The 57,671-nt window shown below is 44.3% G+C and carries 50 protein-coding genes (1 of these 50 only partly in view); 10 read left to right on the top strand and 40 right to left on the bottom strand.

All coding sequences use genetic code 11. From position 1 onward, the window contains the following. Positions 1 to 740, bottom strand: the 5' portion of a protein-coding gene (locus tag QQK21_RS06295; RefSeq protein ID WP_284191345.1) for a response regulator. It extends 361 nt beyond the left edge of the window; the window shows 740 of its 1,101 coding nt (coding positions 1-740); the start codon lies at positions 738 to 740; its stop codon lies beyond the left edge, outside the window. A 246-nt stretch (positions 741 to 986) separates the two neighbouring features. On the opposite strand from QQK21_RS06295, the gene QQK21_RS06290 reads away from it, so the two are divergent. Further along, entirely contained in the window at positions 987 to 1,862 is an 876-nt protein-coding gene (locus QQK21_RS06290) for a LysR family transcriptional regulator (RefSeq protein ID WP_284191344.1), read from the top strand. Positions 1,863 to 1,932: 70 nt separating this feature from the next. On the opposite strand, the gene QQK21_RS06285 is transcribed toward QQK21_RS06290, so the two are convergent. From QQK21_RS06285 to fadI, 3 genes are all read right to left on the bottom strand, one after another. Next, positions 1,933 to 2,481, bottom strand: a complete 549-nt coding sequence (locus QQK21_RS06285; RefSeq protein WP_284191343.1) for an NAD(P)H nitroreductase — start codon at positions 2,479 to 2,481, stop codon at positions 1,933 to 1,935. Positions 2,482 to 2,576: 95 nt separating this feature from the next. Further along, positions 2,577 to 4,700, bottom strand: coding sequence for a fatty acid oxidation complex subunit alpha FadJ (gene fadJ / locus QQK21_RS06280; RefSeq protein WP_284191342.1), 2,124 nt, complete (start codon positions 4,698 to 4,700; stop codon positions 2,577 to 2,579). Then, positions 4,700 to 6,007 (bottom strand): acetyl-CoA C-acyltransferase FadI, encoded by a 1,308-nt coding sequence (fadI, locus tag QQK21_RS06275; RefSeq protein WP_284191341.1) that lies wholly within the window; start codon positions 6,005 to 6,007, stop codon positions 4,700 to 4,702. Before fadI ends, fadJ begins: the two co-directional genes overlap by 1 nt. Before the next feature lie 543 nt (positions 6,008 to 6,550). Here fadI and QQK21_RS06270 point away from each other — a divergent pair. From QQK21_RS06270 to QQK21_RS06255, 4 genes are all read left to right on the top strand, one after another. Next, complete coding sequence (locus QQK21_RS06270) at positions 6,551 to 7,057, top strand: sigma-70 family RNA polymerase sigma factor (protein ID WP_431313101.1); 507 nt, start codon at positions 6,551 to 6,553, stop codon at positions 7,055 to 7,057. Then, on the top strand, positions 7,050 to 7,778 hold the full coding sequence (locus tag QQK21_RS06265; protein WP_284191339.1) for a DUF3379 domain-containing protein: 729 nt from the start codon (positions 7,050 to 7,052) through the stop codon (positions 7,776 to 7,778). Before QQK21_RS06270 ends, QQK21_RS06265 begins: the two co-directional genes overlap by 8 nt. 263 nt (positions 7,779 to 8,041) lie before the next feature. Further along, entirely contained in the window at positions 8,042 to 9,316 is a 1,275-nt protein-coding gene (locus QQK21_RS06260) for an outer membrane protein transport protein (RefSeq protein ID WP_284191338.1), read from the top strand. Between the two features lie 294 nt (positions 9,317 to 9,610). Next, positions 9,611 to 10,921, top strand: a complete 1,311-nt coding sequence (locus QQK21_RS06255) for an outer membrane protein transport protein (protein WP_284191337.1) — start codon at positions 9,611 to 9,613, stop codon at positions 10,919 to 10,921. A gap of 68 nt (positions 10,922 to 10,989) precedes the next feature. Here QQK21_RS06255 and QQK21_RS06250 read toward each other — a convergent pair whose 3' ends face one another. From QQK21_RS06250 to sixA, 23 genes are all read right to left on the bottom strand, one after another. Next, the gene (locus QQK21_RS06250) at positions 10,990 to 11,751 is read right to left on the bottom strand and encodes an MlaA family lipoprotein (protein ID WP_284191336.1); all 762 of its coding nucleotides are present in this window, start codon (positions 11,749 to 11,751) and stop codon (positions 10,990 to 10,992) included. Positions 11,752 to 11,823: 72 nt separating this feature from the next. Continuing rightward, positions 11,824 to 13,041: a c-type cytochrome biogenesis protein CcmI gene (ccmI, locus tag QQK21_RS06245; protein ID WP_284191335.1), complete on the bottom strand. Its 1,218-nt coding sequence runs from the start codon at positions 13,039 to 13,041 to the stop codon at positions 11,824 to 11,826. Next, a complete protein-coding gene (locus QQK21_RS06240) occupies positions 13,038 to 13,520 on the bottom strand; it encodes a cytochrome c-type biogenesis protein (protein WP_284191334.1) in 483 nt (160 codons plus the stop codon). Before QQK21_RS06240 ends, ccmI begins: the two co-directional genes overlap by 4 nt. Beyond that, on the bottom strand, positions 13,517 to 14,071 hold the full coding sequence (locus QQK21_RS06235) for a DsbE family thiol:disulfide interchange protein (RefSeq protein WP_284191333.1): 555 nt from the start codon (positions 14,069 to 14,071) through the stop codon (positions 13,517 to 13,519). The genes QQK21_RS06240 and QQK21_RS06235 overlap by 4 nt, the downstream gene beginning before the upstream one ends. Next, a complete protein-coding gene (locus QQK21_RS06230) occupies positions 14,071 to 16,029 on the bottom strand; it encodes a heme lyase CcmF/NrfE family subunit (RefSeq protein ID WP_284191332.1) in 1,959 nt (652 codons plus the stop codon). Before QQK21_RS06230 ends, QQK21_RS06235 begins: the two co-directional genes overlap by 1 nt. After that, positions 16,026 to 16,511: a cytochrome c maturation protein CcmE gene (ccmE, locus tag QQK21_RS06225; RefSeq protein ID WP_284191331.1), complete on the bottom strand. Its 486-nt coding sequence runs from the start codon at positions 16,509 to 16,511 to the stop codon at positions 16,026 to 16,028. The genes QQK21_RS06230 and ccmE overlap by 4 nt, the downstream gene beginning before the upstream one ends. Then, positions 16,508 to 16,714: a heme exporter protein CcmD gene (ccmD, locus tag QQK21_RS06220; RefSeq protein WP_284191330.1), complete on the bottom strand. Its 207-nt coding sequence runs from the start codon at positions 16,712 to 16,714 to the stop codon at positions 16,508 to 16,510. Before ccmD ends, ccmE begins: the two co-directional genes overlap by 4 nt. A 4-nt stretch (positions 16,715 to 16,718) precedes the next feature. Beyond that, positions 16,719 to 17,471 (bottom strand): heme ABC transporter permease, encoded by a 753-nt coding sequence (locus QQK21_RS06215; protein WP_284191329.1) that lies wholly within the window; start codon positions 17,469 to 17,471, stop codon positions 16,719 to 16,721. A gap of 108 nt (positions 17,472 to 17,579) precedes the next feature. After that, a complete protein-coding gene (ccmB, locus tag QQK21_RS06210; protein WP_284191328.1) occupies positions 17,580 to 18,248 on the bottom strand; it encodes a heme exporter protein CcmB in 669 nt (222 codons plus the stop codon). Beyond that, positions 18,245 to 18,871, bottom strand: a complete 627-nt coding sequence (ccmA, locus tag QQK21_RS06205; RefSeq protein WP_284191327.1) for a cytochrome c biogenesis heme-transporting ATPase CcmA — start codon at positions 18,869 to 18,871, stop codon at positions 18,245 to 18,247. The genes ccmB and ccmA overlap by 4 nt, the downstream gene beginning before the upstream one ends. A 186-nt stretch (positions 18,872 to 19,057) precedes the next feature. Next, positions 19,058 to 19,558 (bottom strand): DUF2802 domain-containing protein, encoded by a 501-nt coding sequence (locus QQK21_RS06200; RefSeq protein WP_284191326.1) that lies wholly within the window; start codon positions 19,556 to 19,558, stop codon positions 19,058 to 19,060. Continuing rightward, positions 19,558 to 20,052, bottom strand: coding sequence for a chemotaxis protein CheW (locus QQK21_RS06195; RefSeq protein ID WP_284191325.1), 495 nt, complete (start codon positions 20,050 to 20,052; stop codon positions 19,558 to 19,560). Before QQK21_RS06195 ends, QQK21_RS06200 begins: the two co-directional genes overlap by 1 nt. Positions 20,053 to 20,089: 37 nt before the next feature. Further along, complete coding sequence (locus tag QQK21_RS06190; protein ID WP_284191324.1) at positions 20,090 to 21,094, bottom strand: chemotaxis protein CheW; 1,005 nt, start codon at positions 21,092 to 21,094, stop codon at positions 20,090 to 20,092. Continuing rightward, complete coding sequence (locus tag QQK21_RS06185) at positions 21,087 to 21,863, bottom strand: ParA family protein (protein ID WP_284191323.1); 777 nt, start codon at positions 21,861 to 21,863, stop codon at positions 21,087 to 21,089. The genes QQK21_RS06190 and QQK21_RS06185 overlap by 8 nt, the downstream gene beginning before the upstream one ends. A 9-nt stretch (positions 21,864 to 21,872) precedes the next feature. Further along, a complete protein-coding gene (locus tag QQK21_RS06180) occupies positions 21,873 to 22,979 on the bottom strand; it encodes a protein-glutamate methylesterase/protein-glutamine glutaminase (protein ID WP_284191322.1) in 1,107 nt (368 codons plus the stop codon). Between the two features lie 24 nt (positions 22,980 to 23,003). Beyond that, positions 23,004 to 25,187 carry a chemotaxis protein CheA gene (locus QQK21_RS06175; protein WP_284191321.1) on the bottom strand — a complete coding sequence of 728 codons (2,184 nt, stop codon included), beginning with the start codon at positions 25,185 to 25,187 and terminating at the stop codon, positions 23,004 to 23,006. Positions 25,188 to 25,196: 9 nt separating this feature from the next. After that, positions 25,197 to 25,916 carry a protein phosphatase CheZ gene (locus tag QQK21_RS06170; RefSeq protein ID WP_284191320.1) on the bottom strand — a complete coding sequence of 240 codons (720 nt, stop codon included), beginning with the start codon at positions 25,914 to 25,916 and terminating at the stop codon, positions 25,197 to 25,199. A gap of 40 nt (positions 25,917 to 25,956) precedes the next feature. Further along, positions 25,957 to 26,325 (bottom strand): chemotaxis response regulator CheY, encoded by a 369-nt coding sequence (gene cheY, locus QQK21_RS06165; protein WP_114786770.1) that lies wholly within the window; start codon positions 26,323 to 26,325, stop codon positions 25,957 to 25,959. Positions 26,326 to 26,370: 45 nt separating this feature from the next. Further along, positions 26,371 to 27,105, bottom strand: coding sequence for an RNA polymerase sigma factor FliA (locus QQK21_RS06160; RefSeq protein ID WP_284191319.1), 735 nt, complete (start codon positions 27,103 to 27,105; stop codon positions 26,371 to 26,373). Beyond that, complete coding sequence (locus QQK21_RS06155) at positions 27,098 to 27,985, bottom strand: MinD/ParA family protein (protein WP_284191318.1); 888 nt, start codon at positions 27,983 to 27,985, stop codon at positions 27,098 to 27,100. The genes QQK21_RS06160 and QQK21_RS06155 overlap by 8 nt, the downstream gene beginning before the upstream one ends. A 13-nt stretch (positions 27,986 to 27,998) precedes the next feature. After that, entirely contained in the window at positions 27,999 to 29,486 is a 1,488-nt protein-coding gene (gene flhF, locus QQK21_RS06150) for a flagellar biosynthesis GTPase FlhF (RefSeq protein ID WP_284191317.1), read from the bottom strand. A gap of 32 nt (positions 29,487 to 29,518) precedes the next feature. Further along, positions 29,519 to 31,612: a flagellar biosynthesis protein FlhA gene (gene flhA / locus QQK21_RS06145; RefSeq protein WP_284191316.1), complete on the bottom strand. Its 2,094-nt coding sequence runs from the start codon at positions 31,610 to 31,612 to the stop codon at positions 29,519 to 29,521. Positions 31,613 to 31,770: 158 nt separating this feature from the next. Then, positions 31,771 to 32,235 (bottom strand): phosphohistidine phosphatase SixA, encoded by a 465-nt coding sequence (sixA, locus tag QQK21_RS06140; protein ID WP_284191315.1) that lies wholly within the window; start codon positions 32,233 to 32,235, stop codon positions 31,771 to 31,773. Between the two features lie 280 nt (positions 32,236 to 32,515). Between sixA and QQK21_RS06135 the strand changes: the two genes are divergently transcribed. After that, positions 32,516 to 35,290 (top strand): insulinase family protein, encoded by a 2,775-nt coding sequence (locus QQK21_RS06135; RefSeq protein WP_284191314.1) that lies wholly within the window; start codon positions 32,516 to 32,518, stop codon positions 35,288 to 35,290. Here the strand turns inward: QQK21_RS06135 and QQK21_RS06130 are convergent. Next, the gene (locus QQK21_RS06130) at positions 35,282 to 35,881 is read right to left on the bottom strand and encodes a VOC family protein (protein ID WP_284191313.1); all 600 of its coding nucleotides are present in this window, start codon (positions 35,879 to 35,881) and stop codon (positions 35,282 to 35,284) included. The two genes, QQK21_RS06135 and QQK21_RS06130, sit on opposite strands and share 9 nt — an antisense overlap. A gap of 245 nt (positions 35,882 to 36,126) precedes the next feature. On the opposite strand from QQK21_RS06130, the gene argS reads away from it, so the two are divergent. Both argS and QQK21_RS06120 read left to right on the top strand, forming a co-directional pair. Continuing rightward, positions 36,127 to 37,860: an arginine--tRNA ligase gene (gene argS, locus QQK21_RS06125; RefSeq protein ID WP_284191312.1), complete on the top strand. Its 1,734-nt coding sequence runs from the start codon at positions 36,127 to 36,129 to the stop codon at positions 37,858 to 37,860. A 90-nt stretch (positions 37,861 to 37,950) separates the two neighbouring features. Continuing rightward, on the top strand, positions 37,951 to 38,379 hold the full coding sequence (locus QQK21_RS06120; RefSeq protein ID WP_284191311.1) for an HIT domain-containing protein: 429 nt from the start codon (positions 37,951 to 37,953) through the stop codon (positions 38,377 to 38,379). A 27-nt stretch (positions 38,380 to 38,406) separates the two neighbouring features. Here the strand turns inward: QQK21_RS06120 and QQK21_RS06115 are convergent, their stop codons facing one another. From QQK21_RS06115 to znuA, 5 genes are all read right to left on the bottom strand, one after another. Then, the gene (locus QQK21_RS06115; protein ID WP_284191310.1) at positions 38,407 to 38,637 is read right to left on the bottom strand and encodes a FeoC-like transcriptional regulator; all 231 of its coding nucleotides are present in this window, start codon (positions 38,635 to 38,637) and stop codon (positions 38,407 to 38,409) included. Then, the gene (gene feoB / locus QQK21_RS06110) at positions 38,634 to 40,907 is read right to left on the bottom strand and encodes a Fe(2+) transporter permease subunit FeoB (protein WP_284191309.1); all 2,274 of its coding nucleotides are present in this window, start codon (positions 40,905 to 40,907) and stop codon (positions 38,634 to 38,636) included. Before feoB ends, QQK21_RS06115 begins: the two co-directional genes overlap by 4 nt. Continuing rightward, positions 40,907 to 41,134 (bottom strand): FeoA family protein, encoded by a 228-nt coding sequence (locus QQK21_RS06105; protein ID WP_284191308.1) that lies wholly within the window; start codon positions 41,132 to 41,134, stop codon positions 40,907 to 40,909. The genes feoB and QQK21_RS06105 overlap by 1 nt, the downstream gene beginning before the upstream one ends. A gap of 639 nt (positions 41,135 to 41,773) precedes the next feature. Further along, positions 41,774 to 45,094, bottom strand: coding sequence for an AraC family transcriptional regulator (locus QQK21_RS06100; protein ID WP_284191307.1), 3,321 nt, complete (start codon positions 45,092 to 45,094; stop codon positions 41,774 to 41,776). 211 nt (positions 45,095 to 45,305) lie between these two features. Beyond that, positions 45,306 to 46,208, bottom strand: coding sequence for a zinc ABC transporter substrate-binding protein ZnuA (znuA, locus tag QQK21_RS06095; protein ID WP_284191306.1), 903 nt, complete (start codon positions 46,206 to 46,208; stop codon positions 45,306 to 45,308). 82 nt (positions 46,209 to 46,290) lie between these two features. Between znuA and znuC the strand changes: the two genes are divergently transcribed. Both znuC and znuB read left to right on the top strand, forming a co-directional pair. Then, on the top strand, positions 46,291 to 47,076 hold the full coding sequence (gene znuC, locus QQK21_RS06090) for a zinc ABC transporter ATP-binding protein ZnuC (RefSeq protein WP_284191305.1): 786 nt from the start codon (positions 46,291 to 46,293) through the stop codon (positions 47,074 to 47,076). Further along, a complete protein-coding gene (znuB, locus tag QQK21_RS06085; protein ID WP_284191304.1) occupies positions 47,069 to 47,857 on the top strand; it encodes a zinc ABC transporter permease subunit ZnuB in 789 nt (262 codons plus the stop codon). Before znuC ends, znuB begins: the two co-directional genes overlap by 8 nt. Before the next feature lie 60 nt (positions 47,858 to 47,917). Here the strand turns inward: znuB and purF are convergent, their stop codons facing one another. From purF to QQK21_RS06050, 7 genes are all read right to left on the bottom strand, one after another. After that, positions 47,918 to 49,432 carry an amidophosphoribosyltransferase gene (gene purF, locus QQK21_RS06080; protein ID WP_284191303.1) on the bottom strand — a complete coding sequence of 505 codons (1,515 nt, stop codon included), beginning with the start codon at positions 49,430 to 49,432 and terminating at the stop codon, positions 47,918 to 47,920. A 35-nt stretch (positions 49,433 to 49,467) separates the two neighbouring features. Continuing rightward, positions 49,468 to 49,959 carry a CvpA family protein gene (locus QQK21_RS06075; protein ID WP_284191302.1) on the bottom strand — a complete coding sequence of 164 codons (492 nt, stop codon included), beginning with the start codon at positions 49,957 to 49,959 and terminating at the stop codon, positions 49,468 to 49,470. Between the two features lie 62 nt (positions 49,960 to 50,021). After that, positions 50,022 to 50,564, bottom strand: a complete 543-nt coding sequence (locus tag QQK21_RS06070) for an SPOR domain-containing protein (RefSeq protein ID WP_284191301.1) — start codon at positions 50,562 to 50,564, stop codon at positions 50,022 to 50,024. Next, entirely contained in the window at positions 50,565 to 51,830 is a 1,266-nt protein-coding gene (gene folC / locus QQK21_RS06065) for a bifunctional tetrahydrofolate synthase/dihydrofolate synthase (RefSeq protein WP_284191300.1), read from the bottom strand. It abuts the gene before it with no gap. Positions 51,831 to 51,873: 43 nt separating this feature from the next. After that, positions 51,874 to 52,800, bottom strand: a complete 927-nt coding sequence (accD, locus tag QQK21_RS06060; protein WP_284191299.1) for an acetyl-CoA carboxylase, carboxyltransferase subunit beta — start codon at positions 52,798 to 52,800, stop codon at positions 51,874 to 51,876. 176 nt (positions 52,801 to 52,976) lie between these two features. After that, positions 52,977 to 53,771, bottom strand: coding sequence for a tRNA pseudouridine(38-40) synthase TruA (gene truA, locus QQK21_RS06055; protein WP_284191298.1), 795 nt, complete (start codon positions 53,769 to 53,771; stop codon positions 52,977 to 52,979). 84 nt (positions 53,772 to 53,855) lie between these two features. Then, positions 53,856 to 57,671 (bottom strand): FimV/HubP family polar landmark protein (locus tag QQK21_RS06050; protein WP_284191297.1); only part of this gene is annotated, 3,816 nt, incomplete at its 5' end.

The following is a 57,671-nucleotide window of genomic DNA, read 5'->3' as shown; positions in this document are numbered from 1 at the left end:
ACCAACAAGGTTGTCGCTGCACCATGCTGACCTTCGCATGCAGAGTCAACGATATAAAATGCGAATTGACCATTCATCAGCCAAGCGTAGTCGTAAACTAGAGGCATCACATCGGTTGACTGGAGCAGACGATAGCTGCATTTCCAGTCTCCTTGCGAAGTGTCTTTGTCTGGTAACAGTGCATGGAGCAAGTCTTTCGCTGCAATAGGATTATCTTGCAAATACTCTAAATGCCAGTGCAGTTCCTGCTCTTCTGGCATGTCTCCACTGTCAATTCTGAACCATTGACTGGCGAAATCACGTTGATCACACAGATGATTATCAGAATCATCCAACGTGTTTTCTATCGCGCTTGCCAAATGGTCGGGATTTGTAATGGGTTTGGGAAGAAAATCCTTTATGCCAAAGCGTAGCGCCTGCGCAACATCAGCCATCTCATCAGTTGCAGAAACAACGATCAAAGGCATTGATGGGTACTCAAGGCTAACTTCTTCGACAAATTCTATGCCATCAAGAACCGGCATAGACAGATCACACAGAATCAAGTCAGGCTCAGATTCTCGTAGCTTTTGGAGGCCATCGAGGCCATTTTCAGCTTCAACAACTTCATGTCCCTGCGATTCAATAAACCCACTTGTGAGTTTGCGAAAAACAGGATCGTCATCAACTATCATGATGAGCTTTGACCCAGTAGCCAGCTGGGTCGAGGGCGTTGTCGCCACTTCGTAAGTCTTATGCATAAACCTTGGCCTCACACAACTATGAACGTACAACTGTTAGTAATATTTTTTGTAATTGTATATAGTTTCAAACACTCATTTAAAAGTAGCTCTGAAAGTGTATTTATACAAATCTTCCACTTTTCACCCATGTTGAATACTATATGTAGCTAGAGCCCAAAATATTGAACTTCATTGATAATACTCAAACTTTGGCATCTGATATATGTATAAGTTAACCCAATTCGCAAAAATGTGTCGGAAATAATGAAATTAGACGATCTCAACCTATTCAGGCTTGTTGTTGAAAACGGAAGTTATACTGCGACTTCTCGCAAAACTATGATTCCCGTAGCAACAATCACTCGGCGCATACAAGCGTTGGAAGAAGCTCTTAACCTCAGACTGCTCAACCGTCATGCGCGTAAACTCTCGCTTACAGAAGCGGGAGAACGTTTCTATAATGAATGCTCACCTCTGCTCAATCGACTAACACAGGCTGCAGAAGAAATCTCGGATGAATGCCGAGGTGCGGCGGGTAAAATTAAAGTCTCTGCCCCCTCCAACCTCACCAAACGGATGATGATGCCAATATTTGGTGCGTTTATGACTCACTATCCTGACATCAACCTTGAATTGACCACCAGCAATCATGCCGATCAACTGGACCCCACAGAGTGGGATGTGATTTTCCGTGTTGGTCCACAACGAGACTCAAGCCTAATTGCCAGAAAAATAGGCTCGGTAGAAGATATTTTGGTGGCGAGCCCCAATTACCTAGCTAAACACCAATTACCCACACATGCCGAAGATTTACAAAATCACTCTCTTTTAAAAGGTGCCCCCTTATTGAAGTGGCAGCTCACCAACAGTAGCGGTGAAACGGTTATCAATAATGATATAGGACGATTTCAAGCCAATGCGCTCGATGTGGTTCGTAGTGCATGCTCAGATGGTTTGGGAATCACACTGATGCCCGATGTTATGCTCAAAGAACATATAGAAGATGGCAGCCTAATCCGCGTTTTGGAAGAATGGAGCGCCAACCCTCGCGATATTTACATGCTGTATAACCACAAGGATCATCTGCCTGAAAAAGTCCGTTTACTCATAGACTTTGTTATTGCATACAAAACAAAGTGAACGTAGCCAATACGTTACTTGTCGATTGATGCCTAGCCCCAAAGCTTATTGTCTCGCTTTGGGGCCTGTATTACATGTACTCGACAAACTTACTTAAGTCTCGCTCTGGTACTTTTGCTGGTGTACATTCAGAAGTCCCTAGATAAAGAAAGCCGACTATTTCATCGTCGCCTTCTAAACCAAATGCTCGGTGAACACTTTGGTGAAACATCCATTCCCCTGAGCGCCAAAAACCTTGAAAACCTTGCGCTACTGCAGCCATTTGCATCGCTTGTACTGCACACCCAGCCGACAAATATTGCTCAAGCGCAGGCACCTTTTCATGAGGAGTGACTTTCGCAATAACAGTAATCACCATAGGCGCACGAAACGGGGCATTTTTCAGCTTTTTCAACACACTTTCATCACTGTTTTCTGCTTGTGCCGCCGCGACTAAAATATCAGAAAGTTTACTCAGGCCTTCTCCTTGAGCAATAACAAAACGCCAAGGCGTTAAACCCGCATGGTCTGGGGCTCTCAGTCCCGCTCTAACGATATTTTCAAGTGCCTGTCCTTCTGGCGCAGGGTGAGATAGCTTGGCAATAGAGCGGCGATTGAGCAGCAAATCTAGAGCATCCATTTGACATTCCTAGTAAGTTTTAGTTGGAACCGATAATAACCTCAGGTCACAAAAAAGGCGAACTCTACCGTTCGCCTCTTTTCAGCCATCAAACATTATTCGTAAAATGGCTTATTCAAACCAGCACGTGTTAATAACCCATCGCACGGGGCAAAACGCTCGCCGTATTTCTGGGCATGGTTATTCATAAGTTCTATCACTTTTTCTAAACCAAGCTGGTCCATATATCGGAAAGGGCCACCCAAAAATGGGGGGAAGCCAATGCCGAAAATGGCACCAATATCCCCATCTCTTGGACTACGGATAATCCCCTCTTCAAGGCATCGTACCGCTTCATTTAACATAGGTAGTACGCAGCGCAGTGCGATATCTTTCTCGGCTGATTTAGCATCAGGAGTAAGGCTCAAGAGTTTGTAGACCGACTTATCCACCTCTTTTTTCTTGCCTTTGTAGGTATAGAAGCCTTTGCCACTCTTTCGCCCTTTGCGATTATCATCGAGCAAAGTATCAAACACATCAGGCCCTCTAAATCGCTCACCCAGTTCACCGACTAGGATAGGCATAATTTTGGCGCCAATATCAATACCCACTTCGTCAAGCAAGGTGATAGGTCCAACAGGGAAGCCAAAATTGAGTAGCGCTTTGTCCAAATGCTCAATCGGTTCACCTGACATCAATACCTGAGCTGCTTCATTCATGTAGGGGGCAAGAATGCGATTAACATAAAAACCCGCACAATCTTTGACAACAATGGGCGTTTTACCTTGTTTGCGAGCAAACTCAACCACTGTCGAAATGGTTTCGTCAGAAGTGCCTTGATGGGGAATGATTTCCACCAAGGGCATTTTTTCCACTGGGCTGAAATAATGCAGCCCAATCACTTTTTCCGGACGCTTGGCTTTTTCAGCAATTTTGTGAATCGGCAATGACGATGTATTGGTTGCAAATATGGTGTTTTCTTTGGCATTCGCCTCAATATCCGCGACCATTTGTTGTTTTAAAGACAAATCCTCAAACACGGCCTCTACAACAATATCCGTGTGATTGAAGCGCGTGAAATCTACGCCACCGGACAATTTCTGCATGTGTGCTTGGAGCTGCGCTGTCGATAAAATACGGCGTTTACGCTGTTTATCAAATAATTTGTAATTGTACTTTAACGCATTCAGTACCCCGTCATTGGAGACATCTTTTATTCTCACGGGCACTTTCGCTTTTGACGCCGTCACGTGGCTAATTCCTGCGCCCATCAACCCACCGCCTAGTACAGCGGCCATAGTAATGTCATTTGGCTCTGCATCTGAGCCCTTTTCTTTTTTCATCTCCGTTGTGGCAAAGAAAATGGATCGCAATGCTTTAGATTCTGGCGTCATCACTAGCTCGCCAAAGCGTTCAGCTTCTTTTTTCTGGCCTTGTTCGAAGCCTTTTTCTAAACCATAACGCATCACATCCAAAATGGCCTCTGCTGCTGGGTAGTTACCACGTGTTTTGTCATGGGTTTTCTTCGCCGCTTGTTCGAAAATCACTTTTCGTCCCAAACTTGTGTTAGAAATGAGCTTTTCTTTGGCAGAAACCTTACGTTTAGCTTGAGATTTTCCTGTGTTAGCATCGACAAAACTTTTGGCGACTTGCAATAAGATACTCTCTGGCACCACAGCATCAACAATTCCCAACTTTTTCGCCTTTGCCGCTCTCAACTGCTTACCTGTTAAAATAATATCAAGCGAAGGAAGTAGGCCGATCAAACGAGGTAAACGCTGCGTTCCACCAGAACCGGGGAGCAAGCCAAGTTGTACCTCAGGCAACCCCAGACGGGTCTTATCTGAAGAGGTACATACGCGGTAATCACACGCTAAAGCCAGCTCCAATCCTCCCCCTAGACAAGGCCCATGAATAGCGGCAACCACAGGAAAAGGCAAATCAGACAGCTGCTGAAACATCTTTTGCCCTTGCGTCGCTAAATCTTTCGCTTGCGACGCACTGTTGCACGCATCAAGCATCCTCACATCGGCGCCAGCGATAAAGTTATCCGGCTTGAGTGAGTGGACGATTAAGCCTTTAATGGTTGAGATGTTTTCTTTCAATTGAGCAAATATAACTTGCATCTCCTCGGCGAAAGCCGCTTGCAAGGTATTCATCCTTTCACCCGGAACATCAATCGAAAGCCAAGCAATATTTTGTTCATCGACGTTTAGCGCAAATGCTTTTTGTTCACTCATTACTCAACCTCCAAAACCATAGCTGCACCCAGACCACCTGCGGCACAGGCCGTATTCAACGCTAAACCACCACCTCGACGCTTGAGTTCTCTTAATGTTTGGGTAATCATACGCGCGCCCGTGGCAGCGAATGGGTGTCCATAAGCAATCGAGCCACCGAGCACATTGAACTTATCCATATCAATCTCACCAATCGCTTTTGCTCGGCCTAGCTGTTGCTGAGCAAATTTATCTGAAGCAAACATTTTGACGTTCGATAAAGTCTGAGCTGCAAACGCTTCATGCATATCAATCAAGGTCAGATCAGACAGTGTTATACCTGCTCTATCTAAGGCTATCGGCGTCGAATACGACGGGCCCATTAACATGTCCATTTCAACCCCAATGGCCGAAAAAGCGTAAGAACGAATGTAGCCCATAACATTAAGGCCTAATTCTTTCGCTTTACCCTCGCGCATCAGCATAATGGCAGCCGCACCATCAGTAAGTGGCGTACTGTTTGCTGCCGTTACACTGCCGTATTGGCGATCAAACGCTGGGCGCAGCTTCGCATAGCCCTCTAAAGTAGAATCATGGCGGACATTGTTGTCTTGCGAGATCCACTGATTATAAGGTTCAGGAAATGCCGTCATCACCTCACCTTCTATCTTGCCGTCTTTCCACGCCTGAGACGCCAACGAGTGAGAGCGATGGGCAAGCGCATCCTGCTCTTGACGAGTGATACCATGAGACTTCGCCATCTGCTCTGCAGTTTGTCCCATGGAAAGGCCCGTTGAATATTCTGCCACAGCCGGAGGAACTGGCATCAGGTCTCTAAATGAAAGATTTTTAAGCAGTTTGAGTTTTTGCCCCATGGTTTTGGTTTTGCTTAAGGCAAGAAGATTTGCAGCCAGTTTCTTCGATACCCCTATGGGTAAAACAGAAGATGAGTCAGCACCACCAGCGATACCGATATCAATTGTGCCCGCCATAATGCTCTCAGCCACATTGACCGCAGATTGAAAACTGGTTGCACAAGCTCGGGTGACACTGTAAGCATCGGTGTGAATGCTCATGCCAGTACCAAGTACAATTTCTCGCGCAATATTTGGCGCTTCAGGCATTTGAACAACCTGACCAAAAACAACTTGGTCAATCAATTTAGGATCGATTTCAGTACGAGCCATCAGTTCACTCACCACCATTTTTCCAAGATCAACGGCGGGTACCTGACTAAATTCCGTGCTTTGACGTGCAAACGGCGTGCGTAAACCAGCCACCACCGCAATACGCTCACCTGAGCGCGTTTTCACTTCCTGCTTGCCCATTATTTCTCCTTTACAAAATAGAGGTCAGACCAGAAACATTGTAATCAGAATGTTAAACGAATCAAACGCTTGTTTAATTAAACGTGATTTAGAGTGGAAAAGCAGGGCTTACATAGGCAAGAAGATAAAAAAAAACCACACGAAATTGTGTGGTTAGAAAACAAAACAATTAACTTACGTCAATCGAAAATACTCAGTGTCCTGATTAGGAGAAAGTAAAGTCAGCCTTCAAAAGGAAATGCCACCTTGCTCAACATGCCAGCCAAAAGGCTAACCAGATGACAGGGACTACTATAATCTGTGGGTAATATTGAATGTTGAAATAGATCAATTTTGCGTCGATTTTTTAGTCATAGAATTTGGCGTAATATTGCTCTGGTCTGATAAGTCCAGAGAATGTTTGATTAAAAACTCAGTAAATCATACTCTTCTAAAACCTAAACCTTAGGTGTATGACCAAACCGTAGAGCAAAATTGGAGGCTCATGTGCCCGTTATCAATTTTTTTGGAAAGAAAAAGTCGAGTCCTCCGGTCAACTCGGATATGGACAGACAAAGAAAGTATGAAGCGCTCGTTAGAGCCTATCATAGAGACCTATACCGCTACGCCTATTGGCTGTGCAAAGACCAATCTGTAGCAGAAGATCTTGTCCAAGAAACTTGTCTGCGGGCTTGGAAGTCCTTAGACAGTTTGCAAGATGAAAAAGCGGCAAAAGCATGGTTAATCACCATATTAAGACGCGAAAATGCACGCCGCTTTGAGAGGAAACAGTTTGATCTGGTTGATATTGACGATCATACCAATGATGCCAAAGTCAGTGATTCGTCTCACCACCAGACTCAATGGGTGCAGGCACAAATCATGAAATTGGAAGATGAATACCGTGAACCGCTCTTTTTGCAGGTTGTCGGAGGGTTCAGCGGCGAAGAGATCGGTGAGATCCTTGGTCTAAATAAGAATACAGTGATGACGCGTCTTTTTAGAGCAAGGAACCAACTGAAAGACATGTTAGATACTGAAAACCGTCATCGAGGACAGCAAAATGGATGAGTTAGAATTCCGTCGTCGTATAATGTCTGACCCTAAAGAGCGGAGCAGCGAAATCGTTGACGCCATAAAAGCCGATAACGCCAACAGCAAATTTGCCGAAGATGCGTTAGAACTTGATGCTCATATAGCCAAAGCAATGGCCGTTGATGTCCCCGAGGATCTGGTTGATCGCATCCTGTTTAATCAAACTTCATACTCTGAGTACAATGTTGTCAGACCCTCTTTTGCGAGACGCGCCATGGCCACGGCAGCATCTGTTGCCTTTGTGTTTGGCCTATTGGTTGGACAGGTCAACTGGGGCAATATATTGGTGCCGCCTGCACAGGCCAGCATAGCCGATATTGCCATTAAACATGTCATGGATGAAAAGCCCTTTGTCGGGCGTATTGATGAAAATGTGCCCTCTTCGCAAATCAGCGCCAAAATGATGCCGTTTGATCATAAGCTTGGTACTCACTTTCCTTACCATGTGTATTACCTCAACCACTGCGGTTTTGGCAGTGAGAATGCTTTGCACATGGTATTTCAAGGCGAAAAAGGCAAAGTGACCTTATTTCTCACCAGCATGCCAACCAAACAAGCGGTGGATTTTGTACAGCAAGGCATGGCGGGTATTGTCGAACCAATGGGTAATGCCAGTTTGATCCTTGTCGGTGAGGAAGGTGAAAATGTAGCCAAGATCGCTGAAAATATAGCAAACATCATCAAACCTATGAGTTAACCAAATTTTAACATTTTGTGAACTGTATCATGGCTTAAGCAAGAGGCTTGAGCCATTTTTTTAGCCAAAAAATAGAGCTTAAACTCTAAAAAGTTTGTTTTTACTCATAATTCCTGCCAAATGGCTTTCATTTCTGCAATTTTACACACCAACTCGGCAATGGTCGGATTTCTATCTTTTATACTGGGTTCTAGGATTTGCCAACAATTGAGTCATTACTCAAATACGACGTCCGCGAGAGGCGAAGAAAAAGGAAAAGTACAATGAATAGAACACGTCTGTTTAAGAAATCACTTTTGGCCGTGACCATTGCCAGCACCACTCTGGCTTCGCAGCAAGCTCTCGCTGCCGGCTTTCAGTTGAATGCTCAATCGGCCACAGGACTTGGCCGTGCCTTTGCGGGTGACGCCGTAATTGCCGATAATGCGTCAGTGATGGCCCGTAACCCCGCGGCTATGGCATTGTTTGATAAAACTGAATTATCGCTAGGATTCGAAAGTATAACTTCAAAAATTGAAGTTAAAAATGCGACATACTCAGTAAATGCTTTTAGCACTTCAGTACCCGACGCAAACGATATTGGAGACACATCAGTAGCACCAAATCTACATGTCATCGTGCCTGTTAATGATAAGTTTGCATGGGGGGCAAACGTATACTCAAACTTTGGTACCAAGACTGAGTTTGATGATAACTACGTTGCTACTGAATATGGTGGCCTTACAGATGTTCAAAGTCTTAATTTTGGTCTTTCTGGCTCTTATCGCTTAGATGAAAAGTGGAGTTTTGGCCTCGGTTTAGATCTGATCTACGGTAAGGGTACGATGAAACGCTCCACTGGCTCAACACTGGCGACGGCCACTGGAGGAGCGGTAGCCTCAGGAACTAGTTTAGTCAATGTAGATAGTGCAACAGGCTGGGCTGTTGGACTAAATGTTGGTACGGTCTATGAACTCGATGAAAGTAATCGTTTTGGCTTCTCATATCGCTACAGCCCAGAAATAACGGCTGAAGACGATAAAAATCAAGAAATCACACTTCCATTGCCAGACATGGCTGAATTCTCTGGTTTTCATAAAATCAAAGATACGCAGTTCGCTGTCCACTACAGCATTCAATATATCGGCTGGAGCGCATTTGATAAGATCGAATTCCGTAACCTTCAAGGTTCAGCATTAGGCTCAAGCTATGACAAACAATATGACTGGCAGGATGGCTGGCACTATGCCATCGGTGGTACCTATTATCTAAATAGTGATTGGACACTACGTGCTGGCTATATGTATGACACCAGCGCACAGGATAGCCGAACGTCCATTTCGGTGCCCGATTCCGATCGCCAATGGTTCTCAACAGGCTTTACCTACCATATAGATCAAAAATCCAATATTGATTTTGGCTTTACTTACCTTATGGGGGATGATGTCGCTGTTAGTGAATCGACTTCATTACCAGGGGGATTAGTAACAACAGGAGTAACGGCGACAACTCGAGCTGATGCTATCTTAGTCGGCCTACAATATAGCCGCAGCTTCTAAGCCGCTTAAGCGAAACCTCACAAAGGGCCATTTGGATTGGCCCTTTTTTATCACCTTCTACATTCCATATTATGATTTTCAGCCTACAGTTGTGCTGCCAAATCGCCTTTTCATATAACGCGTGTTCGCCGAGTTAAGGTAGAATATACATGTTAATCAGTGATTTATATGGAAATTCATCTTGGAGGCGATATTTCATCTCAAAAATATCTGCTAAGGTGCTTTTTGTTTTTAAAGTATTAACTCTAATTCTATCATCGTCTGACATTTATGATTAAGTCAGCGACAAATACCATGAAAACAACAATTACTTTTCTCTCCCTTGCCGTGGCCGCAGGCCTTATTTCGGCTTCACATACCGCCACAGCGGCTGGTTTTCAGTTGGCCGAATACTCAGCCACTGGCCTTGGCCGCGCTTATGCAGGTGAAGCGGCGATGGCAGATAACGCCAGTGCTCAGTGGCGCAACCCCGCAATGCTCACCTATCTTGATGGCACGCAGCTATCGCTTGGGGCTATTTATGTCAACCCAAATGTCGATGTCGATGGCACTGTGGATGGCTCTCAATCTGCTAACCCAAGTTTGCCCACAAGCCATGCCGCTAAATCTGATTTTGCTGATGATGCCATAATCCCTAACGTCTACATCTCACATAAATATTCAGACCAAGTCGCGGTTGGTTTTGCACTAGGGACCAACTACGGTATGGAAACCAATTTAGGTAATGATTTCGCCGCTGCCCATTTTGGCAATCAAGCCAGCGTGACCACAATGGAAGCCAACCTCAACGCTGCCTACCAAGTCAATCAAGCGCTAAGTCTTGGTGGCGGTGTTCGCTATGTGATGGGCGAAGGCAGCTTTGGGGCGAAAGCGCCAGCAAACAATATTTACTCTTTTACTCAAGGTACAGACCTCAAATATATGCAAGGCGAAGATAACGCTTGGGGCTGGCAAGTTGGCGCGGCTTGGCAAATCAACCAAGATCACCGTATTGGCGTTAGCTACAAATCCGAAGTTCAACTTAAACTTGAAGGCTATGCCACAGGTGCAGGATTTGATTTCAGTCTAAGTAGTGGCAATCGCGATAGCGGCACTATGGATCTTGCCCTGCCCGCCACAGCTGAGCTGGCAAGCTTTCATCAATTGACCGAAAAAGTCGCCATCCATGCCAGCCTAAACTGGACAGATTGGAGCAGCTTTGAAAAATTGGAAGCCCAATTAAACACATTTGGCAGCAAGATGGTCAAAGTTGAAAACTGGCAAGATAACTATCGCCTAGCATTAGGCGCAACTTATCAGCTAGACCCCAAACTGGCGCTTCGCACCGGTATTGCCTACGACACTTCTGCGGTGAGTGATAAAAATCGCACCATTACCATCCCAGAAACCGATCGCACTTGGCTAAGCCTAGGCGCCAGTTACGACGTTACTCAAGACTTTACCCTAGATGGCGGATTAACCTACATTCTAGCCAAAGATGCCCCCATCACCGAATCACGCGGCTATGCCTCTGATGATATCGCGCAACAAGTGGCAGGCCAGTTTGTTGGCGAAACCACCGGGAATATTTGGCTTATTGGTGTTCAGGCCAGCTATCGATTTTGAGCCAACCAAGGCTTCAAATTCAATTGGGATGAAACAAAAAAGCTTGGTCAACTGACCAAGCTTTTTGATTAGAAATCTTCATCGAGATATTCATCAAGATAAGCTTCTTCTTCTGCATCAAATTGTTCTGGCTTTTCAATTTCAGCACTAAAGTCCTGACTTTGAAGATACGCATCTCGCGTTAACAAGTAAGGATCAGGGGAGTTATCAAGTAATGCTTCTTGGGAAACCAGCGATGCTCGCGTTTCCATGCCCTCTAAAGCCCATTTTCCCAAACCAGCCCAGATATTCAAAAGTGACAGCGGAACATAAGTACTATCGACTAAATCAGCGGACTCTCTTACCGTCCATGGGCCGTAACCAGGCACCATGACATACGGCCCGTTACCCACACCATAATGACCCACAGCGTCACCGAATGATTTATCGTTATGGTGCGTAATTCCAGCCGCTGACGCTACATCAATCAAGCCAAGTAAACCAAAGGTGCTGTTAATCCAAAAACGGTTAAAGTGATCAATCGCCTTATGACCATTCCCCATAATCAAGTTATTCACAATACTTGCTGGCTCATCAAGATTACCCAGAAAATTCGCAATACCTTGGCGAACAGGACTAGGAACATAATTGACATACGCCAAGGAAACTGGCCTGACAAAGTAAGGGTCCAAATAATCGTAGTTTACCGCCCACATAGTGCGGTTAAACCCTTCAAGCGGGTCGTTAACATCTGACTCAGCTGACGCAGAATCTTGGGGCGCACTGGCACAGCCCATCAAAAACATGACACCAAAAAACATTGCCCACAAATGGGACGGAACACTCTTCATTATTTTATTTTCCACACAAAGGCCGGTAGCATGTGCCCCGGCCTCCTCTATCAATTTTAATGTTTGGCTTGCTTAATATTGACGATCAATGGTAACTGAAACAGGTTGTCCCATTTTAACCACTTCACTTTCACCAAACCAGTCTTCTTGCTTAGTGGCAACATTTCCATCTTTGTCCAGCCGAACACGTACTAATAGTGACTCCAAAGAGGATAGCTTACGATCTTGTAACATACTATTGGTGTCATCAAGAACCACAGTTCGAGGAAAACTACCCAGAGGATACCTTGCTGCTGCAACTGGCATAGGTGAACCATCAGCACTATGAACGGACACAATCAAGGCTGAGTTTGGCTCGATATTAACCTGATCGCTCACAGCAATCGTCACAGACACTGACTTGTCACTGGCTGTAGACGTCGCTAATTGCTGCTGAGCATTATCAATACTTTGTACCAGCATTGAATAGCGACCATCTTCAGGCCCAATCATGCGCTGCATGACTTTCCAGTAACGAATGGCAGCAGTATAATCTGCTCTCTCATACGCGTCGAATGCCAATAATGAGAATACGCGCAAATCAACGTAATCATTTTGCACTAGTTGCCCTAAAATGCGGCGTGCCACAGTTTGATCAAGTTCCTCTTGTGACAACATCAGGGCTTGTGCATAACCCAACTTAACATCATCGTCATCAGGTTTAAGTTTGTAGGCTTTTTTCATCGCACCAATAGCCGTTATCACATCCCGATTGGCCAAGGCGATTCTACCCAGTAGCAGCCAACCGGTTGAATCGTCTGGGTGGTAATAGAGACGAGTACGCAGAGCAAGAGTAAGATCGCGCATTTCATCATCACTTAGTACAGCCCCCTCAGGCACAAGCAATTTTTTAGATAACTCAGGTAAGTTAGCACTGACTTGTTGCCACTCTTCAACCTTACCCGAGGCACCAAATTTAAAATACATGCCGTAAGAGAGTGCAATAACAAACACTATAGAGGGAAGTAGTACGGCCAAAGGGGTTATCGAACGTCTGGCCTTGCTTGATTGGTGGTTAGGAACATCATCCAATAGTGATAACTTGAGGTCATTAACCAGTTCTTGCTGATCATCAACGATACCACTACGGGTTTCCTCGGCAAGTTCAGATACCCTATCTTTATACAGTGCCTTGTTGAGCTCATCGCGTAACACATCGTCAGTATTGGCTTTTTTACGAATAATCGGTATTGCAATTAACACGGAACTGAGCAAAATGAGAATAGCAGAAGCGACCCAAAATAACGTCATTGTGGCTTCTCCCCATCATGTTCTTCTTCCAACAAAGTTTTTAAACGCGTTTCTTTTTCTTGATCCCAAACCATGCTTTCTTCGGTTGAAGAGTGCCTTTTACGTGAGCGAGCAATGATAAAACCAAAACCTAACATAACCACCAGCATAGGCCCTACCCATAAAATCGCTGTCGCAGGGGTAAAGGGCGGCTTATAAGTGACAAAGTTGCCATACCGCGCCACCATATAATCGACGATCTCCTGCTTGGATTTACCTTGCTTGGTCATTTCATAAACTTTTTGCCGTATATCAACAGCGAGCCCTGCATTTGAGTCTGCAATAGTATTATTTTGACACTTAGGACAGCGAAGCGTACTACTGAGCTCTTTAAACTGTTGCTCCTGATCCAAATCCTCAAATTCGTAGATTTGAATCGCTGAATAGGTGGAAAAAGATAGAAAGATGCCAAAAAGTATTACAAACAGAGCGCTTTTCACTGCTTAGCCTCCTCTATCAACTGGTCATAAATAGGTTTGATGTCCTCATTCCAACTGCGCTCGTTGACATCACTGGCATGGCGATAGCGAATGACACCTTGAGCATCGATCACGAAAGTTTCAGGTGCACCATACACGCCTAAATCTAAGCCGAGCATACCACTACCATCAAACAAACTGATCAGATATGGATTGCCCAATTTATCCAACCAGTTCACAGCCTTAGTACGATCATCTTTGTAGTTCATACCGATAATCTTTACGCCTTGGGATGCCAGTGTGTTCAAGTATTGATGCTCAACATAACAAGTTGAGCACCACGTCGCCCAAATGTTCAATAACAGTGGCTCACCTTTAAAAATCGATTGATCGTAAAGTTTGCCCGGCTCAGCTAAATCTTCGAGCTTAAATTGCGGCACTGGCTGGCCAATAAGAACAGATTCCAGCTTAGTTGGATCATCACCATGAGAATTTCGAAATAACTGAGTGGCAAATACAGCGATTAAGCCCAAAAACACCAGCAGCGGAATAAATAATAATTTTTTATGCATTACGCCTCCTGCAACTTGGCACTTTTTCTAAAACGATAACGCTTGTCACTGATTGCTATCGCACCAGCAAAAGCCATCAGTATCGCCCCTGCCCATATCCATCGTACGAAAGGCTTGTAGTAGATGCGCACCGCCCAAGATTTATCGTCATCCAATCGCTCTCCCATTGCGATATAAAGATCGCGAGTGACACCTCTATCTATTGCAGCTTCGGTCATCATGGAACGCGCCGTACTGTAAAAGCGCTTTTCTGCATGCAGCGTATTTATATAGTTACCTTGGTGGCTGACCTTAAATTCAGCAACATAGCCATCATAATTAGGACCATTCTTATCCTTTAAGCCCTTGAAGTAAAAATCGTATTCCTGAACACGATAACTTTCTCCCGGAGCCAAACGTACATCTCGCTCTATACTGTAGTTCTGCACCATAGCAATACCAATAACACTCACAGCAAGGCCAATATGACCAAACATCATTGCCCAGTGACTGCGCTGAAGCTTAGTCACGCCGAGACGAAAGCTGTGCCGATGCGTGGCTCTTTGATGAAGCTCAAAGCCATGCATAAAAATAATCCAGAGTGCCATTACCCAGCCAAGATAAGCCATAAACTGGAAGAAATCGGCAAGCAATAACACTAAGACATAGGCCAGAATCAATGAAGCGATCCCCGAAATCAGGATTGGCTTGACTAAACTGGTGAAGTTGTCTCGCTTCCAACGAATAAGAGGGCCAATTCCCAAAAAGAAAGCAAAAGGAACCATTAACCATGCAAACAAAAGATTAAAAAATGGTGCGCCTATAGATACGGAGCCTAGACCTATTTGTTTATGTACAAGAGGAAGGAGTGTACCGACCAGCACAACAACTAATCCGGCAATCAGAAGGACATTGTTGACAAGCAGCGTATTTTCCCTCGAAACCAGCTCAAAGTCACCTCGGGCACGAATCCTAGAGCCCTTAAAAGCGAAAAGTAATAGTGAGCCGCCAATAACAAACACAAGAAACGCAAGAATGAACATCCCCCTTGATGGATCAGAGGCAAAAGCATGCACTGACACCAAGATGCCAGAACGAACTAAAAACGTCCCCAATAAACTCAGAGAAAATGCAGAAATAGCCAGCAGTACTGTCCAAGCTTTGAAAGTGCCTCTTTTTTCCGTCACTGCCAATGAATGCATCAATGCAGTACCAGCAAGCCACGGCATAAAAGACGCATTTTCAACTGGGTCCCAAAACCACCAACCGCCCCAGCCCAATTCGTAGTATGCCCACCATGATCCCAAAGCGATGCCTAAGGTCAAAAACAGCCAAGCCGCTGTTGTCCATGGGCGAGACCAACGCGCCCATGCGGTATCGAGACGCCCAGTCATTAGTGACGCAATAGCAAAGGAAAAAGCAACCGAGAATCCAACGTATCCCATATAGAGCATAGGAGGGTGAATAATCAGCCCTGGGTCCTGTAATAGAGGGTTAAGATCCCGCCCATCAACCGGAAAATAAGGCAAAACTCTGACAAAAGGGTTAGAGGTCACAATGATAAACAGTAAGAACCCGACGCTTATCATTCCCATCACAGAAAGTACTCGCGCAACTGACTCCTGAGGCATTCCTCGGCTAAACGTTGCGACTGCAACTGTCCATACTGCTTGGATAAGCACCCATAGCAACAATGAGCCCTCGTGTGCTCCCCAAACTGCGGTAAGGCGATAATACCAAGGTAATTGACTATTTGAGTTCGTGGCGACATAGATAAGGGTGAAATCGTTGGTATAAAATGCCCAAAGTAGTACACCAAAAGAGAGCGCAAGTAACAGGAACATCCCCCAAGACAAAGGTCTTGCGGTATTCATTAATACGGTATTGTTTCTCGACGCACCGAGCAAGGGCAGTATACTCAGTAGCGCCGCCATCGCTAGTGAAACAATAAGGGCAAAATGACCAATCTCAACAATCATTGATCACTCCCTTGTTTTTGTTGCTCGCTGTACTCAAGCGGCTGGTGGTTTTTCTTCATGGCTTCAGCAATCTCCGGCGGCATGTATTCCTCATCATGCTTAGCCAGCACCTCAAAAGCTTCAACTGTGGTCGGAGTTTTTAGCACCCCCTGCGCAACAATACCTTGCCCTTCTCTAAATAAATCAGGAAGAATGCCATCATAAAGCACCGTCACCTTGGGGCCAACATCATGCAGTTCAAACGCAACTTGAAGTGAGTTGGGATCTCGTTTTACTGAGCCTTTGACAACCATTCCACCGATACGCAGTCGTTGACCGACTTCTGGTTTGGTTCCATCCGGTTTACCATTCACCAACTCAGTGGGGGTGTAAAATAAGTCCATGTTCTGGTTTAACGCATACAGCATAAGACCAATAGTGGCACTGATACCGATGAAAATGGCAAGTACAATCCCTAACCGTCTTTTGCGTCTTGGATTCATAATGTATTCTCCGTATTTTTCGCAGCATCAATGCGGGCTTGCCTGTCTTTCTTTAACTGAACGTCAGTTAACAATTGCTTACCACGACGAACACTGACCCAAAGTAAAACAAACATTGAGCCAAACGTAATACCAAAGGCGCTCCAAACATAAGCAGAGTAGCCACCCATAGCAAGAAAATCACCCAAAGAATCAAAATGCATTGGCTTATTTCCCTCCTTCAAATTTGGCATTAGCGATAGCTGCGACCCATGGCCGATGACTTTCTTTATGTATAATTTCGTTACGCAAGCGAACCATAGTCAATGCAGCAAAGAAAAAGGCAAAACCTAAGATATTAATCAAAAGTGGCCATAGCATGTCACTAGAGATAGATGGTTTGGCAAATTTGGTGATGGTTGCACCTTGATGAAGCGTATTCCACCACTCTACTGAAAAATGAATAATGGGTAAGTTCACTACACCTACAATGGCCAAAATCCCAGCAGCTTTAGCCGCCATCCTTTGATCGTCGAATGCGTGATAGAGAGCAATAACCCCTAAGTACAAAAATAGAAGAATGAGTTCAGAGGTTAAGCGAGCGTCCCATACCCACCATGCACCCCACATGGGTTTACCCCAGATAGACCCCGTGACTAATGCAATAAAGGTGTACACGGCACCAATAGGGGCCATTGCAGATGCTGCCATATCCGATAGTTTGACTTGCCAAACAAGACCAATAAAAGCGGCGATAGCCATTGACATATACACCCCCATCGACCAAATCGCTGAAGGGACATGGATATATATTATTCTAAAGCTATCCCCTTGCTGATAATCAGAGGGGGCAAAGGCTAACCCCCACATCGTGCCTATCGATAAAAGCAGTAACGACAATATCGCAAACCAAGGTAGCAACTTACCACATAATTGGTAGGCCATTTCCGACTTGGCATAAGGATGGAGCCACTTCCACATTGTTATTCTCACTCTCGCTTCAATGTTGTTTTCGTCTCTATAGGTAAGACTGAAATATATTTATTCTGCCGCCAATTAAAGAGCATACCGCACTCATTAACTGCCCACTTAATTGATACTGACCCTCAGTGCTGAGCTGATTGCAAATGGGGTCAATGTCATCGAGCCAATTAACATGGCCCCAAGAATCGCCAACTGACCTTTATACGCCATTCCCAAAGAAGCAGCATCAATCGCTGAAGTTGCGAATATCAGTATTGGGATATACAGTGGGAGAACCAGTAGACTCAACAATACTCCCCCTTTTTGCAACCCCACAGTCAGTGCAACCCCAATCGCACCGATAAAGCTCAATGTCGGAGTACCAACCAATAGTGTTGCTACCACGGCTAACCACGCATTGACATCAAGAGAAAGCAAAATGGCCAAAAGAGGGCTGATTAAAATCAAAGGCAGGCCTGTCAATATCCAGTGTGCAATCACTTTAGATATAACAACAAACGGCAGCGGCAATGGCATTAACATCAATTGCTCCAATGCCCCATCTTGAAAATCGTCCCTAAACAAACGCTCCAAAGAAAGAAGAGCAGACAAGAGTGCCGCCACCCAAACAATACCGGCAGCAATACGAGCCAGCAAATTGGGCTCGGGACCGACACTTAACGGAAACAAGGTGATCACTATGACAAAAAACCATAGTGGATTAAAAACATCTGCTTGGCGGCGAAATGCTATTAGCAGCTCACGCCGAATGATGCTGTTCATTGCACTGATCATGACGGATTACCTAATACAATTTTTTTAAGCTTAGGTTGATTGACAAACATGTCTTGATGGGTGGTCAACAAAACAATGCCTCCCTTATCAACATGATCAAGAAAAAGTGACTCCAGAACCGACACACCTTGTTTATCAATTGCGGTTAAAGGTTCATCGAGCACCCAAAGTTTATGTTCACTTAACCACAAACGGGCAAGCGCCACTCTGCGTTGCTGCCCAGCAGACAACTGCGCTACAGGCACGTCTTCACGTCCCACCAGTCCAACCTTCAGCAAAGCGTGATATAGACTTGCCTTGTCGAACGTACTAGTAGAGTGAATACTAAGATAAAAGTGTAAATTTTCGTATGCGGTTAACTCGCGCTTAATTCCCGTTTGATGTCCCAAGAACAGCAAGTCTTGATGGTATGTATCTCGATTGGATTCAATGCTTTCTCCATTCCAGAGTACGTCACCACCGTCACGATCCGCAAGCCCAGTGATAATGCGTAGCAAGGTTGTCTTACCCGAGCCATTTCGCCCTTCCACTTGCACTAAATCACCGCTGTTCAGCGTAAATGACAGTGAGTCGAATAAAACTCTATTATCTCTAATGGCGGTAAGCTGGGATGCTTCTAACATGAGTATTCATTGGATTAAAATCTGTGGCGGTATAGTAACACAGCCGTAATGACACAACATAGAGTTGGGCCGTCAGTCATCACGAAACTCAGTAAGTTTATGTAAATAGTTGTCTATATTTTGTACAGGTTCAGATTACTTATTGCGACATAAAAAAGGATGCCTTAGACATCCTATAATTTGCACTCAAAATTTTCTTCTACTTTTCTTTGCCATTGATACATGATTAGTTTCAGAATCGGAACTAAGAGGAGGGACTTTTTCTTTACCTGCGATTTTCTTTTGCAGAGACAACATCAATTCAGCTTCAGCTTTTGGTAATTCGCATTCTTCTATCAGCTCGTTAACATCTGCGCCAAGTTGGACCATTTTAGAAGCCCTTGCATACAAACGTCCATCGCCATCTACTTGCTCAAGCTCCGAAATTCTCTCACTTAGGTGTTGGATAAGGTCTTGTTGCTCGCTAGCCTTTTGTCCTAAACCAACCACGACAGAACGAACTTCTAGTAATTGTTTATTCGCTTTTTGCAGCTCTTTGTCCAAATACCGATTCTTCTGTCGCCACTGGTCAGACATAATGCTCTGACTTTTCTTTAAACGTAATACAATGACTGTAAAGAGAATAACTACCGCCAATATAACCACTCCTGCGATTGCAGGAGTATTGGCCAAAACAACTTCTTCCATTATAGATGGGCCATCTCATCCCATTCTTCGTCAGTAAGTAGTTTGTTCAAATCAACAAGGATTAGCAACTTACCATCACGGTTGCTGACACCCTGAATGAACTTGGCGCTTTCATCGGTACCAACACTTGGCGTAGTGTCAATCTCAGACGACCTCAAATACACAACTTCTGCAACACTATCAACTAGAATTCCAATCACTTGGTGCTCAGATTCAATCACAATAATTCGGGTATTATCTGTGATATCTCCTTGCATCAAGCCAAAGCGTGAACGGGTATCAATGACAGTAACAACGTTACCTCGCAGGTTGATAATCCCTAGAACATAATCAGGTGCACCGGGAACTGGAGCGATTTCGGTATAACGCAGTACTTCTCGCACTTGCATTACATTGATACCGTAAGTTTCTTCTTCTAGCTGGAACGTCACCCACTGAAGTACTTCGTCGTTTGACTGATCCTTTCTCACTTCGACTTCATTAGTTTGAGACATACCTATTCCTCTCTAAGCCAAAATCGGCATAAACGTTTTATTTGTCCAAGGCTTTTACATCAAGTCCTGCATTAAGCATAGCTATCAATGCTTCAACATGTATCAAAGCACACATTTTTTCTTTGACCATTCCCGCAAGCCAAGGACGCTTTCCTGCGGTTTTCCGCCAGCGTATCTTCTCTGGATTGATAGATTCAGTCCCCATCAACTGTGTTGAAGCCAATCCCCACATACTTTCATCCAGCATGACAATATATTGGTATTTATCTTTATAGGTTTCATCAGTTAACTTTTCAGACATCACCCATTTTGCCGTATCTACCACATCAAGCTGGGCATCACGGCCTGTTTGCAATCCTAGGTACCAGTCAGGGCGGCCAATAAGATGGTTAAGCTCAGCGATACGATGAATACCACCTAGTTCATCAAGGGGAACAGCAAAGGTTACACCATTGACATCAAAATACAGAACCTGAAACTCATAGTCTCGAATGGTTGACTGCCACACCTTTTCATCATTACCACCGGGTTGGACTTCAGGCCCTACAACGACTTCTTCAAGAATTTCGACTTCTGGTTGCTCTAGCTTAGCTTCGACATTTGGTTGAGCGATTTCTTCCTCTATAGGATCTGGTTGGATCTCAGGAGTAACCTCTTTTATCTCAGGTGCTAACTCTGGCTCTTCAAGTGGCCACTCTTGAACTTCTTCAACAACCGTATTTGATTCTGATATTTGAGCAGTGTTCTGCTCCATTACCTCTTCAAGATGAAGTTCAGCGACTGGATTGGTTGACTCTAACTGCTCAAGAAGTCGCTCAACATCCTCAAGATTTGGCAATTCAATTTCAACTGTCGGTGACGCATAATTTTGATTCTCTTCTACTGATTGAGGAGCAGGCTCCATATCAAGTAGCAGGTCTTGGCCACTGTCATTAACCTCAAGAACCTCAAGCTTCTCATCATCTTCCAACGACTCATCCAAAAGAGCCGAAAAGTATTCTTCCAGCGCCTGTTCACTTGAAATCAACGTGTTGCTACTCATTCACTGCCAACCTTTCTAAGTAAATTAATAGCTGCTTATAGGCAAAAACGCCTCGACTTCCAGAAGCAAAATGTGAAACGGGAAGATGTTTTAGACTAGCATCTCTAAACTTCGTATCTATTGGTACAGCAGAAGTCCAAACCTGATCTGGATAATCTTTCTTTAGCTTTTGTAAAGTTTGCAGTGATGCATTAGTCCGTTTATCGTACATCGTAGGCACAATAGTGACGTTAAATGGGTTATTGCGTGATTTCTGCATTATGGCCAATGTACGCACCATTCGCTCTAAACCTTTCATTGCCAAAAATTCAGTTTGCACCGGAATCAAGATACGATTGCTTGCCGCCAATGCATTTACCATCATCACTCCGAGTATAGGTGGACAATCGATTAAAACATAATCATAGTGTTGTTCAATTGCCGTCAAGGCTCGTTTAAGTATCAACCCCATGCCACTACGATTTCCCATCACTCGGTCTAGCGTGGCAAGCGACATATGCGCAGGAACGATGTCAATACCTTCTACATCTGACTTCATTATCAAAGGTAGAACACTGTCTTCTGAAAAGTCCTTAAGCTGAAAAAGATCAAACAGGCTTGTCGCTACTCCATCTGGATCATAACCCAAGTAGGTGGTAAGAGATGCATGAGGGTCAGTGTCAACTAATAAGACTCGTTTACCCTGCTTGCTTAGCAAACCCGCAAGTGTGATCGTCGTCGTTGTTTTTCCGACGCCACCTTTTTGGTTTGCAATACTCCAAACAATCATGCGTTACCCCTAGGACAAACCGACTTCAACTAGCATTCGCTCTGCTATACGATCTAGTGGTAGGTCTTCCGTTGAAAGACCAGCTTTAGCAACGGCCTGTGGCATACCATACACCACACAGCTCTCCTCATCTTGTGCCCAAATTGTTGCTCCTGCGCTTTTCAACATCCGAGCCCCCTCTCGGCCATCCGCTCCCATGCCTGTTAGGACCATTGAAAGCACTTGATCGGAATAAATTTTGGCCGCACTGCCGAAAGTTACATCAACACATGGCTTGTAATTCATTCGCTCACCGCCATCAATCACGCGCAATTTTGCAGCGCCTGGGCGACCGTCGACCATCATTTGTTTGCCACCAGGGGCAAGATAGGCGACTCCGGGCTTAAGGGAGTCTCCATCCTCAGCTTCTTTAACCTGAATCTTACATAATGAATTCAAACGACTCGCAAAAGCAGCGGTGAAAGTTGCTGGCATATGCTGTATGAGCAAAATCGGATGAGGATAATTAGCAGGCAACTGCGTTAAAATTTTTTGTAGTGCAACCGGACCACCTGTAGATGTGCCTATGGCAGTAAGCTGATAACGCTTGCCAGTTGATTTAAAACGTGCCATGGAAGAAGGTTTTGACATCGTTGGTGTGGGTCTTTGAGCAGAAGCTGACAATGGCGTTTTTGCTGCAGGTGTTGTCGGCTTTGCGACAGGTCTGCGCATGAGACTGCGACGTGATGAAATTTCCAGCACGCGCTGCTGGAGTAAAGATACAGCCTCATCACGATTTCGAGCAATGTCTTCAAATTTCTTAGGTAAAAAATCTAAAGCTCCGGCATCTAAGGCATCCAGTGTCGCTTTTGCTCCATCATGGGTTAAGGATGAAAACATCAATATTGGCACTGGACCTTTGGCCATAATTTCACGAACGGCAGTGATCCCGTCCATGACTGGCATCTCGATGTCCATTGTGATCACATCCGGTTTCAATCGTAGAGCTTTATCAACAGCCTCTTTACCATTAGTCGCCACATCCATTACTTCTAAACGAGGGTCTGAGTTTATTATCTCACTGACCCGGCGACGAAAAAAACTCGAATCATCAACCACTAAAACTTTAATCGCCATAGCTTTCCTTTATTATTCTACGACTTAGATTCGAGAAGCAGCCGCATACTGCTTAAGCAAATCTGGGACATCCAGAATCAGAGCAATATGCCCATCACTAGTTATTGTCGCACCCGCCATACCCGGCGTGCCCTGAAGCATACTATCAAGAGGTTTAATTACGACTTCTTCTTGTCCTATGAGGGTATCAACGACAAACCCTACTCTCTGACTGCCAATCTGAACGATAACAACATGTCCGTGCCCTTTACGACGTTCCATATCTTTGGATTTAGGTGCCAACCAATTCTGTAGATAGAATAAGGGAATCGATTTATCTCGGACGATTATGGTCAATTGACCATCTACCACATTGGTCCGGCTTAAATCAAGATGGAAAATTTCGTTGACACTTGCCAAAGGTAAGGCAAATGGATTACCAGCAACCCCAACCATTAAGGTTGGCAAAATAGCCAGAGTTAAAGGCACCTTAATGGTAATTTTGGTTCCTTTACCTAACTCGGAATCAATATCAATCGAACCATTAAGTGTGCTGATGGCGGTTTTCACCACGTCCATTCCCACACCACGTCCTGAAATATCTGAGATTTCTTCTTTACTTGAGAAGCCCGGCATAAAGATAAGGTTAAAACATTCATTATTAGTCAGACGTGACGCCGCATCTTCATCCATCATCCCACGAGAAACAGCAATTCCCCTCAGTTTCTCTGGGTCCATACCTCCACCATCATCGACGATCGCTAGTTCAATATGATCACCTTCCTGTGAAGCAGAGAGAATCACTTTCCCTTGCTGCGGTTTTCCCGCTTTCACTCGGGCTTCGGGCATCTCTATACCGTGGTCTAAAGAGTTACGAACCAAGTGAATAAGTGGATCGGCTAGTGCTTCAACCAAGTTTTTGTCCAAATCAGTTTCTTCACCACGCATCTCAAGGTTAATATCTTTTTTAAGAGTACGGGCTATATCTCGTACTACGCGAGGGAAGCGACCAAATACTTTTTTGATCGGCTGCATCCGCGTCTTCATTACGGCACCCTGAAGATCGGCGGTCACTACGTCGAGGTTTGCCACAGCTTTCGACATTTCCTCATCGTTGCTGTTCAGACCCAAACTCAGTAATCTATTGCGAACCAGTACAAGCTCACCCACCATATTCATAATAGTATCAAGCGTTGATGTATCCACGCGAACTGTCGCTTCAGCTTGAGGCTTTTTAGCTTGTGCTGGTGGGGCAGCTTCCTTCTTAGCCGGTGGTGGTGGTGCTTTGGGTTCCGGAGCTGGTGGCGGAGGGGCTGCTGCTGCCGGTGCTTCAGCTTTGGCAGCAGGGGCTGCACTCTCAGAAGCAGGTTTATCGGCTGACTCCAAAGGACCTTTCCCTGAACCATGAAGATCGTCGAGTAATTTTTCAAAGTCATCGTCAGTCATTAACCCATCGTCACCGCCTTGAGGCGCTGCATCCGCCTTTGTTTCGGCAGGTGGTGAGTCCGCTCCATCTCCTGGCCCTTTTCCTGAACCGTGGAGATCGTCTAACAGTTTTTCAAACTCATCATCGGTAATATCGCCACTATCACCTCCAGCCGCACTGGCAGAAGGGGCCTCTGAAGCTGATTCAGCGGCGGCGGTAGGTGAGGTGCCTTCACCATGAAGTTCGTCTAGCAACTTATCAAATTCATCTTGGGTGATTTCATCGATAGAACCTCCGGAATCCCCATCACCGCTTGGCGCAGCAGGTTCCACTGCTGGTGCAGGCTCTTCAGCTACAGGTTCAGGCGCAGCTTCAACAGGAGCACTTGCTTCAGGCACCGCTTCATCAGCTGACTCAGGTTTACTTAGACGATGCAGTTCATCCAATAGTGACTGATCTGCTTTGGGGAGAGGCTCTCTGTCCTGCACAGCCTGAAACTGTGAGTTAACAGTATCCAAGGCCGTCAGCATAGTGTCCATTAGACCTGACGAAACTTCTCGTTGTCCATTACGTAAGATATCGAACACATTTTCCGCACCGTGACAGGTATCTACCAGCTCTGACAGGGCCAAAAATCCGGCCCCACCTTTAACCGTATGAAACCCTCGGAAAATGGCGTTGAGCAGATCCTTGTCATTTGGATTATTTTCAAGTTCTACCAGCTGCTCTGAGAGAAGCTCTAGTATTTCCCCTGCTTCAACCAAAAAGTCCTGTAGAATATCTTCGTCTAATTCATAGCTCATAAGTTACCTCTAAAACCCAAGACTCGAGAGTAAGTCGTCAACTTCATCTTGTGATGCAACTGCGTCTTCCCTTTCATGAGCGTTGAGTATTGGCCCCTCTGGGTCTATCGATGATTTATTTTTATTATGTTCAACTTCTTCAAGCTGAGTTGTACCAAATGCGGTCAGAATTTCTACCAGTCGACCTTCTACTTCATTAACCAGTGTAATCACTCTACTGATAATCTGACCTGTCAAATCTTGGAAGTCCTGTGCCATGAGAATTTCAGTCAATTGTCCTCTTAGCTCAGAGCTATCCCCTTCAACTTCGCCTAGTAACTCATCTATACGATGGCAAAGAGCTTTAAATTCAGCAAGCTCGATACGTCCATGCATCAATTCATTCCACTGTGGGCGCACTTTCAGCAAGCCCTCATGAAGGTTATCTGCAATCGGCATACATTTGTCGACAGCATCCATGGTTTTATTTGCTGCTGTCTCAGTTTTATCAATCACGTACTGAAGCCTATCCCTCGCATCAGGAATCTCTGCGTTCGCGATTGCGTTGATACGGTCATCCACAGTGAATTGCTTTAGCGACTCATGCAAATCACGAGTTAGCTCACCTATCTCCTGAAAGACTGGATTGGGTGACTTTTCCTGTATAGTCATAACAAGTTTGTCAGCTTCTTCCTGCTGCTCACTTTCTAACAACTCTACGAGGTGCTTTGCCTGCTCTAATGAAATCATTCTGAATTGGCCTTTCGCATCCCTGCGTCAATTTCTTGACTTATAAACGTTCGAAGATTTTATCTAATTTTTCTTTTAGTGTTGCAGCCGTAAACGGTTTTACTATGTATCCGTTTACACCCGCTTGCGCAGCTTCAACAATTTGTTCACGCTTCGCTTCTGCAGTAATCATGAGTACAGGTAAATGTTTTAGCTCATCATCGGCACGAATATGCTTTAGAAGGTCTATGCCCTGCATACCAGGCATGTTCCAATCTGTCACAACAAATTCGAAATCACCTTTTTTGAGCATTGGTAACGCCGTTAAGCCATCGTCCGCTTCCTGCGTATTGTTGAAACCCAAGTCGCGAAGTAAGTTCTTAACGATACGGCGCATTGTTGAAAAGTCGTCAACAATAAGGATCTTCATATTTTTATTCAAAATTGCCTCCACTGAGTTCTATGTCAGTGATTTCTAGTCATCGTTTGTCCAAACACTAAGCTTTGTGCGTAGACGTTGCATTGATTGGCTCAGTATTTGGCTAACTCGTGACTCGCTAACACCAATTACTTCGCCGATTTCCTTCAAGTTTAACTCTTCATCGTAATAAAGCGAAAGAACAAGAGCTTCTCTTTCAGGTAGTGATTTTATTGATTCTATCAGAGCGTTGCGAAAATACTCATCTGCCACCCCTTTAAACGGGGTATTTTCTTCATCTGAGTCTTCATGAGAAATCGCATCTTCTGACACCCCTAAGTCGTCAATACCTATCAGACGAGAACAATTGATATCCGCCAAGGCATTGTGATATTGCTCTAGAGTCATCTCCATTCGTTTGGCGACCTCTGCATCGGTAGGATCCCTGTTGAGCTCACCCTCTAGTTGTGAAATCGCTTGGCTAATCTCTCGGCTGTTTTTATGGACAGAACGAGGCACCCAATCTCCACGACGTATATCATCAAGCATAGCACCCCGAATACGAATGCCAGCATAGGTTTCAAAACTTGCCCCCTTACTCCCATCATAATTTTTTTGAGCTTCAAGCAGACCTATCATTCCCGCTTGGATAAGATCTTCAACTTGAACACTCGGTGGTAGACGACCGAGTAAATGATGAGCAATGCGTTTAACGAGCACTGAGTATTTTTCTAGAAATGCTCGTCGGCTGTCTTGATTTGCGTATTGGTCATAGGTCAATGCCTTATTCACCAAATGGTTCCTCTAACATCTCTGTTCTATGAAGTAAGCGTTCTACAAAAAACTCCAGATGTCCACTCGGTGTTTTAGGAATTGGCCAAGTTAATGCCTTATTTGCTAACGACCCGAGAGCTAGTGAAGCTGGTGAACGAGGAAATGCGTCCACAACAATCTTTTGTTTTTTAACCGCTTGTCGAACTTTATCATCTAATGGAATACATGCTACGAGCTCAATACTAACATTCAGGAATCGCTCTGTGACCAATGTCAATTTTGCGAACAATTCTCTTCCTTCACGATAGCTTCTGACCATATTAGCAACAATTTTAAATCTTTGAACTTGATGTTCATTACTTAAGAGCTTGATCAACGCATAAGCATCTGTAATCGATGAGGGTTCATCACAAACCACGACAACCACATCTTGAGCGGCACGAGAAAAGCTCACCACCATATCAGAAATTCCAGCCGCGGTATCGATGAGTAATATGTCCATCTCATCTTCTAAGCTACCGAAAGCACGGATAAGTCCTACGTGCTGCGCATGGGACAACTCTGTCATTGCCTGAGTACCCGATGTGGCCGGGATTATTTTAATTCCGTATGGTCCTTCAACAATAGCATCTTTGAGTTCACATTCACCAGCAAGTACATGGCCAAGATTTTTCTTTGAGCGTATTCCAAGCATCACATCAACATTTGCCAAACCAAGGTCAGCATCCAACACCATGACTTTTTTACCCTGACGAGCCATGCATATGGCTAGCCCTAAGGTCACATTAGATTTACCTACTCCACCTTTTCCCCCTGTGACTGCAATCACTTTAGTAACAGAGGGTTGTGTTAAGCGGCGTAATCCGCTTGCTTGGTCTTGTATCATATTCTTCGTCATAATCGTCCGCCGCCTAGAACCGTTCTACTTCACTATTCCAGTAGTGAGGCTCATTATCTGTCGACTTCTCTAACAATTCGTTTGCCTTGGCTACCATGTATTTGGGCTGCGCGATCACTATATCCTCTGGGACTCTTTGTCCATTAGCGATGTATGCTACCGGCAGCGCGTTTTGAACAACAACACTAACAAATTCACCAAGACTTAAAGATTCGTCCAACTTAGTAAGGATACACCCTGAAAGAGGAATCCTCTGAAAATGATCGATCGTCTCTTGCAATACTTTTCTCTGAGCAGTTGCTGGCAATACCAAATAGCTATGAATGACTTCACCACTTTCATGCATCAATGTATCGAGTTGTTCAGACAAACGTACATCTCTTTGCCCCATACCAGCGGTATCAACAAGGATGAGACGGCGATTTCTCAACTGATGAATTACATCGGCTAACTCTTTGGAATCTTTAGCAACTTTTACTGCACATCCCATAATACGCCCATAAATTGCCAACTGCTCATGCGCCCCTATTCGATACGTATCTGTTGTAACCAGCGCGACATTGTCTGAGCCATATTCCATTGCAGCTCTAGCCGCAAGTTTAGCCACTGTTGTTGTTTTTCCGACACCTGTGGGCCCAAGTAAAGCAACCACTCCCCCCCGTTTTAGGATATCTTGTTTAGCAATGGGAACCTGATCTGAAACCAGACCCAATAGCGCCTTCCAAGCTTTTGTTGGTGGCGTGTCTTCAGGAATATAACAGGCGAGCTGGTCAGCGAGATCAGCAGACACTCCCATTCGTTCTAACCGCTTGATTAACATGGCCCTTAATGGCTCTCGACGCTCGACTTCTTGCCACATTAGTCCTGAAACTTGATGCTCAAGTAATCGTCGAATAGACGTCATCTCTTCGCGCATTTCTTCAAAATCTTCACTGCTCGCACCAGAGTCATCATTACGATTACGTTCATAACGACTGGGATCAAGCCGAGAGCGCTGTTCCGGCATTTTATTATCTTGAGCGATAAGCTTGGCCAAAGGAGAGTCTTCGCGAAGTTTTACACCATTAACTTCATTACGCAGCTTCGCTTGGCGCTCCTGCCGTTTCATCAGTGACGAGAGTGAGTCCGCATTAGTCTCTTCATTATCCTCATTGCAGACGGCGGTTGCGCTACTGTATTGCTTGAGCATATGAGCAAAACGTTTTGTCATTGAACCATTATCAGCTTTGGCTTGTAAGCTGACTCTGTCTTCTTCTAACGTACGCTGTTTGATGCTAGTAGTACTCTGCGTGGCTGCCGCTCGTGGATTACTGGAACTGGGCTGCGATGCTTTTTTAGCCGCTGAACGCGCAGCAGCCGTTTCATTGTCAACCGCTGCAACAATTTCTATGCCACCAGCGACTTTTTTATTCGACATGATAACCGCATCATCGCCAAGCTGACTCTTTACTTGCAGCAAAGCGGTGCGCATGTCCTTAGCAAAAAATCGTTTAATCTTCAAAATCAGTATCCATCTTTTCGCACGTACACTATTTAGTTACCAACAGCTTGAACGATACGTATTTGTTTTTCATCTGGAATCTCCTGATAGGAGAGTACTCGCAATGATGGAATTGTATTCTTCACAAATTTTGCCAGTGTAGAACGCAATACACCAGAGGTGAGAAGTACCGCTGGTTCCCCTTTCAACTCTTGCTCTTGAGTCGCTTGAGTTAATGAAGATTGTAATCGCTCAGCCAAACCAGGCTCGATTCCAGCAGACTCTCCTCCAGACGCCTGCATTGTCTGGTGCAATATCTGTTCCAATTCAGGAATTAGGGTAATTACTGGCAGCTCCGACTCTATCCCATTGATTTCTTGAACAATTAATCTTTTTAAGGAAATTCTAACTGCGGCGGTTAGAATGTCAGGTTCTTGACTCTTACTCGAATATTCAGCCAAAGTCTGAACTATGGTACGTATGTCCCTTATTGGCACAGCCTCATTGAGCAGATTTTGTAACACCTTAACTACAACACCGAGCTGGAGCTGATCAGGTACAAAACTCTCAATTAATTTCGGCGTACTTCGACCAAGCATTTCAAGTAAGTTCTGCACTTCCTCATGGCCAATTAGTTGCGAGGCATTATTGGTCAGAAGCTGGCTTAAGTGGGTCGCCAGAACCGTTGATGAATCGACAACCGTATAGCCTAGTGCTTGTGCATGCTCTCGCTGCTCACCTTTAATCCATGTCGCTTCTAAACCAAACGCAGGGTCAATGGTTGGCTCTCCCTCAACCACGCCATAAACTTGCCCCGGATTGATCGCCAACTCCATGTCTGGTCGAATTTCTGCTTCACCAACAGCCACTCCCATCAAGGTAATTCGATAGCTGTTGGGAGTGAGCTCAAGGTTATCGCGAATATGCACCGCAGGAATGAGAAAACCAAAGTCTTGAGAAAGCTTTTTACGAACCCCTTTAACTCGCTCAAGTAGCTCTCCACCTTGATCTTTATCAACCAAAGGAATCAGACGATACCCTACTTCAAGTCCTATAATATCAACAGGTTGAACATCATCCCACGATAGTTCTTTTGGTGTTGGCGCTTCTTGATCTTTACTGGCTGGAAGCTTGGCTTTGTCCGCATTTTGCTTCTGTTTCCTATGGATCCAATAGGCCCCACCTCCTGCTAATACCGCGAGAAACAAGAAAGAAAAATGAGGCATGCCCGGCACCAAACCCATGACACCAAGAATACCAGCCGTTATCATCAATGCTTTCGGGTTATCAAACATTTGAAAAACGACCTGCTGCCCCATATCTTCATCAGTATTTTGACGGGTGACCATTATCGCCGCGCCAATAGATAACAAAAGTGATGGAATTTGTGCCACAAGACCATCACCGATAGTTAGCAGGGTATAGATTTGAATTGCCTGTCCGAAGGCTAAGTCATATTGGATCATTCCAATAGTGAGGCCACCGATGATATTGATAAAGAGGATCAAAATACCTGCAATCGCATCACCTTTAACAAACTTAGATGCACCATCCATCGAACCGTAAAAATCCGCTTCTTTAGTCACTTCTTGGCGTCGTGTTCGTGCTTGGTCCTGATCAATCAAACCCGCGTTAAGATCAGCGTCTATTGCCATTTGCTTACCAGGCAATGCATCTAAGGTAAATCGAGCGCTCACTTCAGAAATACGACCAGCACCCTTAGTCACAACCATAAAGTTGATGATCATTAGGATAAGGAACACGACTAAACCGACAGCATAGTTGCCACCGATTACAACACTACCGAATGCTTCGATAACGCTACCTGCCGCAGCCGTGCCTTCATGACCATAAAGCAATACAACTCGAGTGGACGCAACGTTTAACGCCAAACGTAACAGAGTAGCGATAAGAAGTACTGTAGGAAAAGCAGCAAAATCCAGTGGCCGTCGTGTATAGACAGTGACCAGTAACACCACCATAGCTAGGGCAATATTAAAGGTAAAAAACAAGTCTAGAAGAAATGGAGGTATGGGTAATACGACCATTGCTAACGTTGCCAACACCATAATAGGCGCCCCTATCGCAGGCATCGCTCGTTGGGGAATCTGAGGTAACTTATCAGCAAATGGTAATGTAAATTTCATAGTGGCAGACGGTATTATTCAACCCGAATTAATGACTTAGATGGTTATGCAAATATTAGTCCAGATAAAATGTCAATTTTATGGCTTACTACGTAAGGCGACTAAGAACACCTATCGGTTAATAGCGCGTACTGCAACATACATAAAATAAAATTGATTTAGGGGCGAATATTTAACACCAATTCCCCCTTGCGACGTTCAATATCATACTCGATGCCGACAATCCCAGAAGTAGGAAACATGGGCGGCGCCAATTCTGGGACAAGCTCCGATGTTAAATACCCAACTAGCGGCAAATGAGAAACTAACAAGATAGATGTGGGCTGCTCTACTTCTGCAATTGCAGAAATGTAATCACCCACACGACCCGCATCACCATACGGAGTAATATCGTCACAAACCTTAATTTGTTTTGCACAAAAATGAGATGCCACAGCTTGCCAAGTTTGTTGTGCTCTCAGATAAGGACTCACCAGCACCAAATCCAGATGTGTATACCCATTCTCTACACACTGCTTTACCGCTTCTATCGACTCTTGTTTACCCTTCTTGGTCAGAGCGCGTTCAGCGTCTGAATTTGCGTAATGTTCAGCTTCACCATGACGCATGATGAGTATTTTCATTAATGATTCCTAAAATAACGATTCTGGGGCAAAAAATATGTCTTGATAATAGTGCCACATATGTCTCAAAAGACCGACAATTATATCAAGGGGACAACTCAGTACTTCGACTTTCTTAACATTCTTGGTGTATCGGTAAAGAAATTGTGTATGCTTATATTTATCAGGAAGACAGTTCACATTGACACCTATCCTGCACGTTACAACTCGTGTCGATCTTTCATACCAATAGTCTTTGAAAGTATCACAACACATAAGAACCTAAAACGGAGAAAAACTTGTGCATTTAAGCCCGAACGATACTAACCAATACCGCTATCTGACATTGGGGAACGAGCTTAAAGTCTTGCTTATTCAAGATATCAACGCACAAAAATCCGCAGCCGCTTTGGCGATTAATGTTGGGCATTTTGATGATCCTGAAGATCGTCAAGGCATGGCTCATTACTTAGAGCACATGCTATTTTTAGGCACTGAGAAGTACCCCAAAGTGGGTGATTTCCAACACTATGTCAATCAGCATGGCGGAAGCAATAACGCATGGACAGGTGCAGAACACACTTGCTTCTTTTTTGATGCAATGCCATCTGCCTTTTGTCATTGCCTAGACCGGTTTAGCCAGTTTTTTACAGCCCCTTTGTTTAATGCTGAAGCGCTTGATAAAGAACGAGAGGCGGTCGACTCAGAATATAAACTCAAATTAAATGATGATTCTAGGCGGCTTTATCAAGTACACAAAGAGTTAGTCAATCCCAAACACCCTTTCGCGAAATTTTCAGTTGGCAACCAAGAAACTCTGGGCGATAGAAATGGGCAATCGATCAGAGAAGAGATTATTGCGTTTCATCACAGAGAATATTCTGCCGATTTAATGACGTTAGCCGTAATAGGCCCACAAACACTGAACGAATTAGAACAATGGGTAACGGCTAAATTCTCGTCTATTGTCAATCGCCATCTCTCTGGAAAGTCTATTAAGGTTCCCTACGTAGGGGAAAACTCAACCGCCGTTTTTGTCAATATCGAGCCTGTGAAGGAAATTCGTAAACTGATCCTATCTTTTCCTCTACCCAGCCTTGACAAGTACTATCGCCAAAAGCCGATGTCGTATTTTGCCCATTTACTGGGCTATGAGGGCGACGGAAGTCTTATGCTCGCACTTAAAGAAAAAGGTTGGATCACTTCACTTTCAGCAGGTGGTGGAACCAGTGGTAGTAATTACCGAGAGTTTACCATCAGCTGTAACCTCACTCCCACAGGTTTAAACCATGTCGATGATATTATCCAAGCTTTATTCTCGTACTTGTCCTTGATAGAGCAAGAAGGTTTTGCTGAGTGGCGCTATCTAGAAAAACAAGCGGTTCTAGAATCCGCGTTTCGTTTTCAAGAACTGACTCATCCGATGGATCTTGTTAGCCATTTGGTGGTAAATATGCAGCATTATTCAGCCGAAGACATCGTCTACGGTGACTATGTCATGAATAATTACGATGAGAATCTTCTGAAACACCTTTTTAACTATCTAACTATAGATAACTTACGTGCAACACTGATTGCCAAAGGCTACAAATATGACCAAAAAGCGAAATGGTATCATACGCCTTATTCAGTCAGTCCAATGACAGAACAACGAAAAATTCATTACGCTGAGAAAAGCAGTCTAGGTTTCACCTTACCACCCAAAAATCCTTTTATCTCCTACGACTTAGATCCTCTCCCAATAGAAGATCACTCCTCTATTCCAAAGGTGGTTCAAGACTTACCAGGTTTTAAGCTCTGGCACCTCCAAGAGGCTGAATTCAGGGTCCCTAAAGGTGTTATTTTTGTCGCTATCGATAGTCCTCACGCGGTGAAAAACGTTAAAAATATCGTTAAAACGAGAGTGTGTGTGGAAATGTTTCTCGACTCATTGGCGAAAGAAACCTATCAAGCAGAGATTGCCGGTATGAGTTACAACATGTATTCACATCAAGGCGGGGTCACTCTCACTTTATCCGGCTTCAGCCAAAAGCAGCCAGAACTCATGGCAATGATCCTAGAACGCTTTTCTAGCAGAGAATTCAGTGCCGAGCGGTTTAACACGATTAAACAGCAGCTAGTTAGAAACTGGAAAAATGCCGCTCATGATAAACCTATTTCACAGTTGTTTAATGCCATGACAGGAATGCTGCAACCCAATAATCCTCCATACGGTGATATGTTATCTGCTTTAGAAAGTCTTGATGTGAGTGAATTAGACGAATTCGTCTCTGCTATTTTAACAAAACTGCATATTGAAATGTTTGTGTATGGCGACTGGACACGTAATGAGGCAATTAAGCTCAGTGACACACTAAAAGATGCACTCAGAGTCAAAAATCAAAGTTACCAAGAATCATTAAGACCTTTGGTTATGCTTGGAAAAAATGGTTCTTTCCAACGTTCGATTGAGTCAAACCAAGAAGATTCCGCCATTGTGGTTTATTATCAATGCGAGGATATCGAACCACGTAATACCGCCTTGTATTTGCTCGCAAACCATCTCATGTCAGCAACATTTTTCAATGAAATACGAACAAAGCAACAACTCGGTTACATGGTTGGAACCGGAAATTTGCCTCTCAATCGTCATCCAGGGCTAGTACTCTACGTGCAATCACCGAAAGCGGCGCCTGCGGAACTCATTAGTTCAATCGACGAATTCCTTAATGCCTTTTATATGGTCTTACTCGAACTTAACGATTATCAATGGCATAGCAGTAAGCGAGGACTATGGAGCCAAATTGCTGCGCCAGATAGCACCTTAAAAAGTCGAGCTCAAAGACTTTGGGTCGCAATTGGTAACAAAGATTACGATTTCAATCACAAAGAACGCGTACTTGATGAGCTTAAGAATCTCAGTCGAGCAGACATGATTCGCTTTGTCGTGAATGAACTGAAACCTAGAACGGCCAATCGGCTAATTATGCATACAAAAGGGAGTGCTCACGGGGCATCTGATGCTCTCAACGTCGGTGTTGAAATAGGCTCAGTTGAAGAATTTCAACTGAGACCAAAAGATACTGAACTAGGCTGAATGTTCTGACTCTACGATCTTTTTCAGCGAATGAGGGTGAAACTTAACACATATTCCCTGATGTTTAAAAGCTATTGTGGGGTTACTGATTCGCTCCCCTTCCCCTTTAGGACTGGACAGTTTCACCTTTATGCCATGCATATCCAGTTTATCCCATTGCAAAGCTAAACTCGGATACCGACGTTTTATATCAACCAAATACTCTTTGGCTGTTTTAGCCAAAGACGGAACAACAAATTCCACATGCTCCCACCCTTGAGTTGGATATAGTTTGCCTAATGCTGGGTAGGGAAGTTCTAGGCATGTCATTGACCAGCCAAGAGCTTTAAGTGGTTGAGCCAGTTCAATAACGATAATAGGTCGACCATTTATCGTCGCCGTTGAAAGTTCTCGCCCCTCTTTTAACCATTCGTCGTGAGCTAATTTTGCTAGCTCCATATCATTTATGCGCATAGCAATATGGTCAGCCTGTAGCGACTGCAAATCCACCTTGATAAGTTCACCCAAGTGCTGAATGTTTTGCATAAAAGCCTCAAACTTGCCCTTCATTTGTTCCGGCATTAGCTCAGTATCAATTAGTCTTTGCGGCATTTTTGTCTATCCAATGTGTTGATTTCTACACAATACTACCAAGTTGGTCATCAAAAGTAGAAAATTTCGTAAAACACTCTCTATGTGGGAGCCGATAATATTGGTATTATGTGTGCCAATTTATGAACTCGAAATAAGATATGTATACTTTTCACCACAATAGATGCAAGTAATCTATAGGTAGTGACCAAGTTTGAACTTTAAGTCCATATCTAAGCAATTCTCAAGAATTGAAGGAAACTTACGTGAATATCCAAGCCCTTATTAACGATAAAGTCTCTCAGGCGCTAAAAGCTGCTGGCGCTCCAGCAGGCAGTCCTGCCGCAGTCCGCCAATCTGCAAAGCCACAGTTTGGTGATTACCAAGCAAACGGGGTTATGGGTGTGGCTAAAAAATTAGGCACTAACCCAAGAGAATTTGCTCAGAAAGTCCTGGATGTTCTAGACCTTGATGGCATCGCGAGCAAAACAGAAATCGCAGGCCCTGGCTTTATCAACATCTTCTTAAGTAAAGACTTTTTAGCTCAAAAAGCACAGGAAGCGCTTGCAGATGATCGCCTCAGTGTTGCGATTGAAGAGCCCAAAACAATTGTCGCCGATTACTCTGCGCCCAATGTGGCAAAAGAAATGGCCGTACACCATATTCGTTCTACTGTTATCGGAGACGCGGTTGCTCGTACGCTCGAGTTTCTCGGTCACCATGTTATTCGCGCCAATCACATTGGCGATTGGGGCACCCAGTTTGGCATGCTGATCGCCAACCTAGAGCGAGTTCAAAAAGAATCCGGTCAAGTGTCAATGGAATTGTCTGACCTAGAAGCTTTCTATCGTGAATCGAAAAAGCTCTATGATGAAGATGAAGAGTTTGCAGAAAAAGCGCGTAGCTATGTCGTCAAATTGCAGAGTGGTGACAGTTACTGCGCTGAAATGTGGAAGAAGCTGGTAGACATCACTATGATTCAAAACCAGCGCAACTACGATCGTCTGAATGTGTCTTTAACTCGTGATAATGTCATGGGTGAAAGCATGTATAACGACATGTTACCTGACATCGTGGCGGATTTGAAAGAGAAAGGGCTCGCGCAAGAAGACGATGGTGCTCAAGTCGTATTTTTGGATGAATACAAAAATAAAGATGGCGAGCCTATGGGTGTTATTATCCAAAAGCGTGATGGTGGCTTTCTTTACACGACCACAGATATTGCCTGTGCTAAATATCGTTACGAAACCTTAGGTGCTGATCGGGTTTTATATTTTATTGACTCTCGTCAACATCAACATTTAATGCAAGCATGGACTATTGTACGCAAAGCTGGTTATGTACCTGAAAGCGTCACACTAGAACACCACGCGTTTGGTATGATGTTAGGTAAAGATGGACGCCCTTTTAAAACCCGCGCAGGAAGTACTGTACGTCTAAAAGATTTGCTGGATGAAGCAGAAGAGCGCGCCATCAAACTAATCGAATCAAAGAACCCTGAGCTTGACACCATCGAAAAGCAAAAAATCGCCAATACTGTTGCGATGGCTGCGGTGAAATATGCCGACCTTTCGAAACACCGTACAACTGACTATGTGTTTGACTGGGATAACATGCTGGCATTTGAGGGCAATACTGCACCATACATGCAATATGCTTACACTCGCGTGGCCTCTATTTTTGCTAAAGCTGGCATTTCCATGAATTCTTTGTCTGGGAACATTGTGATAACAGAAGAAAAAGAGAAATCCTTGATCGCTAAGCTACTTCAATTTGAAGAAGCCATTCATTCTGTTGCTCGTGAAGGCCAACCTCATATTCTATGTAGTTACCTATTTGAACTTGCTGGCCAATTTTCTAGTTTCTATGAAGCTTGCCCTATTCTTAATGCACAAGACGAATCGACTAAGCAAAGCCGCCTTAAACTCGCTGCGCTGACGGCTAAGACCATCAAACAAGGTCTATCATTACTGGGTATTGAAACGTTAGATCGCATGTAACCACAAATAATGCGAAATAAAGACAAAGGTTGATGTCTATGCATCAACCTTTTATTTTATTGCTCAGATATAAATAACATGGATTACACTATGAGCTTTGAACTTCACCCACAACTTGTTAAAGATACCAGTACGATTGGCAACTTCCCTTTATCCATCGCCCTACTTCACAAAGATAAAGCGGTTCCTTGGGTTATTCTTGTTCCCAAAAGAGAGAACGTAAAAGAGCTACACCATATGTCCATAGAAGATCAGCAGCAGTTTTTGCTTGAATCGCAAGCTGTGAGTCAGACATTGGAGGCGATATTTCACCCAGATAAGCTCAATTTGGGTGCACTCGGTAACATGGTCCCACAGCTTCATGTGCATCATATTGCCCGCTATAAAACCGATATCGCTTGGCCTGGACCAATATGGGGCAATACCAAAGGTGAGTATCGCTCTGAAAACGAACAAAATACAATACTAACCCAGATTCAAAATATGCTAGCGCTGAGTAGTCTATTTCAAAAAGCCTAAAAAAGCCGCTGATGTCAGCGGCTTTTTTTACATAGTGACCGTCAGTGATAAACCATTAGCACCATTGGCTGAATATCGAATTCTCACAATCTTATCAGCCTTATTCGTATCAACTAATCGAGAAATAACACCCTTTTTTATCCAGATATCTATCATGGCATCTACGCCATCTTCGCTGATTGAAAACTTCTTCGCGAGGGCTTTTTGACTCACGCAGCCCTGCTCAGTAACATATGTTTTGAGTGCCTGTAAAATCATGCTGTTTGAGTCTCTATCCTTTGCAGCCTTCTACCAGTAGCTTTCAATACACGAAAAGTTACGAGTGATAGGAGTAGTATCCCACCAATCCAAAGCGCGCTGTATGTCGGTGCGTATAAAAAGTGCGTCACTTGATAGTACAAAGCTGCACTTCCATAAGCCAATCCCATTGTCCATAAGGCAATAAAGCGCGCATATTTCTGGCCAAACTCCCGAACATAAGCCCCCATCGCCGCCACACAAGGTGTGTATAACAGGATAAAAATCAAGTAAGCAAAGGCTGCATTTCCTGTCACAAAATGCTGTTTGAGATTACCAAAGATAGAGGCATCAACGTCTTGTTCTTCGGCGACAGAAGAACTGTCTGTCAAATCACCGACTTCAATACCTAGCGGATCTGAATAACTTAAATCTGCAAGATTGGCTGGTATCGACATGACCGCTTCTTTTAAACTCGCCACTAAATCATATTCAGCTGCAGAATCATCTGATGGTGCGTAAAGGTTATTTAAAGTGCCAACAACGGCTTCCTTGGCAAAAATACCGGTAATGATACCAACGGTTGCTGGCCAATTATCTCTTTCAATTCCAATAGGCGTAAAAATTGGCGTCACAACTTGAGATATTTTTGACAACACGGATTTTTCACTGTTTTCATTGCCAAATGAACCATCTGTACCCACAGAGTTGAGGAAGCTCAGAATCGTTACCACCACGACAATTGTTTTACCGGCCCCCAGCACAAAACGTTTCAATTTTTGCCATGTCTTAATCAACACATTTTGGATAGTTGGAAGCTCATAATCTGGCATTTCCATGATCAAGCTATCACTAGAACCTGGATACAAGGTGTGTTTCAGAACCAGACCTGTAAAAACAGCAGCGGCGATGCCAAGCAAGTAGAGAGCAAACACTATGTTCTGGCCACTTTCTGGAAAGAATGCAGCAGCAAACAAAGCGTATACAGGAAGACGAGCCCCACAAGACATAAAGGGCGCCATAGAGGCCGCTAGTTTTCTCTCTCGCTCTTGATCCAAAGTTCTAGTCGCCATAATAGCCGGCACATTACAACCAAAACCAAGCACTAATGGTACAAAGGCCTTACCAGGTAACCCTACCTTTTGCATCACTTTATCTAAAACAAATGCAGCCCGAGACATATAGCCTGAACTCTCTAGTATCGCTAGAAATAAATAGAGGCACGCAATCACCGGGATAAATGTTGCGACAGTTTGGATACCACCACCAATGCCATCGGCTATCAAGGTCACCAACCATACTGGCAAATGGTCATCCATTAAATAATGGCCGCCATCAACCAATAACGCCCCTACACCTATATCGAAAAAGTCTATAAAAGCGCTACCGATATTGATAGAGAACATAAACATCACATACATGACGATAAAAAAGAAAGGGACTCCAACCCACTTATTGAGTACAAAACTGTCCACTTTTTCGGTAAAACTATGGCTCAGCTTCCCTTCTGTTCGCCGGACTTGCTGGCACTGCTGATGCAAAAAGGTGTATTTAGTATCAGCAACCAATAAATCGATATCAAGATCGAGCTCTTGCTGCACCTCAATGACCTGTTTTCTCTGTTCAGACGACAACCCATTGAGAACCAAAAGATCATTTTCCAATCCACGAATAGATAACGCTCTGGGGGAAGATTCGGCATGATTTTCGAAGATCGGCTGAATCTTTTCAATCGCCGTCTCAAACGCTAAAGGATAGGCAATATTGAGTTCATTTAGCGCAACGCCTAATACCAAAGTTTTATGCAAATGCTCTTTGAAACGTTGTACTTGAGCACTGTTGTTTGCTGATAAAGCAAACACAGGACAACCCAACATTTTTTCTAATGCTTTCACATCAATCGTCTGGCGTTCACGCTTGAGAGCATCCATCTTATTGAGAACGACCAGCATAGGCCGACCTAACTCACGCAGTTGAAGTGTCATGTATAAACTGCGCTCAAGACATGTCGCATCAACAACATTAATAATCAAATCTGCGGGATGCGTGAGAGCGGCACGAGAAGCAATAGATTCGTCAATACTATTGCCATCATTACCACTATCTAATGCATAAATACCAGGTAGGTCTGTCAGTAAAAACTCATCACCTGAGTGAGAATATCTGCCGGTTTTTTTTTCGACAGTAACGCCAGCCCAGTTACCAACTTGTTGTTTGGCACCAGTTAGACCATTAAATAGTGTTGTTTTACCACTATTTGGATTGCCAACCGTGAGAATTTGATACTGCATTAACTGACCTCCACCACAATCGAGTCTGCGATATTTGTTCTCACCGCAAGTGATACTCCCCTAACCTCAACCTGAAGAGGGTCGCCCATAGGCGCTTTACGAATCAAGGTAACCGGTGTATTGGGAAGCAACCCCATAATCATGAGCTTTTTTCTAACATCGCTCGATAAATGAGAAAACCCAATAATCGTTGCTTTTTGCCCTTGGGTTAAATGTGACAGTTTCATAAAAAAGGCCAATTAAAGATAAAAATGAGAAATATTAGCATTAAGACTTTTGATCTTAGCGCGTGTAAATTTTGTAAATCTTGTCTGAAATCAAACATTGCAGATTTGCAACGCTATTTACGTTAATCCCTCAGACGTTAATTACGTTAAAAGGTATAGAATTTAATGATCCATTCTTACCGTTTTCATTCAAATGACAAATCAAAACTTACAAAAAAACATTAATTATCAACACCATATATACATTGTCGCTTTTATAATATTAGCTTGGCGTTAATTTTATAAGTAAAACAATGACCTAGTTTTATAGTTAACCAAGTCAACAGGGAATGACCTTGTTGACAATTCCAGAGGTGGTGCAGTTCGCACCACTCCGGCAGCAAGCGAAGGTGTCATTGACGCCCGTGGTATAGTCCCCCGGCTATACCACGTCATTTTTTACGCATCATGCCAGAATCCTCATCCTAAGCAACTTTTAAATTCGTCCCAAATGGCGCTCAAGCATTGATGAGAATAGCTATTTGCTTTCTTTATTACCTAACGTAATGAAATGTATACCATGACGTATGAAGCAAATTCATGCCTTGAGATGAGTAGAAACCGCTAACCTTTATCCAGAAACAAGATATGAGATAAACGCTAGCCTTGTGCTTCGATAAATTGAGTGGGGGATACACCAAATCGATGTCTAAATCGCTGGCTAAAGTAAGAAGGGTCATTGAACCCACATTCAAATGCGACATCTGATACTTTTTGTCCTGCCAATAAACGACGACAAGCATGATCCAAACGAATTTCCGTTAAATATTCTGTAAAGGTTCGTTCTGTGGCCGATTTAAACCGACGTTGCAAGCTACGCTCAGACATATACATTTGCTTGGCCGCTGCTGCAGTCCCAAACTCGGAATCAGAATAGTTTTGAATAACCAGTTCCTGAAGCTTTTTAATCCATTTATCATCAGTTTGAGAATTTTCCAAACCTGAATCAATCATCTGATCAATCGAATTTTCTTCCAATTGATTATCTTTTGGCCAAACAAATTCCGTAAGCTGTAACCCTTGTGAGCTGTATCTACGGAAACTCCCGCCACTTTCCATCACCAAGGTACCGATTTCATTCCAAACTTCTGGGAAACGAAGCAAAGCACCTTCAGTGTGTTGAGCTGGCTCTGACATAGAGAATATGACACTTTCCTTCTCAAGACGGTAAGTCATACCTATCTCCTGACCTTTACTGCAACGACGAATCAAGTTGTCAATGAGCAGATTAAATACCCGATCTAGGTTTGAAATATAAAGGGTAATGTAGGAATCGTCTCTTTGTTCTAAATCCGTTTTGATAACTATTTCAGCGCTGTTAAGCTCGTCTTGCCAACCATCCAATACTGACTTTACTATGAGTGGCAAGCTGTAAGTGGGCAATGTGCCACTGCTCATAGCTCTATAGTTAAGAAGTAAGTCAAGTTCATGATTCACGTATTTATATAGACGTTGTTTTCCCTTGTGGTCATCGACTCTGATGTTAGATGAGAAACTTTTCATTCTTTCTTTTAACGCTTCGATCAACTGACGATAGATAATTCGGCGAACTTGTAACTGCTTTCTCAAGCGTTCATTGTTAGTTAAAAGAATCCGGCTTTGATGGCGTAATTGATTCGTTTTCAGCGCTATTTGTGATTTCAGTATCTTGTTGGTTCTTGCCGTCATACGCGAGCGCCAATTAATTAAGATTAGTGTCAATACAATAAATAAGACTAAATAACACAAAATAGCGTATTCTCCCAGATACCAAGGCACATCTACTGAAAAAACAAACTTTTCTGTATTCGCGACGATTTGTCCATTACTCACCGCCCTGACCTCAATAACATAATGTCCAGGCATTGGGTGGACAAGGGTTAAATGTTGCCCTGGTAATGTCATCCACCGACCTTTCTCGTTTAAGCGATACTCAAGCTCAAAATGAGATCTGTAGGGAAGGATACCGAACTGAAAAGACAGTGAATCGCCAAATTTTGTATGAAGTGGCTCCAGTAACCCACCTATTGAATGTCGATTCTGATTGATTGCTACTTCACTAAGAACAATTCGTATTTTGGGCGCTGTGCTGTTGATGAGTTTTGCAATGTCTGTAGAGATAACTGTATCATTGAAATCAAGTAGGATACTTTCATGTTTGGATGCTCCCCCGATAGCACAAAGCCCAGCTTGAGATTTATAGTGAATATGACCAGAAGGTATCGCATAGTGTTCAACAAGCTGCCCTTGTCTAGAATAACGTGTCAATCCAATGGATGAGGTTAACCAAAGATAGCCGCCCGCATTGGATAAACAGTTTAATGCCATGTTGGCGCTCATCAAACTTAACTCTTCAAGGCGTAATCGATTCGTATCGAGCAAAAAAGCACCAAAACGACCCGCAACACCAAAGATCCCCTCATCGATGTGAGTCATACTCACAATAGCACCAAACGGCTGTGATTCTGTCATGTAATAAACTTGACCGGGGTCAACAACATACACACCATGGTCCGTCCCCAGTACTAACTTATCATTGTTATCGACACTGATCTGTTCTAACTGACTATCTTGATCACGATGACTCATCCAGTCTGAGCCAAATTGCAATAGCTCCCCATTACTGATATTTAGGCGCCATATCCGATCTACACTCGCTCCCCATATCCTCCCCTGAGCGTCAATAGTCAACAAATCAGCTGAGAGGTTATTGAAAAAACTGGGAAATCCATCCGACAATATGTCCCCAGAGGAGCTATCTATGCCTACAATATTCTCATCGGTCGCTAACCAAAGGACGCCATTATGTTCAACCACATCTTTAATCTTCCCTTCAAAAATCATCGCTCGTGAAGCTGGATTGCCAAGATTCAGTTTGTAAAGACCAGAGTCAGTAACAAGCCAGTAACTATCTTTTTGGTTCGCATATTTAAGCCGTAAGAGCTTGCTAGATGTCGATTGCAGATTAAATAAGTAATCCGGCAAGCGATTAAAGTAATAATAAGGTTCCGAAAAAGAGTAGATTCCTGAATCACTAGCGACCCACACTTCCCCGTAGTCGTTGTAAAGAACAGAATGGACTTTTTGCCCACTAAATTGCTCTATCGACTTAGTCTCTCCTGCATAAGTACCGCGAAAGATAAATAGCTCCAGACCAGTATTGTTCGCGATCCAATAGCCTTTGGGCGTTTCAGCAACACTTAGTACACCCCGATCCGACATTTTCCGGCTCGGTAAATCGAGATCCTGCATATCAAGAATAAAGGAGCCTGAATCACTACCCACAACCAATTCATGGCGAACTGAAGAATAGTGAAGTACTGAAATATTTTCATTGCCATACCGACGCAAGTCATGAAAGTTTTTGTTGTTGGAGTCAAACATATAAAGACCAACATTGGTGGCAACAATCCAATTATCCCCTATGAGTTCCGCATCATTGATCTTAAGCTTAGAAAACTGACTGTATCGGTCTAATTTATCAAGTGAATAGGATGCAAAATCTTTACTATCGACCTGATAAGTATAAAAACCTGTCTCATCTGCAACCCATACATTACGGCCTGATACACCAATGTTATTGATCTCTGAAGCAGGAGAAAGACTAAAGACTAATTCTTCTGGTTGTCCTGGAGAAAAACGATAAACCTCATGCCCTGCAAATGACCAAAATGCATGATTCAAAAAAGCTAAAGTAAGGGGGCTGGAAAAAACCGTCGGTTCGTAGAAAGGTAAAACATTGTGCCCATCAAAAAATAGCAATTGACGGTTATGATCTTGCACCCACAGCCCATCATTTGCATCAGAAAAAAGTGCTTTGGTGACAAAGACTTGTCCTTTTGCCTTCGTTGGCATGGAATGAAAGAGTGGCGAAAATAACTCGTCAGCCATAGGCAGGCGAGCTAAAAATAATAGTACTAAAAAGCAAATTGCCCTTTTCACCGCACATTCCTTTGCGCTGTTACCACATCGAGTTAAATTAAAGGCTCAAAGATGTAACCTTGCTCCAATTATCAATAAATCAGTCATTTAATTTATTGATTATTATATGGAAAATATCTTATTCACTATTAATAAACAAGATATTGATTCCAAAAAAAGCACTCTAATGACAACAGAAGCAATGAACATCATTAAAAAGGGAAAAAATCGCCTATTCGTTTGCTAAGCAGGAGACAAAGCTATCGGTAATCGATTGAATAAAGTTGAAGTAACTATCTGGGCCGATAGCGGTTTCTGAACCCAACGGATCAAGTTGACCGGTTTTTGCTCGACTTCCCCGAAGCACTGACTCGATGACAGCGGGGGAAAACTGCGGCTCGGCAAATACGCATTTTGCTTCTTCCTTTGCCAACGTTTGCTTAATTTCAATTAACGTCTTAGCACCCGGCTTTCTGTCTGGGCTTACCGTAAATTCACCGATATGGTTAAGACCATAGTCTTGTTCAAAGTAACCGTATGCGTCGTGAAATACGTAGTAACCCACTTTTTTAACAGGCGCCAGCTGCTTACGCCATTTCTTGTTAGACTCGTCTAACTTGCTGACAAAATTTGTATAATTAGTTTGATAAACTTTCTCGTTAGCAGGGTCTAACGCGCTAAGCTTTTCACTTATCGACTTAGCTACCTGAATACTTTGTTTCATTCCCAACCAAAAGTGAGGGTCGTGGTTCCCGTGATCATGGCCATCATGACCATCATGACCATCATGACCATCATGATGATCTTCTGGTGAGTAAGTTCTAAGGTCTACATCACTTAACTCACTGATTGTCAGGACATGATTATTTGTCTGTTCCAATATTTTTTCTAGGAATGGTTCTAGATCATGGCCATACCAAACAATAAGATCAGCCTTCTTTAAGCGTTTAACATCCGAAGGCTTTAAAGCATAATCATGCGGAGATGTCGTTGAATCGAGCAATACATCAGGCTCAGATACTCCTTTAGTTATTTCAAACACAATCATTTGAATAGGTTTAATACTGGTCAATACTTGAGTTGCATTGACACTGCCGACAAGAAGCAGAGACAGCAAAGGAACAAAAAATTTCATGAATCAATTTCACTCATCTATGGTGTTAGAGTTGGACGGATGTTACATTATAACAATACAGTTTTGCAAATGAGTCCTATTCATGTCGACATTAGTCGAGCTACAACAAGTCAGCGTTCAATTTGGAGAGCGTAAGGTTCTAGATGAGGTAAGCCTCTCTATTCAAAGGGGGGAAATTACGACTCTAATAGGACCAAATGGTGCAGGAAAGTCCACCTTGGTAAAAGTGCTTTTGGGGCTTCAAACCGATTATCAAGGAACGGTCACTAAAGTTAAGGGGTTGAGAATCGGATATGTACCGCAAAAACTCAAGCTTAACGAGTCTCTTCCTTTGAATGTTCAGCGCTTTATGAAGCTTGCAGGTAAATATAGCATCCAAGAATTAAGAGAAGCGCTCAACCTAGTTGGAGCGGAACACTTAATTCACGCGAGCATGCACTCACTATCTGGTGGGGAAAACCAACGTGTATTGCTCGCAAGAGCATTGCTTCAACGCCCTGATTTATTAGTCCTCGATGAGCCCGCACAAGGTGTCGATGTTCAGGGACAGATTGATTTATATGAACTTATCGATACCATACGCCACCGATTCCAATGTGCTGTTTTTATGGTATCCCATGACTTACATCTCGTCATGGCTAAAACGGATGATGTGATTTGTCTACACCATCATATTTGTTGCTCTGGCGCACCTGCTGATATTACTAAACACCCAAGCTATATTGCTCTGTTCGGCACAACGAAAAGCGAATCTCTAGCATTTTATCATCATCAGCACAGTCACCATCATCATGATCTCGCAGGCGATCCTGTTTCAGGAGAAGCGGCTACCTGCTCAAATCACTCACACGGCCATCACCATGATTGAATTTTTATTACCTTCAGCCCTTGCGGGGTTAGGCATTGCATTTATCTCAGGTCCTCTTGGATCTTTCGTGGTTTGGCGAAAAATGGCGTACTTTGGAGATACATTGGCTCATGCTTCACTGATGGGACTAGCTTTAGGCTTTTTGTTAGACATCAATATATATTTCGCTTTAACCGTATGCTGTTTAGCACTAGCATTCGTTTTAGTTGCCTTACAGAAACAAAAGTTGGTCGCAACAGATACGCTGTTGGGGATTCTGGCACACAGTGCTCTTTCTTTAGGTCTCATTGCGGTCAGTTTTCTCGACAACGTCAGAATCGATTTAATGAGCTACTTATTTGGCGATTTACTTGCCGTTACGCCAATAGATCTTATTTATATATTTTCTGGAGTGCTTATCGTTTGTGGCATTCTCTGCTACTTTTGGCAACCATTGCTTACGACCACAGTGAACGAGGATCTTGCCGCAGTCGAAGGGCATAATGTCGAACTCATGAGGCTGATTCTAATGATCTTGGTCGGACTCGTTATCGCAATTGGAATGAAATACGTGGGTGCTCTTATTATGACCTCACTTCTAATCATACCTGCAGCAACAGCCAGACGCTTTGCTCAAACTCCTGAGCAAATGGCTGCTATCGCCTCTGTGCTAGGTTCAATTGCGGTCATATTAGGATTGAGTATGTCATGGCACTATGACACTCCTGCTGGGCCTTCTGTGGTCATCAGTGCTGCAAGCCTATTTATGCTGGCTCAGCTTTATCGAACTAAAACAGTATAACGGATATAAAAAAGGCTGATTTTATCCATCAGCCTTTTAAATATAAAATTAAAGCAGGCCTTATGCCCCTTCGTTGTGCAGCTCTAGATTAGCAAGATCTTGCTGTATTTCCCTTTGGATTTTGGCATCATCACTACGCAAAGACGCAAGGAAATCGAGATACTTCTGATCGATATCACCCGTCACATAATCACCATTAAAAACCGATGTATCGAATTTGGAGATCTCCTTATTTCCACTTCCCACCGCTGAAATTAGATCTTCTAGAGTTTGAAATATAAGCTCATCGGCTCCTATCTGCTTACAAATTGCTTCATTATCTCGACCGTGGGCAATCAATTCATTTGCGCTTGGCATGTCAATGCCATAAACATTTGGGAAACGCACCTCAGGTGCCGCAGAGACCATAAAGACCTTCTTAGCTCCTGACTCTCTCGCCATTTCAATAATTTGCTCAGAAGTTGTACCACGCACAATAGAATCATCAACAAGTAACACATTCTTATCTTTAAACTCAGAACGAATGGCATTGAGCTTACGGCGAACAGACTTTTTACGTTGCTGCTGGCCGGGCATAATAAATGTCCTGCCCACATAACGGTTTTTCACAAATCCCTGACGATAAGGCTTATCTATCGCATGGGCTATTTGCAAGGCAATATCACACGACGTTTCTGGTATTGGAATAACAACATCAATATCCAAATGACTGTACTCATCGTGAATACGCGCCCCAAGCTTTTTGCCCATTTCTACGCGGGCACTGTATACCGAAATTTTATCGATAAAAGAGTCAGGGCGTGCAAAATAAACAAATTCAAAGATGCATGGATTGAGTATTGGGTTATCAGCGCATTGTTTCGCGTGTAATTGTCCATCAAAAGTCGCGTAGATCGCTTCCCCTGGTGCAATATCACGAACAAAATCAAAACCGACCGCATCCAAAGCAACGGATTCTGATGCAACCATATATTCATTCTGGCCATCCACCTCGCGCTTTCCTAAGCAAAGCGGACGGATACCATTTGGATCACGAAATGCAATCATACCGTGGCCTATGACCATGGCTGTCACCGCGTACGCACCTTTGATAGTCCGATGTACATTAGTAACAGCTCGAAAAACATCGTCAGCGGTTACATTACCCTTGACTGAGTCAATCTCATGCGCCAAAACGTTCAAAAGGACTTCCGAATCTGACGTGGTATTGACATGACGTCGATCCTTTTCAAACAACTTTTCACGAACTTCTGCCGCATTAGTAAGGTTACCATTATGAGCAAGAGTAATTCCGAAGGGAGAATTAACATAAAAAGGTTGCGCTTCTGAAGCACTTGAGCTGCCAGCTGTGGGGTAACGAACATGGCCTATACCAACTGTCCCTTGGAGACGTTGCATATGCTTGGCTTCAAACACATCTTTTACTAAACCATTGGCTTTTCTCAAACGAAAACGATTGCTTTCTATGGTACAAATACCCGCGGCATCTTGGCCACGGTGCTGCAATACAGTCAACGCATCATAAATAGACTGGTTTACAGGCGTTGCACCCACGATTCCAACAATACCACACATGTCCTAACCCTCGATTTGCGACAATGACTGGCACACTACTGTGCACCAGATAAGAAACTCGATGTAGCTTGTATATGCTCAAAAAAAGGCGCAATGACACGGCTAAACTCCGGTACCAACTGCGAGCCTTTCCACCACTCTGAATCTGAAAACGACGTAAACGTATCCATAAAAAACAAAGCAGCAGACACAATGAGAACACCTCTCAAGCCACCAAAAACAACGCCTAACACTCGGTCTGTTCCGGACAAACCTGTTTTTTCTACTAGTTGAGCAATAACATAGTTAACTATAGCGCCTACAACTAATGTCGAAACAAACAATGCGGCTATCGCTGCTCCATTGCGAAACATGTCATCTTGTATATTGGAAAAGTATACCGCTAGCTTAGCGTAATACTGACTGGCAATAAAAAATGCCCCAAACCAAATAACCAGAGACAGTGCTTCTTTTGTGAAGCCGCGAACTAAACTGATCACCGCCGATAGGCCGATCACACTTAAAATGACAATATCTAATGAATTCATAGGTTCTAACATCTTAAGTTGGCGCGCATTTTAACAGAAAAAACGCTGACGCAAACGTTTTCTTATGGATTTAGTGGTTTAAATTTGAGCAACTGACCTTTGGAGCCAGTAATTTTGTCCAACTCTATCAGCTGACGCTCAAGTTTACTCTTAGAAACATCAGGCCCAATGATCACTCGTGTAAATCCATTCTCGAGTTTTGTATGCGCCTGATATCCCCTCTTTTGCAGATCTTTAACGACATTTTTTGCATTTTCACTATTCTTGAGTGCCATTAACTGGATGATCCAAGCACTGTCCGCATAGTCATTTTTCTCAGGAACCTCTTTTACCGCAAAATTTAATTGCTCTCGATCCTTAACCGAGGCAGGTTGTGGCGTTTGGACAACCTCTACTGGTACTTCAGGTAAGCTCGCAGAATCATCAACAGGTTCACGTACTTCAAAACTTTCCACTGTACTATCAAGCTCGGGTTTTATAGGAATGCTAGCCACATCTTCCGTGTAATGCGTTTTTTTGCCATCCAGAACATCAGGTAACACAATGACGCCAATAGCAACCAGTACAATGGTTCCCATTAAACGGTTTTGAAATTTGCTCGCCATTTACTCTCCTCGGCTCTGCCAATAATCAAGTACTTCTCCAACCGTATGGAATGACCCAACAACCAAAATTACATCATCCTTTTCAGATTCGATCATTGCCGCCTCAAAAGCAGCTGTAGGGGTAGAAAATTTTGTAACATTGTCTGGTAGAAACCGACATAAATCGTCGATACGAGCCGCTCTAGGCCCAGTTAGAGAAGCTGGATACCAGTAATGCGCTACAGAAGATAAAATGTTTAAGGTCGCTTGGATATCTTTATCACAAAGCATCGCAACTACAATTCGTACCTTCTTATTGAGGTATTTACACTGAATTTGCTCAACGAGATATTGCGCCGAATGGGGGTTATGAGCCACATCAAGGATAACACTTGGATTATTTTGCAGAATCTGCATTCTTCCTGCAAGCTTAGCAAGCTTTAAACCGTTGACGATATTTACATCGGATATGTCTAAATTAGCGGTTGCTAAGGCCATTAGAGCTGTCGCAGCATTTTGCAAAGGCAATGAAGGAATAGGAAGTTGCTCCAAGTGATAAGAACCATGATTCCAGCTCCAGTTATTCTCATCTACCATCTGGTAGCCATATTGAATGCCAACCTGATACAATTCGGCTCCTATATCGTCTGCGTGAGCTGCAACCGTCGATGGTGCCTTGGGCTGACCACAAATTGCAGGTCTTCCACTACGATAAATACCCGCCTTTTCAAAGCCAATAACCTCAATATCGTCTCCAAGCCAATCAACATGATCTATCGCTAAACTCGTGATTACTGATACATCATGATCAACCACATTAGTGGCATCCAAACGGCCACCTAATCCGACTTCAAGTAAAACAACATCAACACATTCTGTTTGAAAAATTCTCAAGGCAGCCAGCGTACCAAACTCGAATAAACTTAGGCTGATGTTCCCACGATGTCTCTCGATATAATCAAAAGCGAGGCTATGTTTTTCGTCCGCCAGTTCTTGTCCATTAATGCGAACACGCTCATTGTAGCAAATAAGATGTGGTGAGCTGTAGACTCCGACAGTATAGCCAGCGTCGAGAAGAATGGCTTCCATTAAAGCGCATGTCGAACCTTTACCGTTGGTCCCAGCAACCGTAATCACAGTTTGTGCTGGCTTAGTGAGGTTAGTAACTTCAGCGACAGCCTGGACACGTTCGAGGCCAAGATCGATAGCAGATGTATGGATATTGGCTAAATAATCAAGCCACATCGAAAGTGGAGATGTGGCTTGAGGAATTTGGTTTTGATTCATCTAACTTAAACCAAGTAAGTGTGGTTGTTTGTTAGTGACTACTTTACCCTTTTTCATCCGCTTCTGGTACAGAATAAGCGGCTTCATTTTGTGAACCATTTATAGAAACAACAAGAGGCGAAGGCTTATTGGTCATTTTTGCAACCAAACTACCAACACGCTGACGCATTTCTCTGCGATCAACAATCATGTCAATAGCGCCATGATCCAACAAAAATTCACTACGTTGGAAACCTTCTGGTAGATCTTCTCGTACTGTCTGTTCGATAACGCGACGGCCTGCAAAACCTATCAATGCTTTGGGTTCACCAATATTGACATCACCTAGCATGGCTAGGCTTGCTGAAACACCGCCCATAGTAGGGTCTGTCATAACAGAGATAAATGGTAGGCTGTTTTTAGACAAACGCTCAAGTGCCGCACTTGTTTTAGCCATCTGCATCAAAGACATCAAGGCTTCTTGCATACGCGCACCGCCACTGGCCGAAAAGCAAACTAAACCACATTTGTTCTCAATAGCAGCATCGACAGCACGAACAAAACGAGCGCCAACGACAGATCCCATCGATCCCCCCATAAAGGAGAACTCAAATGCACAGGCAACGATCGGCTGCCCTAGGAGCTCGCCTTTCATAACAACCAGTGCATCTTTCTCACCGCTGCTCTTCTGAGCCGCAGAAATACGATCTTTATATTTTTTTGAATCTCTAAACTTAAGCTTATCTTGCGGCTCTAACTCATCCGCGAGTTCCACTCTGTTGCTCTCATCCAGAAATGTCTCTAGACGGCGACGCGCAGACATACGCATATGATGGTCACATTTGGGACATACTTCTAAATTACGCTCTAATTCAGCATGATAAAGTACCTGTTCACATGAGGTACACTTAGTCCATACCCCTTCAGGGATAGATGCTTTGCGAGAGCTAACGATGTTACTTTTTTCTAAAATCTTTTCAAGCCAACTCATGGAAGACCTTTTCTCTAACTTGCCTCCACTTTAAATGAAGGACAAAAAATTCTCAATTTACGCGAAAGGATTAAAGCATATAAAATGCCAAGTGTAGACAAAAAACTGGTTGTACCTATTTGCTACACCGCCCTTCGAACCCTAAAGAACTGATTAGTTCGACAATTTATCACGATTTAGTTCAAGTTGTCTGGCAAAAATAGTGGCCCTAATGGTGACTGAGGTAATTCAAATTGCTCCGGATAGTCAACATCAACTAGATAAAGCCCTTGCGCTTTTGCTGTGGCTCCAGCTAACTTGCGATCCTTTGCTTGTAACAGCCACGCAATCCACTCTGGAGGCTGCTCTCCTCTACCAACACAAATTAGGCTACCCACAATATTTCGTACCATATGATGAACGAACGCATTAGCTTTTATATCAACCACAACATATTGGTCATGGCGAGTCACATCAAGGTGTATGACGTTTCGCCAAGGACTTCTAGATTGACAATGTACCGCACGAAAAGAGGTAAAATCGTTTTCACCAAGTAGATATTGGCCAGCCTCATGCATTTTTGCGACATCCAGTTCACCGTGATAGTGACTTACACCTGAAGATAAAATGCCAGGCCGCAGAGTACTGTTAAAAATGATGTATCTATATCTTCGCGCAGTGGCCGAAAAACGAGCATGAAAATCGTCAGAGACCTTCTTAGCCCACCTCACGCATACATCATTTGGGAGATTAGCATTTACCCCCATAGTCCAAGCAACCATTTTTCTACTCGCCTCAGTATCAAAATGAACAACTTGCCCCGTACCATGGACACCGGCATCGGTACGGCCAGCACACTGGACTTCCACCGAATGATTGGCAACTACAGTCAATGCTTGTTCAAGCTTTTCTTGAACACTTTGCACTTCCTTCTGCCGCTGCCAACCAAAGTACTGACTACCACTGTACTCAATACCTAATGCAATTCTCATCAGACTACTCTCTTCGAAAGTTGGCCGAGGAGTATATACATTTTGACACAAAATGGTAAGAGTCTCGGTATTAGTTACTGCTCGTTATCCGCGGCCATTGATAGCATCAATCAAATTCTTAGCTTCACGACGAATTTCATCACTGCCATCGACAATGGCCTCTTCTAGTAACTTGATTGCCCCTTCTGGGTCATTCATCTCAATATAAATTTTTGCGAGGTCAAGTTTACCTGCTGCCTCGGCGTTATCGTCAACATCAATATTTTCTGCATCACCAATAACATTGGGGAAATCACCAAGGCCAACATCAAGCTTCAGGTCCTCATCCTGTATATCTTGCTGCTCTTCATTTTCAACTTCAGCCATGAGCTCTTCAATACTTCTAAATTCACTTTCATCAGGGGTAAAGTCTTCGAGTTGCTGTTGATCTTCCCAATCTTCATCTAAAATTTGCGCTTGCTCAGGACGATTACTTTCATCCCAAATTCCTTGTTGATCCTCTGGAATATCATCTGTAATTTCAGCCTGTTGATCAGGAGAAAGTGTGAACCCATTCCAGTCTTCTCCTCCGACTTCCAGCATAGCTTCGATATTTAAGCCTGCACTGTCGGATGTTATTGAGTCAGGAGACTCAAAATCAAAACGACCTTCGAGCCTGACATCATCCTCAGAAAGCAACTCATCAAAAGCCGCTTCATTATATTCGTGATTAGCAAGATCTTGCGCTGCTTCAGAAGGAATTTCACTTAAAGAAGGTAACTCAAGTTCATCAAGTTTGAAATCTTGGAGGCCATCGTCTGGCTCTGGCTCTGGCTCTGGCTCTGGCTCTGGCTCTGGCTCTGGCTCTGGCTCTGGCTCTGGCTCTGGCTCTGGCTCTGGCTCTGGCTCTGGCTCTGGCTCTGGCTCTGGCTCTGGCTCTGGCTCATCAATGATGTCTATGTCTCTATCATCTGTGTCAACAGAAAAAGATTCCTCTGAAGCCTTCTGCTCGGTAGGCGCTTCTCCATATTTAGGGATATCCAAATCTGATAAATCAAGAGAAACTTTCGCTCTCTCATCGCCTAACTCAGCGACGGCATCCTCTTCGGTAAACTCAGGCAGCTCTGAATCATCAAGCTCAAGCGCATCTTCTTGGGGCTCTGGCTGCGCGTCTGGCTCTTGCGCTTCCTCAGCATCGCCTAACTCAGCGACGGCATCGTCTTCGGTAAACTCAGGCAGCTCTGAATCATCAAGATCAAGCGCTTCTTCTTGGGGCTCTGGCTGCGCGTCTGGCTCTTGCGCTTCCTCAGCATCGCCTAACTCAGCTGCCGCATCCTCTTCGGTAAACTCAGGCAGCTCTGAATCATCAAGCTCAAGTGCTTCTTCTTGAGGCTCTGGCTGCGCATCTGGCTCTTGCGCTTCCTCTACATCGCCTAACTCAGCGACGGCATCGTCTTCGGTAAACTCCGGCAGATCTGAATCATCAAGCTCAAGCGCGTCTTCTTGAGGCTCTGGCTGCGCGTCTGGCTCTGGCGCTTCCTCTGCATCGCCTAACTCAGCGACGGCATCGTCTTCAGTAAACTCAGGCAGCTCTGAATCATCAAGCTCAAGCGCATCTTCTTGAGGCTCTGGCTGCGCGTCTGGCTCTTGCGCTTCCTCTGCATCGCCTAACTCAGCTGCCGCATCGTCTTCGGTAAACTCAGGCAGCTCTGAATCATCAAGCTCAAGTGCTTCTTCTTGAGGCTCTGGCTGCGCATCTGGCTCTTGCGCTTCCTCTGCATCGCCTAACTCAGCGACGGCATCGTCTTCGGTAAACTCCGGCAGATCTGAATCATCAAGCTCAAGTGCTTCTTCCTGAGGCTCTGGCTCTTGTGCTTCCTCAGCATCGCCTAACTCAGCTTCCGCATCCTCTTCGGTAAACTCAGGCAGCTCTGAGTCATCAAGCTCAAGCGCGTCTTCTTGGGGCTCTGGCTGCGCGTCTGGCTCTTGTGCTTGCTCTGCATCACCTAACTCAGCTGCCGCATCGTCTTCGGTAAACTCTGGCAGCTCTGAGTCATCAAGCTCAAGCGCTTCTTCTTGAGGCTCTGGATGTGCGTCTGGGTATTGCGCTTCCTCAGCATCGCCTAATTCAGCCGCCGCATCATCTTCGGTAAACTCAGGTGACTCTGAATCATCAAGATCTAGCGCATCTTCTTGAAGCTCTGGCTGCGCATCTGGACCGATATCATCGTTTGATAGTGTGTCTCTAGTATCTTCCGTCAGCCAATCATCATCCTGAGGTATCCCAAATTCATTAGGAATGGCTTCAGGCATCGGAGCAACAAACTCAGCAACCTCTTCAGTATCTGGCTCATCGAATGCCTCTGGCGACTCATCGAGAGCCTCGGGCTCAAGACCGGCATCTTCATCGAGTGCAGCAAGCGCTTCAGGCTCAGCTTCGATGGGCGCATCAGAAGGCTCCACCATCTCTGGCTCATCGAAGGCCTCTGGCGACTCCTCGAGAGTATCGGGCTTAAGATCAGCGTCTTCATCAAGCGCAGCAAGCGCTTCAGGCTCAGCTTCAGTGGGCGCATCAGAAGACTCCGCCATCTCTGGCTCATCGAATGCCTCTAGTGACTCCTCGAGAGCATCGGGCTCAAGATCAGCATCTTCATCAAGGGCAGCAAGCGCTTCAGACTCAGCTTCGATGGGCGCATCAGAAGACTCTGCCATCTCTGGCTCATCGAATTCCTCAGGCGACTCCTCGAGAGCATCGGGCTCAAGATCGGCATCTTCATCAAGCGCAGCGGGCTCTTCTGGCTCAGCTTCGGTGGGCACATCAGAAGACTCCGCCATCTCTGGCTCATCGAATGCCTCTGGCGACTCATCGAGAGCCTCGGGCTCAAGATCAGCATCTTCATCAAGGGCAACAAGCGCTTCAGGCTCAGCTTCAGTGGGCGTATCAGAAGACTCCACCATCTCTGGCTCATCGAAGGCCTCTAGCGACGCCTCGAGAGCATCGGGCTCAAGATCGGCGTCTTCATCAAGGGCAGCAAGCGCTTCAGGCTCAGCTTCGGTGGGCGTATCAGAAGACTCCACCATCTCTGGCTCATCGAAGGCCTCTGGCGACGCCTCGAGAGCATCGGGCTCAAGACCAGCATCTTCATCAAGCTCAGCAAGCGCTTCAGGCTCAGCTTCAGTGGGCGTATCAGAAGACTCTGCCATCTCTGGCTCATCGAAGGCCTCTGGCGACTCCTCGAGAGCATCGGGGTCAAGACCAGCATCTTCATCAAGCGCAGCGGGCGCTTCAGGCTCAGCTTCGGTGGGCGTATCAGAAGACTCCACCATCTCTGGCTCATCGAATGCCTCTAGTGACTCCTCGAGAGCATCGGGCTCAAGATCAGCATCTTCATCAAGCTCAGCAAGCGCTTCAGGCTCAGCTTCACTGAGCGCATCAGAAGACTCCGCCATCTCTGGCTCATCGAAGGCCTCTGGCGACTCCTCGAGAGCATCGGGGTCAAGACCAGCATCTTCATCAAGCGCAGCGGGCGCTTCAGGCTCAGCTTCACTGAGCGCATCAGAAGACTCCGCCATCTCTGGCTCATCGAAGGCCTCTGGCGACTCCTCGAGAGCATCGGGGTCAAGACCAGCATCTTCATCAAGCGCAGCGGGCGCTTCAGGCTCAGCTTCGGTGGGCGCTTCCAAAGACTCTGCCATCTCTGGCTCATCGAATGCCTCTAGTGACTCCTCGAGAGCATCGGGCTCAAGATCAGCATCTTCATCATGTGCAGCAGGCGCTTCAGGCTCAGCTTCGGTGGGCGCTTCCAAAGGCTCTGCCATCTCTGGCTCATCGAATGCCTCTGGTGACTCCTCAAGGGTATCGGGCTCAAGATCGGCATCTTCACCAAGGGCAGCAAGCGCTTCAGGCTCAGCTTCACTGGG

This window comes from Vibrio zhanjiangensis (assembly GCF_030161235.1).
Classification (GTDB): Bacteria; Pseudomonadota; Gammaproteobacteria; order Enterobacterales; family Vibrionaceae; genus Vibrio; species Vibrio zhanjiangensis.
The sequence above is the reverse complement of the archived record's forward strand: the minus strand, read 5'-3'. Positions and strand labels throughout refer to the sequence as shown.

Excerpts from the sequence above, each read along its gene's own strand:
- QQK21_RS06290 (WP_284191344.1), top strand. The coding sequence starts at position 987 with ATGAAATTAGACGATCTCAACCTATTCAGGCTTGTTGTTGAAAACGGA.
- QQK21_RS06285 (WP_284191343.1), bottom strand. The coding sequence starts at position 2,481 with ATGGATGCTCTAGATTTGCTGCTCAATCGCCGCTCTATTGCCAAGCTA.
- fadJ (WP_284191342.1), bottom strand. The coding sequence starts at position 4,700 with ATGAGTGAACAAAAAGCATTTGCGCTAAACGTCGATGAACAAAATATT.
- fadI (WP_284191341.1), bottom strand. The coding sequence starts at position 6,007 with ATGGGCAAGCAGGAAGTGAAAACGCGCTCAGGTGAGCGTATTGCGGTG.
- QQK21_RS06270 (WP_431313101.1), top strand. The coding sequence starts at position 6,551 with ATGGACAGACAAAGAAAGTATGAAGCGCTCGTTAGAGCCTATCATAGA.
- QQK21_RS06265 (WP_284191339.1), top strand. The coding sequence starts at position 7,050 with ATGGATGAGTTAGAATTCCGTCGTCGTATAATGTCTGACCCTAAAGAG.
- QQK21_RS06260 (WP_284191338.1), top strand. The coding sequence starts at position 8,042 with ATGAATAGAACACGTCTGTTTAAGAAATCACTTTTGGCCGTGACCATT.
- QQK21_RS06255 (WP_284191337.1), top strand. The coding sequence starts at position 9,611 with ATGAAAACAACAATTACTTTTCTCTCCCTTGCCGTGGCCGCAGGCCTT.
- QQK21_RS06250 (WP_284191336.1), bottom strand. The coding sequence starts at position 11,751 with ATGAAGAGTGTTCCGTCCCATTTGTGGGCAATGTTTTTTGGTGTCATG.
- ccmI (WP_284191335.1), bottom strand. The coding sequence starts at position 13,041 with ATGACGTTATTTTGGGTCGCTTCTGCTATTCTCATTTTGCTCAGTTCC.
- QQK21_RS06235 (WP_284191333.1), bottom strand. The coding sequence starts at position 14,071 with ATGCATAAAAAATTATTATTTATTCCGCTGCTGGTGTTTTTGGGCTTA.
- QQK21_RS06230 (WP_284191332.1), bottom strand. The coding sequence starts at position 16,029 with ATGATTGTTGAGATTGGTCATTTTGCCCTTATTGTTTCACTAGCGATG.
- ccmE (WP_284191331.1), bottom strand. The coding sequence starts at position 16,511 with ATGAATCCAAGACGCAAAAGACGGTTAGGGATTGTACTTGCCATTTTC.
- ccmD (WP_284191330.1), bottom strand. The coding sequence starts at position 16,714 with ATGCATTTTGATTCTTTGGGTGATTTTCTTGCTATGGGTGGCTACTCT.
- QQK21_RS06215 (WP_284191329.1), bottom strand. The coding sequence starts at position 17,471 with ATGTGGAAGTGGCTCCATCCTTATGCCAAGTCGGAAATGGCCTACCAA.
- ccmB (WP_284191328.1), bottom strand. The coding sequence starts at position 18,248 with ATGATCAGTGCAATGAACAGCATCATTCGGCGTGAGCTGCTAATAGCA.
- ccmA (WP_284191327.1), bottom strand. The coding sequence starts at position 18,871 with ATGTTAGAAGCATCCCAGCTTACCGCCATTAGAGATAATAGAGTTTTA.
- QQK21_RS06200 (WP_284191326.1), bottom strand. The coding sequence starts at position 19,558 with ATGGAAGAAGTTGTTTTGGCCAATACTCCTGCAATCGCAGGAGTGGTT.
- QQK21_RS06195 (WP_284191325.1), bottom strand. The coding sequence starts at position 20,052 with ATGTCTCAAACTAATGAAGTCGAAGTGAGAAAGGATCAGTCAAACGAC.
- QQK21_RS06190 (WP_284191324.1), bottom strand. The coding sequence starts at position 21,094 with ATGAGTAGCAACACGTTGATTTCAAGTGAACAGGCGCTGGAAGAATAC.
- QQK21_RS06185 (WP_284191323.1), bottom strand. The coding sequence starts at position 21,863 with ATGATTGTTTGGAGTATTGCAAACCAAAAAGGTGGCGTCGGAAAAACA.
- QQK21_RS06180 (WP_284191322.1), bottom strand. The coding sequence starts at position 22,979 with ATGGCGATTAAAGTTTTAGTGGTTGATGATTCGAGTTTTTTTCGTCGC.
- QQK21_RS06175 (WP_284191321.1), bottom strand. The coding sequence starts at position 25,187 with ATGAGCTATGAATTAGACGAAGATATTCTACAGGACTTTTTGGTTGAA.
- QQK21_RS06170 (WP_284191320.1), bottom strand. The coding sequence starts at position 25,916 with ATGATTTCATTAGAGCAGGCAAAGCACCTCGTAGAGTTGTTAGAAAGT.
- cheY (WP_114786770.1), bottom strand. The coding sequence starts at position 26,325 with ATGAAGATCCTTATTGTTGACGACTTTTCAACAATGCGCCGTATCGTT.
- QQK21_RS06155 (WP_284191318.1), bottom strand. The coding sequence starts at position 27,985 with ATGACGAAGAATATGATACAAGACCAAGCAAGCGGATTACGCCGCTTA.
- flhA (WP_284191316.1), bottom strand. The coding sequence starts at position 31,612 with ATGAAATTTACATTACCATTTGCTGATAAGTTACCTCAGATTCCCCAA.
- sixA (WP_284191315.1), bottom strand. The coding sequence starts at position 32,235 with ATGAAAATACTCATCATGCGTCATGGTGAAGCTGAACATTACGCAAAT.
- QQK21_RS06130 (WP_284191313.1), bottom strand. The coding sequence starts at position 35,881 with ATGCCGCAAAGACTAATTGATACTGAGCTAATGCCGGAACAAATGAAG.
- QQK21_RS06120 (WP_284191311.1), top strand. The coding sequence starts at position 37,951 with ATGAGCTTTGAACTTCACCCACAACTTGTTAAAGATACCAGTACGATT.
- QQK21_RS06115 (WP_284191310.1), bottom strand. The coding sequence starts at position 38,637 with ATGATTTTACAGGCACTCAAAACATATGTTACTGAGCAGGGCTGCGTG.
- feoB (WP_284191309.1), bottom strand. The coding sequence starts at position 40,907 with ATGCAGTATCAAATTCTCACGGTTGGCAATCCAAATAGTGGTAAAACA.
- QQK21_RS06105 (WP_284191308.1), bottom strand. The coding sequence starts at position 41,134 with ATGAAACTGTCACATTTAACCCAAGGGCAAAAAGCAACGATTATTGGG.
- znuA (WP_284191306.1), bottom strand. The coding sequence starts at position 46,208 with ATGAAATTTTTTGTTCCTTTGCTGTCTCTGCTTCTTGTCGGCAGTGTC.
- znuC (WP_284191305.1), top strand. The coding sequence starts at position 46,291 with ATGTCGACATTAGTCGAGCTACAACAAGTCAGCGTTCAATTTGGAGAG.
- znuB (WP_284191304.1), top strand. The coding sequence starts at position 47,069 with ATGATTGAATTTTTATTACCTTCAGCCCTTGCGGGGTTAGGCATTGCA.
- purF (WP_284191303.1), bottom strand. The coding sequence starts at position 49,432 with ATGTGTGGTATTGTTGGAATCGTGGGTGCAACGCCTGTAAACCAGTCT.
- QQK21_RS06075 (WP_284191302.1), bottom strand. The coding sequence starts at position 49,959 with ATGAATTCATTAGATATTGTCATTTTAAGTGTGATCGGCCTATCGGCG.
- QQK21_RS06070 (WP_284191301.1), bottom strand. The coding sequence starts at position 50,564 with ATGGCGAGCAAATTTCAAAACCGTTTAATGGGAACCATTGTACTGGTT.
- folC (WP_284191300.1), bottom strand. The coding sequence starts at position 51,830 with ATGAATCAAAACCAAATTCCTCAAGCCACATCTCCACTTTCGATGTGG.
- accD (WP_284191299.1), bottom strand. The coding sequence starts at position 52,800 with ATGAGTTGGCTTGAAAAGATTTTAGAAAAAAGTAACATCGTTAGCTCT.
- truA (WP_284191298.1), bottom strand. The coding sequence starts at position 53,771 with ATGAGAATTGCATTAGGTATTGAGTACAGTGGTAGTCAGTACTTTGGT.